Origin of the sequence: Paenibacillus xylaniclasticus, from assembly GCF_004001065.1 — a bacterium.
In the GTDB taxonomy this organism is placed as follows: Bacteria; Bacillota; Bacilli; order Paenibacillales; family Paenibacillaceae; genus Paenibacillus_T; species Paenibacillus_T xylaniclasticus.
This window is the reverse complement of sequence record NZ_BIML01000007.1, coordinates 115344-173014: the sequence shown is the minus strand read 5'-3', so window position 1 is coordinate 173014 and position 57671 is coordinate 115344. Positions and strand designations below refer to the sequence as shown.

The window sequence follows — 57671 nt, the reverse complement described above, 5'->3', positions numbered from 1 at the left end:
TTGGCCGCCCGAGCTGCAGCCATAATCTCTTCCTCCGTCGCATCCTGCTTGCCGTAACCGATATTGTCTCTAACCGATCCATTGAACAAAATAATATCTTGCGATACAATGCCGATCCGCTCGCGCAGCGAAGCAAGCGTCACCTTGCTCAGCGGATAATCATCAATTGTGATACGTCCCTCTTGCGGCTCATAGAACCGGGCAATCAGATGGGCAATCGTTGATTTGCCGGAACCTGACGAACCGACTAGTGCCGTCACTTTGCCAGCAGCCAGCTCCAGATTAAACCCGCTGAGTACTTGATGCTTGGTGCCCTCGTATCGGAAGCCTACATCATGGAACACGACTTTCCCCTCCACCTCTAGCAGTGGCACTGCATCGTCTGCATCTACAATTTCCGGTTTCGTATTCAAAATTTCAGCGATCCGGTCGTAAGCTGCTGCCGCTTGCTGAATCGTGTTCATAACGCGGCTGAAGCGGCGAATCGGATTTTGCAACAGCCGCAAATAAGCAATAACCGCAACGACCGTACCTACGCTCATATTTCCTTTCATCGTCAGCCACGCTCCGAATACGAGCACGATTGCAAGCCCGAGGTAATTAAGCAGATCGATAATCGGCTCATACACTGCGCGCAGCTTCACGACTTGAATATTCGCCTCCATATTCCTTTTGCTTCGATCTGAGAATCGGTCCGATTCGAGCGATTCCGTCGCGAACGACTTAATAAGACGAATGCCTGATAACGTGTTTTGCAGATGGTCGCTTACCTCTGCGACCGAATCCTGCACCGTTCGAAACGATTTGCGCATCCGTTTGCCAAAGAGCCTCGTCGTCACGATCATAAGCGGAAAGGTGAGCAGCAGCAGAACGGTCAACCGCCAATCAAGAAATAACATGTAGACCGTAATCGCGATAAACGTAAACATATCCGTCGTCATCTGGATCATCGTCGAGGAAATGAGCTGCTGAAGCGCTCCGACATCACTTGTCACACGCGACATCAGATCTCCGGTCCGATTACGGTCGAAGAAGCCAAGGTCAAGCCGATTAATATGCCGGTATAGATCGTTACGAAGGTCATAAATAATACGCTGTCCAAGCGAAGCCGTCGAAGAAGAGCTTATAAAATTTAGTACCCCTAACAACAGTGCAGCGCCAAGAATGCCAGCTCCTAATGGCAGCAGACGGTCATAATAATTTCCGGGTATAATGACGTCAATCGTATACCGCGTAAGCTGCGGTATAATAAATTCCAGCAGCGATATCGCCACGACACTGAACACAGCGACTATCATCAGCCGCCATTGTGTGCGGGCATGTACGAATACGCGCCGCAGCATATTCCAGATGCTTCGCGGCTTTATTTTCTCCCCGGTTCCGAACCTGCGCATTCCGCTGCCGTGACGATATGAATAATGAGACTCAGGCGATGCCATCTTCCACTCCCCCTCTTCTGGCTGTATGGAGCATGCTATTAAGCAATGCCAGTCAGCTTAGTAAGTATACATGAGCATAATAAAGCTTGAATACGTTCAACAATACGAAAGGGGCGATCCAGAATGTCAGCGAAGACTGACTAACGGACCACCCCTTCCATATATTTGAAGAAAACCTATCAATAGCTATACACTCGCAATAATGCGATACAGCGCCTGCGTTCCGTCGTCCTCTCCGCCTTGCTCCACAAGCCGTTCATACAAAGTCTTCGCAAGCGTCAGACCAGGCAGTTCGAGCCCCATCTCTGCTGCCGATTCAAGCGCAATCCGAATATCCTTTATGAAATGCTTCACATAAAAGCCTGGCGCATAATCGCCTGCGATCATACGCGGCGCGAGATTTGTCAGCGACCAGCTTGCAGCCGCACCGGAGCTAATGCTGCGAAGCACCGTCGTCTGATCGAGCCCCGCCGCTTTCGCATAAGCGAGCGCTTCGCTCACGCCGATCATATTCGAAGCAATCGTAATCTGATTGCACAGCTTCGTGAATTGTCCTGCACCGGCAGGTCCTTGATGGACAACATTCGTCCCCAACCATTCGAGCATCGGCTGTACGGCTGCGAATGCTTCCGGTTCTCCCCCGACCATGATCGACAGCCGCGCTTCTCTTGCGCCAATATCGCCGCCCGATACAGGAGCATCCAACGCATGCAGCCCTTTACTGGACGCCGATGCGGCAATCCGCTTCGCGAGCGTTGGACTAGACGTCGTCATATCGAGCAGATAGGTCCCTTGCTGCGCATGCGCGAGCAGACCGTCCTCACCGAAATAAATTTGCTCTACATCGCTAGGGTAACCGAGCATTGTAATAATAAGCCCTGCGCGCTCAGCCACCTGCCGGGGACTGTCGCACCAGATAGCTCCTTGTGCGAGCAGATCTTCTGCTCTTGCTCTCGTTCGGTTATACACGAGCACCTTGCAGCCATGCTGAAGAAGGTGACCTGCCATACTTGCTCCCATGATGCCCGTTCCAATAAAACCGATGATCGTATCGCTGTCGATCGTCCGTTGTTGCCCCGTCATCTTACTCCCGCCTTCCTGCATCATTACTTAGCTATTTACTCGATAGACACTAGTAATATTTGCACCTATGTATATACTACTCTTACCACTTCTATATTGTCCAATTCTTTCTATTCCTGCCTGTATAGTCGGATTGTATTTTCATCAATTATTTCACAAATACGTGATTGCCAATCGTTGCGGTAACCGTCATGGACTGGAACCATTCCGATTGCGTGCTTGCGCTGCTAAAGTATAGAGCGCCATTCGACGGATCACTGCCTTTGGCCGCCTTAATGGCCGCTTTGAACGCCGTCTCATCCGGCATTAGCCAATATTGTCCGCCGCTTACCGTCGAGAAGGCTCCCTTAGCAAATATTACTTCCTCAATACTGTTAGGAAATTTCGGCGATTGTACCCGGTTCAAGACGACGACCGCAACTGCGACTTGACCCGTGAACGATTCCCCTCTCGACTCGGCATTAACAATCCGAGCCAGTCTGGATAAATCCGCCCGACTAACCGTCACCTTCTTCAGCGCATGCATGGTCGTCTGTCCGACAATACCATTCTGAATAATGCCGGCACCACGCTGGAATCGTTTCACTGCGCTCGCTGTCTGAGTGCCGAACTTGCCATCCGCCTGTGCAGTCAAGTAACCGAGCATCCTCAGCCGCTGCTGCAAATCGATCACATTATTGCCTTCACTTCCAATCTTCATCGTCACAAAGGCAGTAGCTGCGTCAGTCTGCTGCTGCCCGGCTAAGATTATCGATATAACGATCAGTCCAATTAACATCCATCTGTACCAAGATTTAAACACGAGCATTATCCCTCCAATGTTTACAGATGCGATAACAGGCGAGGTGTGGAAACACAACAATTGGAAAAGGTGCACGCTAAACATTGTAGCATTAATCGGAAGAGCGACAGTCGTTTACTAGAAAATTCTAATATTAATCGGTGACGCAGCATGTGGATATTCCGATTTTATATCGGGCAAAAATAATTGCATGCAGGAAACATTACGACATTAAGGAGGAAGAATATGGGACTCTGGCTCGGAATCGGATTACTGTCGGTTGGCTTGCTGATTATTAATGCAGCATTCGCTTATCAAGCCGTACATGTTGAGGAAGCGCTAAGCAAGACGGCACTGTACCATCTAAAAGTTTTGCCCTTCTTTTACGCAGCCAATTTAATGGTCGGAATCGGTATTCGGGCAGCTAACAAAGCAGCAACCAGCTTAACCTTCTCACTCAGCCTGGCCAAAGGTATCGAGCTCGCCATATGCGTACTGATCGGCTGGTCATTTATGCGTGAGACGCCGACGTGGCGGACAGCTGCCGGACTGGGAATCGTCCTCATTGGCTTTATCGTCATGAAGTGGAAGCCTGCAGGCTAGCAATTACCTGTATCCGTAAAAAAACAACACCCCCCAACGATCCGGAAGCAGCTCCGGTTCATTCGGGGGTGTTATATATGCCTTATACGCTTGCTGCAGCAATATCCAGCTTCATGGCCGGCTGCCTTGGCAGATGGATTTCAACCTCATGTGTGCGGCCATCATCGGTGAGCGTAATATACGTTCCATCTGAATCGCGGCTTACAATCCCTGATTCAGATTGCGCTGTCAGCTCGCCCGACTCGTCCACTTCGAGCGGGAGCGAGGACTCGGACAACGTGTCCATCATCCTCACCTTCACCTTGTACACCGACCGGCCGAACCTGTAATTAACCTCGAAGCCCGGCCAATCCTTCGGTACAGCCGGCTTGAAGTACAGCTTGTCCGCCTTGCGCTGCAGTCCGATTATCCACTCTATGCCCGCTTGATACATCCAGCCTGAAGCGCCAGTATACCACGTCCATCCTGCACGCCCTTTAACCGGATCGCGCGTATAGACGTCTGCTGCCATAACATATGGCTCGCCGGCATATTTCCGTACATCGCTTTCACTCCGGGCATGAGTAACCGGATTGAGCAGATGGAACAGTTCGACCGCCTTGTCTCCGTTGCCAAGCACGCTCCATGCAACGATGCTCCAGATGACGCCGTGCGTGTACTGGGCGCCATTCTCACGGATGCCTGGCGGATAACCTTGAATATAGCCCGGATTTGGGTCGGTCCGATCAAACGGCGGCGTAAGCAATCGAGCGACCATCAGATCCCGGTCGACCAGCTCGCGGTCGAACGACATCATCGCCTGCTTCGCTCTCTCCAGTGGAGCAGCGCCGGAAATTACCGACCACGACTGTGCGATTGCATCGATCCGGCATTCCTCATTGCGCGTTGAGCCAAGCCAATGTCCTTCGTCCGCTCTTGCACGCCGGTACCACTGTCCGTCCCACGCGCTGTTATTGACCGCTGCTGCAATAGCTTCCCGTCGAGCCCGGTACGTCTGCGCCCGATCTCGATCGCCTTTCAATTCGCATACCTCCGCGAATTTGCGCAGCACTTCGCACAGAAACCAGCCGAGCCATACGCTTTCGCCTTTGCCTAAATCGCCGACTGAGTTCATACCGTCGTTCCAATCTCCAATGCCCATGAGCGGAATACCGTTCTCCCCGAAACGGGAAGCCCGCTCGATTGCTCGGATACAATGCTCATAGATCGTACCGGTCTGTTCAGACAGCACAGTCGGCTCGTACCGCTCATGCTCCTCGAACGTAAGCGGTTCGCTGCGGATGAACGGCGCTACTTCGTCGAGCAGCGACAAGTCTGCGGTATGCGTAATGTACCGCGCTGTTGCATACGGCAGCCACAGCAGGTCATCCGAGTATTTGGTCCGAATGCCGCGGTGCGTTTCTTCATGCCACCAATGCTGTACATCGCCTTCCTCATATTGATGGGCAGCATGAAGAATAATTTGAGACCGTGTCATACTCGGTTTGGTGTGAAGCATCGCTAACGAATCCTGCAGCTGATCGCGGTAGCCGAAGGCGCCTCCCGCTTGATAGAATGCCGTTCTTGCCCACATCCGGCAAGCGAGCGCCTGATACAGCAGCCAACCGTTCAACAGATAGTCCATCTCCCGGTTCGGCGTACGGATCGTCGTCTGCATCGTCATCTCTTCCCAGAAGCGGATCGACTCTTCAAACACAGCAGCGCAAGCGGCACCATTATTATATTTGCGTGCTATGCTTAGCGCCGCTTCCTTAGAGTACTCCGCACCAAGCAGCACGTAGACCGTGCGCGAAGCACCCGGCTCGATCGTAATCCTCAGCTGTACGGCACCGCATGCATCATACTGAGGGCCCGTTGTATTCGAGAGTCTTGCATAGTCCATCGCTTCCGGCGATTGAGGCGTCCCTCCCCGGCCAAGCCATTCCATCCGATCCGCCGTATACGAGATGCGCTGTTGCAGCGGTACGGCTGTTGCAGAATCCGTTCCGTCTGCATCGTGAATAGCGAGAAACGCCCAATCCTCACGGAACGTTTCCTGATAGCCGTTGCGCGCGAGCAGGACGTTGTCATCCTCGCTCCATTCCGAGATGATATGCGAGGCGCTGATTTGACGCTTCACGCCAAGCACCCAATCGCAGACGTAGTAAACCGATAACTCTCTCGTTTCACTAGTCGCATTATCGAGCTTTAGCTCGATAATTTTGACCGAATCGGATTTCGGCACATACATCGTCATTTGCTGACGCAAGCCGCGGTCCGCCCGGCGAAACCGGGTATAGCCGCGCCCATGTGCAACCGTACACGGCGAATCCGCGGAGCAAGGCATCGGAGCAGGCGAGCCGAAATGCCCTGTCTTATCGTCACGGACATAGCATGCTTCGCCCGGCGGATCGAGCACTGGATCATTCGACCATGGAGTGAGCTTAAATTCGCGGCTGTTGCGCCACCACGTATAGCCTGTTCCAAGCTCGGTGACGAGGAAGCCGAATTTCTCGTTCGCCATGACATTGCTCCATGGCGCTGTTAGAAATTTGCCGCCTCGCAGCGCGATCCGGTACTCACGGCCATCCTGCGTAAATCCGCCCCAGCCATTGAACAGATCGAGCTCGGAGGACAAGTCCGCCTCAACCGTATCCGAAATAGCGGGCCATGCATCTGAAATCGGTGGTGCTGTCACCTGCAGTCGTTCATACGTCAGCTCCGCGGCCCGCTTCGGCGCCTTCAGCTGTGCCTTCAAGCTCGGTCCTTCCGCACGCAGCACATAACGGGCGACCGCGAACAGCAGCGTCCGCTCCTCGTCGGACAATTGGTTCGCGGCCACAGGATATACACCGCCAGGTCGTACCGCATGCTTGTCGACGTTATGCTCAATAGCGCTGCGGAGTCCGTCCGTTACGTCCTGCTGATAGCCGCCGTCTGATTCATTCACGATAACCAGATCGAACGGAATGCCTTTGCGGCACAAATAACCATGTCCGCTCATCAGCCGAATCGCGAAAGGCATTTGAGACCGGTCCTCCATCGTGACGATTACGATCGGCAAATCTCCGGATATGCCCATCGACCACAGACCGGATTGCCCCTTCACATTCGCAGCGATACTTGCAGCACGTTCCGAATGAAGCGGCGATGCGTATAGCACGCGTCCGGCTAACGTATGAATGAGCGCCGCTTCTTCGGCCGTCATCCGCTGGTGACGCAGATCGATCCGGCTGTGCGTCCAAGCCAGCTGGAACGTCCGTTCGATCTGTGATTCACCACACAATGCCCGCTTAATCGCAATAGCTTCTTCGCGTGTTTCCGCCGTGCCCGTGATCGCATACAGTTTCACCTGCTCACCCGGGCCAATCGAGACTCGGCGCCGAATGGCGAAGATCGGGTCGAGCACGGCGCCGACCGTTCCGGATAGCTTGCTTGCGATGCTTCTCGGACGCTGCAGCGTATGGCCGCGCCCGATAAAGCACGCACGATCCGTCTCGTATTCAATCGGGCCGATCGACTCACATCCCGCAGAGAGCGACTGCACAGCCCAGCGATGCTTCTCATGACCATCGCGCGGTCTTCTGACTGCGAGCAGACATTCCTCAGCCTCGTCATATTCAGTCTGCACGAACAGCTTACTGAACGCTGGATGAGCATCGTCCGCTGAAGGAGGAGCAAGAACAACCTCCGTATAGGTTGTCACTTCGAATATACGTGTCTCCTGACTCCCGTTCGTGAGCGTCAGCCGACGGACCTCTGCGTTCAACTCAGGCGATACGCATATTTCGAGCTCCGTACCGATCGGGCCGTCCTTGCGGAGAAAGGCTGCCTGATGAAGCGCGAACTGCGTCCGCATATCATCAGCCCGTACACGGCACGGCTCATAAGCCGGCGACCAGACCGCATCAGCAGTCACATCCCGGATATACATGCCGATGCTCGGAGGATCGAGAATCGGGTCCTCGCGCCATCTGGAGACTGCAATGCCGCCATGACGCGTAAATCCGCCCCCGCTCGCTGTTACAACCGATGTGAACGAGCCATTGGACAGCACACATACTTCTGGCAGCGGCGTAATCGGATCCGTAAATTCGCGTTGCGGCGCCGTTTTTTCCTGCTCCTGTACCGCTTCCGTCCGAGTCGAGTACGACTTCACCGAATCGGTAATGACCGCAGGCTTATCCGGCATCCGCTCCTGCAGCAGCAGCTCCACCGCTTGAATTCGTTTGTCCGAGTGGAAACGGTCAACCATCGTTCGCGGCAGCAGCTCGTTAGCCAGCGTCAGCAGGCTCATCCCTTGATGATGCACCATGAAGCTGCGAATGACGACGCTGCGCTGACCTTCAGGCAGCCGCTTGCTCGTGCAATCAATCGCTTCGTAAAAGCCATGCTCACCGCGCGCCCCCATCTGCTCCATACGACGAAGCGCATCAAGCGCCTCGCGCTTCGCATAAGGCAGCGCCATAATTGTCGCATACGGAGCTAACACAAGATCCTCTTCAAGTCCGCGCTGGAATCCAAGCCCCGGTACACCAAAGGCGCGGTATTGATAGTTCATTTGATAGTCGAAGGCGTAATAGCCGGATTCCGAAATGCCGAACGGCACATTCCGCATAGCAGCATACTGAATCTGACGCCGCACCATCCCGCGATACGTCCGTTCCCAGACTGAATTGCGGAATGTCTTCATTAACAGCGCAGGCATTAAATATTCGAACATCGTGCCCGACCAAGAGAGCAGCGTCGCATCTTTACCTGACTTCGTCATAGCCCTGCCCAGCTTGAACCAATGAGCAGCTGGAGCCTGGCCTAACGCAATTGCCAGCAAGCTGGATTGGCGAGCTTCCGATGCGAGCAAATCGTACAGGATAGTCTCCTTGCGATTCGCCGAAGCATGATAACCGAGCGCGAACAACGAGGAGGCTTCGTCATACAGAGGCCGGAAGTCAGTATCATCAATCAGCTTCTCTAAACGCGCGATCAGACGCTTCGCCTGTTCACGAATACGACCTGTTTTGGATTGCAGCGAAGCCGCACCTGTACTCGCTTCCTTTCCGATACCGAACGCATACTCCGCGACGCCTTGCTTCACCGCAACGAGATAGCCGACGAAGTTACCTGAATCGACAGTCGACACATAAAGCGGCGGCAGCGGACGAAGCGACGTTGTCTCATACCAGTTGTATAGATGACCGTTCCACTTCTCCAGCTTCTCAATGGTGTCCACCGTCCGCTCGATCCGCATCAGCATATCGAGCGTATCGATAAAGCCGAAGTCGCGAGCAGCAAGCGTACATGCAAGCTGAAGGCCGATATTCGTCGGCGATGTCCGCTTGGCCGGCCCGACTGGCGGGTCCATCTGCACATTATCCGGCGCTAACCAATGATCGGACTTGACTGTATAGCGGTCGAAATAGGACCATATATCCGCCGCCAATTCGGTCAGCTTCGCTCGTTCCTCCTCCGTTATCGTTTCGGAACGAACGGCTGACGGCTGACTCAGCCAGCGTGCAACAGCAGGTGCAAGCAGCCACACGATCGCCAGGACAGCTCCAATCCACCTTGTAGGCACATGCGAAGATAGAATCGTTATTGCTCCATAGGCAAGCGTCAGTACGACTCCCGCACCTAGCCCATAGATGGCCGGAGCCTTCTGATGCTTGCTGCGGCGTTCAACCTCAGCCGAGCTTGTCCATTCCAGCAGCTTGCGTTTCGTGCCGAACATCCGGTACAACGTTCGGATCACTGCATCCAGCATGACTGCCGTTTGGTACGGCAGTGTAACGAGTGTCACAAGCGACTGGCCTAACGCCGCCGCTGCGGAAGTCGGCTTACGGATGAGACTTACCGGCTGCAGCACCGAGCGGATGAGCGGCATACCTATCGTAAGCAAAGCGATTGTTGTAAGTACCGCCCATGTCCACGGCGGCAGGAACGGTGCAGCGAGCAGCGCGGCCAACAGAGCTGGCTGCAACAGGCTTCTCCGCATATTATCAATGATCTGCCAGCGTGTCAGGGCGGACAGATCCACCTGCTCAAGCTTGCCGCTTCGGTTGCATACCTTCGGCTTCAGCCAGCACAGCAGCTGCCAATCGCCCCGCACCCAGCGGTGAAGCCGCTGCTGATAGGCGCCGAACTTCGCCGGATGACCGTCGATCAGCTCGATATCCGACAGCAAGCCGCCGCGAAGAAATCCGCCTTCCAGTAAATCGTGGCTCAAAACCGTATTGTCCGGAATTCTCTCACTAAGAACGGCAGCGAAGCTGTCGATGTCGATAATGCCTTTGCCAGTAAATATCCCTTGTCCGAACGTATCCTGATACGGGTCCGACATCGCGAACGCATACGGATCGATTCCTGGCTCACCGGCCCACAGCCTAGCCAGACGCGATTGCGACACCGAATCGTAGCTGACACCAATTCGCGGCTGCAGCACGCCATAGCCTTCGACAACTCTCGTACGCTTCTCGTTCAGCCTTGGCCGATTGTAAGGGAGATGCATCGTGCCCACCATACGCTGTGCCGCTCCAAGCGGTAGCTGCGTGTCGGCGTCCAGCGTAATGAGATAACGAACGCCCTGCAGCTCTTGAGGAAGCGATGAGCTGTCTAAGTAGCTCGTTCCCGTATCGCCCCTAAGCAGACCGACGAACTCGACCAGCTTGCCGCGCTTGCGTTCCCATCCGATCCACGCTTTCTCCGACTCATTCCATTGCCTCCGACGCTGGAACAGATGAAATGTTCGTCCTCCGTCATCTCTTGGATATTGCTTATTCAATTGCGCAATCCGCTCACGCGCCGCTTTCAACAGCTTGTCGTCGGAGCTGAGCCTCTCGGATTGCGCATCCGCATAATCGCCCAGCAGAGCGAAATACAGATGCTTGTCCCGATTAGCCAAATAATGCAGCTCCAGCCGATCTGTTAGCTCTTCGACCTCTTCGATCTTCGACCAAATAATCGGCATAACCACGATCGTCTTCGCATCCTCCGGTATGCCCGATGCATAATCGTATCGGAGCAGCGGGCGCGAGCGCACCATATTACCGACCATTGCTTGACCGGCAGTTACCGCCCACTCTGCGGCAGGCATCAACAGCAGCAGGACGACTGCAATCCAACTCCCGGCCGCTAGCTTGCTGCTGGCTCCAGCCCATATAGCGAAAATAACGGTAAACGCAGCGAAGGCGAAGCCGACCATCGACATGTAGGCCGTCCCGCGTCTGCGTCTAACTAAGGACGCCCGGTTCGCACGCGGGTCGCTGCATGATTTTAACGCTTGGTGCAGCCGTTCGACTCCAACTGAATCAAGCAAATAGTATGCGGCAAATCGGTTCCTTGGCGTCGATTCCTCGGAAGCCGCAGAAGAGCCGGAATGCTCCATCCCAGCTTCCGATTCCGGAGCGCTATCTGACGACGCCGCAAGCTCAACTGCTTTGGATGCAATCAAATTTTGCGGCACGCCGAACCGCTCCGCGAGCTGCTCAACACGTTGACGGAGCGTATGCCGGCTCGTCTCATCCATCCGGGAGTACGTACCCGCCGCTTCGCTTGAAAGCGTTCGTTCGACGACACTGATTCGCTCAAACACGGTCTTCCACTGCCCCCGGGATAAAGTACGAAGGCTTCCAATCAAATGGCTGCACTCCACTTCATGAGCCGCTTGCAGTTGATGCTCATAGGTAACGATTCGGCTCAGATTGTCGGTGTCAGCATCCAGCTTGCAAATTAGCCATTCCCGGACAGAGCCCGCATCATCAGCCCATTCATTCAAATGACTGACCAGATGGACAAGAACCGCACCGGACAACGGCAACTGCTCGCCGTGCCGTTCGAGCGCCTCCTTCATATCAGCCGCGCATAGCTTCCCGTCTTGAGGCGCCGCCGACTTAAGCAGCCGCTCGACACGAACGCATGCTTCGTGTCGCTCGCGAACTTCGCGCATCAATGCCGCCAGCCGTTCAATAGCCGTCAGCCGCAGCATAACCGGCAGCGTCCACGCTTCCGCAAGCGTCAACACAGCGACCTCTTGATAAGCATTCACGAATGCCGTCAATGTATCATATTCAAGACGCCCGTTCGTCGCCTCATAATAAGCGGCTCCCAGCGCCGCTGTACGCAGCCGCTGCTCATTTTTAAGCCCTGTCAGCTTCCGCAGCACGCCGCGTTTAAGCTCCCGTTCCACTACGAGCGCTTCCTTCTCGATAAAATCCGCATGATCCAGCAGCCACTGCTCGGCAGGCTGCGTGCATGCGCCCCCCTCTTCCTTCAACAGTGCGGCGAACTGCCGCAAGCTTGCCATATCGCGATGCCAATCCCGCAGCGGATCAGTGTCCATCCGCTTCGAGTTGACCGGTTGATGAATGAGTGCCAGCTCATGCGCCTTCTGCTCCAGTTGCTCGGCGTTTAGTACCATGGGTCCCCCTTGCTTTACATCCGTCTTCCTTAAATCTGTTTGCCTTCATAACTTGATAAGGCTTTTCGGTAAATACCGATACAGACAGACCTTAAGGAGCCTGTCTTTTGTTGACTTAAGTAAATATTCCCAAGATCGCTGCATTTTATGACCCCTTGAACAAAATATCCTTACGAACAATAAAAAAACGGACCTGTAAAGTCCGTTAATCCGTTCGTAATCGTATACCTGGATATTCATTTTACACTGCTAGATATCAATTGAATCACTTCCTCATTTTTAAGAAGATTCATAAGGGACGAGGCTATCTATATTTACAAATCTATTAATTGATCCTATTTCCCTCTTGAAGTACGAACGATTTCCAGAAAAAACGTGAGGTTTATACAAAACTTATGAAAGATTTAATAGATTACGACGCCCAGGTTATGTACTCACGGTGCAACGACATTAGCTTTCACACAAAAAAACAAGGCGTCCATGGACACCTTGCTGAAATCATTCCATATGATAAGTACCAGCCAAAAGAGCTAGACCATAATTTAAGTACGCTTAAGCGGGATATCCACATATTTGCGATATTTATCCGGTTCCACTTCTTGATACACTCGAACAAATTCAACCTCGAATGCCGGATATGGACTCAGCTCTCTCTCCACTTTGCTGTACATGTCCTCCAAATCCTCGCGGGTCATCCCCCATAGAGTATGTCCCAATGTCAAATGCGCATGATACTTATCCAGCTCGGAATATTGCTGAATAAGCTCCGCAGAAGACCCTACCGCCCGCACGATTTTCCGGTGCAAATCCTTTAAATGAGTTGAATCTACGTTAAGCACCAGCTTCTCCTCCCCGAGCCTGGCCGGGCTATGAAGAGCAGCGCGGAATACAGAGAAGCTCTTGCACACCGCTTTCACCTCGTTAAGCCAATTGTTGTTGTCCGGTGTCAAGCCTCCCTGCGATTTTACGATTATGTGAGGCTCGACATCAGGAAGAAGATGATGCGGCCATTGCCGTTGAAAGGCAGTAATTCGGTGAAGGTAATCTTCTGGCGGTAAAATCCCGACAAAAAATTTCATGATCTAACCTCCCATAATTCGTTGGCTTCTACTGTCAAATGTAGGTACCATCAATATTTAATGATAAGAATGAGGTATTAACCATGTAAGCCAAGGAAATCAACCTGTATTCATATACATTTATTTTATCATAGCATCATTGATCTGGAACATCCGCACTCATTCTTTAACTCAATCTTTACTCCCGTCGAACATTCCCTTAATCAAAAGGAAGTAACATTAACCTTGAAATATGATTCCTAACTCTAAGGAGGATTAGATTTCATGATGCGACAGGAGCGGCATTTGCATCACATGTGGCAGACCGTTCCAAGCAAAGCGAAATCCCACTTCAATATTCGACGAAAGCTAAAGTCGACGTTTTGCTAGGCGGCGGCGAAGATTACTGGTTCCCTACAGGCCATTCAGGGGCGTTCGAGGATGAATCAGCTGAAGATCCGTCTGAGAATAGCAAAGGTACGCAGGGCAATCTTGTAGCCAAGGCACAATCGCTCGGCTATAGCTATGTAACAAATAAATCCGATATGCAAAAAGCGACAGGTAAACTGCTCGGCCTGTTCGCGAACGAAGAAATGTTCCAGCAAAATCCGGAAGGTGAAGGCGATCTGTACAATCCGGTCGTGTCACTGCCAGACATGACGAAGAAAGCTATCGAGACGCTGTCCTCGAACCCTAACGGCTTCTTCCTCATCGTAGAAGAGGAAGCAACAGATGAAATGGCGCACAGGTGGGTTCTCCATCGAGCCAGTAGACAACAAGGACGAATCCGGAGACGGGATTTCCGCAGAGGACGGGCCATTCTCTATCGCGAAGTCCGACCAGAAATTTATAATTGATTGGACGACTTCCGGTCACACAACAGTCAACATTCCTATAACGGCAATCGGTGCAAGTTCTGAGCTGTTTACCGGCTCATAATAACTCTTCTCTCAGCTATCAAGAAGCTATCCACCATCTGGATGGCTTCTTTTTTATGACGACAGGCAGCCGCAATAACCGCACTGAATCAGTGTTAGACTCAAAATATGAGAATGGTTCAACTTTTTTGTGAACATTTGATCTTCCAGACATTTTATGCGTTTCCCTATTGTTGTCAGATTTCATTTGCTCGTTATAATAAGAAGATAGACCTAATCTGTGAATATCCCAACAACGAGTACCCGACACGAAGGAGTGCACCGCTATGTCCGTTACGATTAAAGATATATCCAAGCACGTTGGCGTCAGCTATTCGACTGTAGCCAAGGCGCTTAATAACAGTCCTCTTGTGAAAGAAGCAACGAAACGCAAAGTGATTGCGGTCGCGGAGTCGCTCGGCTACCGGCCGAATCTTGCTGCTCGAAGCCTAGTAACGAAACGAACCGGCCTAATCGGCATCGTATGGCCGAACGTCGAACGACCAGCATTATCCTCGCTGCTCACATCGATTCAGAAGCGTCTGGCTGACAAAGGGTTAACCGCGCTGTTGTCGATTGATGAGGCCCAGCAGGCCATTACAACATTCTTAAACCTGCGGGTAGATGCAATCCTTATGTTCGAAGAAAGCGCGGACGGCATCGACGACGGACAAGCTTTAGCTAACGTGCCGTTCATATCAATCGGCATGCCGGTACGGCCAGACGTACCGGCTGTTGATATGAACCGCCGGGAAGCCATCAAGCTTGCCGTAACGACGCTGATTGCGAAAGGACATACCCGAATCGCCTATATCGGTCCCTATGCCGAAGCATCGATACAACAACGTGAGAAATGGATTGGATACCGGGAAGGCATTTATGAGGGGGGACTTTCATTCGAGAATGGGCTGCTTATCGATTCGAACGGCTTGTCGTGGCAGCATGGCTATCAAGCCGCTCAACAGCTGCTTGCGCTAAGCAATCGTCCAACAGCTGTCATCTCGGGCAGCTACGATCTCGCCGCTGGTATGCTGCGCGCGTTCCAGACCTACGGTATTACCGTACCTGACGATATCGCGATTATAAGCTACGACCATATTCCGCACCTAGAACAGCTCGAAGTATCCATCTCGGCGGTCGGCGTGTCCGAGGACGCTTTGTCGGAAGCTGTCACGAGGACGGTGCTGCAGTCGATCGAATCGCCTGGCAGCGTACCGCTTCGAACACCGCTGACACCCGAATATATTCATCGCCGCTCCGATTAAGAGAAGAACAAGAATATGCCTCTCCGTCTATGCAAGCAGGCTCATGTGAGCCTGTATGCATGAAGGAGAGGCTTTGTTAATGATACAGGTTTATGTGCGAACAAGCACAGCTGGCTCCTCGCCAAGCAGCGACAGACGTACTGCATGCCAAGCGGCTCGCAGCGCCTCCTGCAGCGGCCAGGCAGCCGTTCCGGCAGCCATGACAGCAAGACCATGTCGATAGGTCAGTGAGGCGCCTGCCGTTACGCCATATTCACTTCGATCCGGCGTATGCTGAAGCGCTTCACGTGCGGCTTCAAGCTCCGGAACGCCGATTCGATCGCCATAGATGAGCAGCGTGCCGATATGAGATGCATTGTCGAAGCAGCCTGGCGCCGTAATCGATTGCGCTGCTGGTTCAATCAACTGCCGCTGGGCAGCAATCCGCTCATCACCATACCAGACTGACAGCCGGCTGTCGAACCGATTATATTGAAACCGTTCGCCGCGCAAAGTACGTCCCGGACACCATACATCCGCCTGCATCCAGACAGCGCCAGGGGCAAGCCGGACTTCCGTCTCGCTTACGAACTGCGAGTCTTTATAAAGCATGACTGGCTCCGGCATATGCTCGACTACAGCATTATGTTCCAAGATGAAGGTCTGCTTCATGGAAGCGCCGCCTAGCGAGCCTGCCGGATGCACCTTCGTGAAGGATTGGTTGGTCACATACAATCGGCTTTCTGGTCCGCAATGCCACTCCAGCTCATAACGGTCGCCATCCATCAGTCCCGGTGATACGTCCATAACGATTGCGCCGAGAGATAAGCCTAGCGGAAATGTTTTGGCGATCTTAATTGGAGCCGTATGATACTTCCCCGTCATGATCGTCGACTCGCCCTGTCGCTCGAATGAAGCACGTAATTGGGCGGCAGATGCAGCTGCAGCTAAGCGATCAATGCGAATGCTGGTGTTCATGGCTATGGCTGCCTTCAGCATGATGCGCATGCTCGTGCAAATGGTCATGCGAGCGGCCGTATGCATGCGCGATTTCGTGCTCCAGCCAATGAACGATATCCGCTACCCCTTCGCCGCTGAATAGATTCGTGAACACGAATGGGCGATCGCCGCGCATCCGTTTTGAATCATCGGCCATGACCTGAAGGCTTGCTCCAACATGAGGAGCCAGATCGATTTTGTTAATAACGAGCATATCCGAGCGCATAATACCTGGTCCGCCTTTGCGCGGAATTTTCTCCCCTTGCGCGACGTCGATAATATAGATGAACCGATCAACAAGCTCCGGACTGAACGCTGCAGCAAGATTATCGCCGCCGCTTTCGATAAAAATAAGCTCTAGCGGCGAGAACCGGCTCTCCAGCTCCTCGATCGCTTCGAAGTTCATCGACGCATCCTCGCGGATTGCCGTATGCGGACAGCCTCCCGTCTCAACGCCGATTATACGCTCCTCCGGCAGCACGCCGGTCGCTGCTAGAATACGAGCATCTTCCTTCGTAAAAATATCGTTCGTAATAACCGCCAAGCTGTAACGATCCGACAGCTCCCTTGCGAGCCGCTCGACCAGCGCTGTTTTGCCTGAGCCTACTGGACCTCCGATGCCGATGCGAATCGGTCTTGTGCCGTCGATTACCGGCTGTACCCACTCTTTATGACTATGTCCTTGTCCTTGGCACATCGTACATTCCTCCTCGATCATATATAATTGCAGTTGCTGCTTTTATGACATGAAGAGCCGGGAATATAGCGTCTCATGACGAAGCATCGCAATTTCCGCCATTGGCATATTAGCGTATGCCTCTTCCGGTTCAAGCTTAGCCGCTATACTCCAAGCCTGCTCCGTCACGGGAGTCAGCCGTGCAATTAACCGCTGCCCTTCGGTCTGCCCTATCGACATAAGCCGCAAAGCGCTATTAATCGTCGTGACGATACTGGTGTAGAAATAACTCTCGCAAGCCTGCTGCAGCGAAACGCCAAGCTGCAAGCAGATGATTCCGTGTACAAGCGGCAGTGTCGCTAGACAATGCCCTTCCTTAACTGAAGCTGTTACATCCGCCATATTGAGCTCAGGCCAAATATCAGTCGACAGCTTGAGCAGCCGTTTGCCCATCTTCTCGACGCCCTGCCGCGTCTCTATCGCGAGCCGCTGCATGTGGACAAGACGTTCTACTGACCATAATCGGTCCCACTCTTCTAATGGCGCGTCGCGATACACCGCCTTAATGACCATTGCATCGGATGTCGCCCAGCTGTGGGTAAGCATTGTCCGCACATACGTCTCCAGCTGCGAACTGCTGGCCATTCGTCCTTCCTGCACCATCGTCTCCAAGCCGAATGAATGCGAGAAGCCGCCGATCGGAATGGCCGAGTCGAGCAGCTGCTGCAGCGTCAGCCAATTCCGCATCGCCATAGATTAGAATAAGAAATACCGCTGCGCCATCGGCAGCACGTCTGCAGGCTCGCAGGTGACATGCTCTCCGTCCACCGTCACGCGGTACGTCTCCGGATCGACTTCGATGCGCGGCGTCGCATCGTTATGAATCATATCCTTCTTCGTGATCGACCGACAGCCGCGTACAGGCTCGACTCGTTTGCTTAGGCTGAGCCGTTCCTTTACACCATTTTCATACGCGGCCTGGGAGACGAACGTAATCGAGCTGCTGGCGACTGACTTGCCGAATGCGGCAAACATCGGACGCCCCCATACCGGCTGCGGGGTCGGAATCGAGGCGTTCGGATCGCCCATCTGAGCATATGCGATACTGCCGCCCTTCAGCACGAGGTCCGGCTTGACGCCGAAGAAGCTAGGACTCCATACGACAAGGTCTGCGAACTTGCCCAGCTCCACCGAGCCGACAAGATGCGATATGCCATGCGTAATAGCCGGGTTAATCGTATATTTCGCAATGTAGCGTTTAATGCGGAAATTGTCGTGCGATTGGGTGTCAGGAGCGAGCGGTCCGCGCTGCCGTTTCATTTTGTCCGCAGTCTGCCATGTACGAATAATTACCTCTCCGACACGACCCATCGCTTGAGAATCGGAGCTGATCATACTGAACACACCCATATCATGCAAAATATCTTCCGCCGCAATCGTCTCCGGACGAATACGCGAATCAGCGAAAGCCACATCCTCCGGAATACGGCTGTCGAGGTGATGGCATACCATCAGCATGTCAAGATGCTCTTCAATCGTATTAACCGTGAACGGACGTGTCGGATTCGTCGAGGACGGCAGTACATTCAGCTCGCTGGCCGCCCGGATAATATCGGGTGCATGACCGCCGCCGGCTCCTTCCGTATGATACGTATGAATCGTCCGACCCTTGAAAGCAGCCAGCGTATCCTCCAGGAAGCCTGCTTCGTTCAGCGTATCGGTGTGAATCGCCACTTGGACATCATATTGGTCTGCTGCGGCCAGGCAGGCATCGATCGCCGCCGGCGTCGTTCCCCAATCCTCATGCAGCTTTAGCCCAATCGCCCCTGCCTCAATCTGCTCGATAAGCGGACCAGGAAAGGAGGAATTGCCTTTGCCCGTCAGACCAATATTCATCGGGAACGCTTCAATCGCCTCCAGCATGCGCGCCAGATGCCAAGCACCAGGCGTTACCGTCGTTGCATTCGTACCGGTTGCCGGACCTGTCCCTCCGCCGATCATCGTGGTAACACCGGATGCGAGCGCTGTTTCAATCTGCTGCGGACAAATAAAATGAATGTGCGAGTCGATACCGCCAGCGGTTACGATTTTACCTTCGCCCGCAATGACTTCCGTGCTTGCCCCCGCGATCATGCCTGGCGTCACGCCGTCCATAATATCCGGGTTGCCTGCTTTGCCGATTCCGACGATAATGCCGTCCTTGATGCCGATGTCTGCCTTCACAATACCCCAATGATCGATAATGACTGCATTCGTAATAAGCGTATCTAGAACGCCCTCGTCACGAAGTGCACCGCTCGATTGCCCCATGCCGTCGCGGATTACTTTGCCGCCGCCGAATTTACACTCATCACCGTATACCGTATAATCATGCTCAATCTCAGCCCACAGCTCTGTATCTGCCAGCCGGACGGCATCGCCGGTTGTCGGGCCAAACATTTGCGCATAGCTTTTTCGGTCGATGCTGCTCATCTACGCCTTCCCCTCCCATGCCTCAAGCCGTGCGCTTACTTCGTCGCTGACCGCCCCGCGAATTGCTTCCCCTAGCGTAAGTCCATTCAAACCGAACGAACGCTTGGAGCCGCCAAGCTCAACGACACGTACCGGCTTCTCCTCGCCTGGCTCGAACCGTACTGCCGTACCGGCTGGGATATCGAGCCGCATGCCGAAAGCAGCCCGCCGATCGAACTGAAGCGCCCGATTCACCTCGAATAGATGAAAATGCGAACCGACCTGTACCGGCCGATCGCCTGTATTCACAATAATAATCTCCGCCGTCTCCCGACCGGCGTTCAATTCGATATGCCCTTCTGCTGTGCGGTATTCGCCAGGAATCATGGTTCTCACTCTCCTATCGGATGGTGAATAGTGACAAGCTTCGTACCATCCGGGAACGTTGCTTCCACCTGCACCTCGTGAATCATGTCGGCTACGCCCTCCATCACTTGCGAGCGCTTCAGAATCGTCGTTCCGAATGCCATCAACTCAGCAACTGTCCGGCCGTCGCGCGCACCTTCCATAATTTCGGATGTAATGATCGCGACGCTTTCCGGATAATTTAGCTTCACGCCCCGCTCCAACCGGCGCCGGGCCAGATCTGCTGCGACTGTTATTAGGAGCTTCTCCTTCTCACGTTCTGTTAGCTGCATAATTCACCTCTTCATTCGCGTGGCTTCTATCCGCTTATCGCGGGTGTAACTTACCAACATTATAGTAGGAGAAATATAAACTGTAAACAGTTTTGTGTAAGGTTATATGACATAAACACTCGTTTTGCGTCCACTTTCTGTAACATTCCGTTAACATATGTTCGATAATATGACACAACTTGACGTTTTGTTACTCTCATACGTCATAATAAGACAGCCTCGCTCCTGGTTGAGGCGAGGCTGTCTTATTATTTATCGTGCTGCCAATCGGATATTTAGGAGTTAAAGATCGGCTGTTCATTTCAAATGAAACGAATCAATAGACCTAGCAATAACGCAACATCATTAGGGTAGCCTCCGCTCCTAAACATAGGTACGGTTTCCAATTGACCTCCGAATCAATCCAGTCCGGCATCTCAAAATACGGATTCGTAACAACCAGCTTAACAATTATTTCCAAAAGATGAATACAGCATCAATCGATCATCACAAATATGACTATTGTTGTATTGTAAAGATAAAATAGGGATTTACTGATAAAAAGGGGTAAAACATTGATGCAATTAACGACAGAGAACCGAATTATTGGCTACATCGTTTTTCACCGCTATTACAATGATCGAATCTACGAAATCGGCTGGGTATATTTCATTCGGATTATTATAATCGTGGGTATGCAACGGAGGCGTCCCAAGCGGTATTGGATTACGCTTTCGGTACAATGCGAATTCATCGGCTTATCGCAACTTGCCAGCCGGACAACCCGCCGTCCTACCGGGTAATGGAAAAAATCGGAATGCAACGGGAGGGCTACTTCAAGCAATGTATCCCCCATGGTGATAACGAATGGTGGGACGAATACTACTATGCCATCCTAGAGAATAAGTGGCGAGAGCAGATAATGCTACGAGAGAAGAGCAGCCAACAGTAATCCTAACATTGTGGTATATGACATTGATCATGCTATAGGGATAGGTTTCAAATGAGGAAGAATAAGTAAATCAGGAGGGACAGATATGACAACCACAATAGGGCTTATCAGGCATGGCGTTACGGAATGGAATAATCTTGGCAAGGCTCAAGGTATATCTGATATACCTCTCAACGGAGAAGGAATACAACAGGCTACCGCATTAGCTAATCGACTTTCAAGCGAAGAGTGGGACATGATCTTCTCCAGTAACCTTACGAGAGATCGCCAAACTGCCGAGATCATTCAGCAATCTTTAGGAATATCTTCAATACTCGTCGATGAGCGTAATAGAGAGATTAATTGCGGGCTAATAGAGGGTACCACTGAGGAAGAACGCATTTCTAATTGGGGGGGTAAATTGGCACGAGCAAGATCTTGGTATGGAAGGCATATATAGATAATACATCTTTAACTATTATTACGCATACTAACAACAATTGGGCATGTCCATTATACAATTGTACCGAACACCTTTAGTTAGCTTGAACAAGACCGTACCTCAAACCCCCTAACAGGCTGTCCGCACGGTCTTGTCCATGTCTCACCTTAAGAAGCTTAATAACCTCTGATGAGGCGAGTCTTCAAATTAATATTTGGCACCGTCATCTTCTTCGCCAATAGCGAGAGTCGTTGCGATCGGACCGCCGTCCTCTTCGCCGAGCGCCAACGTCGTATAAATTGGTCCACACTTCGGAGGCAGCACGATACAGTCACCTGGTGCATTACCGCCCTGTACTTCCTTCAAGCATTCTTCATCCAGCTCTACTGCATTAGTTCTCCACTGAAGCTCATTCATCATGACTTCCTGCTGCTTTGCATCGAATTTGATCTTCATCATAATACCTCCTCATATGAGTTCAATTTATTGTAGCGCCATTACTACCAAACTCTCGATATTCTGATCTCCTGGCCCTGCCGCTCAACCTCCATCATCTTCACTCGTTTGCCAGTTTCTCTCCCCAAACGGCTCCTGCTGCTCTTCATTCATCGGCATAATGACACGATGCTGCGAGGTCAGCACTTGCTCGGACCATTTCATCATGACCTCGAAGTAAGGAAATAACGGCGAAGCTACCGGTTTGAACATAACAGCCTTATGCCCGCTCCACTCGTCATAAGCAGATGAGTTATCGGAGGCGCCTCCTGGTAGCGGTTTCATTACTGCCCGTCCTCCAACTCGCGACACAAAATCACGAGCGACACTAACCGAGGAGGTTATGCAGGTGGCCGGCCGGTAATGTAACGTCAATCTTCCGAAGCTAAAACACCAAATAGAACATATTGCTTACATATACTAGTTTAAATCTAATGTAACTCCCACGAATAGAGAAAAAAGTCCTTATTCAGCATTGAAGGCAGTAGACCGAGTAGGTCAACCGCTTTATTCTACCTGCCGCTTATGTGCCAATAGCAACCTTTATCCGCCTGGACATCATATTGGACATATTTGTCTTATGCTTAGCGCTCCTCACCAATCACAAGCGTCGTAATCCAGCCCTCCTCGCCAATCGCCATCGTCGTAACCGTAGTGTCCTCTTCGCCAACCGCATCTGTCGAATATCGCGGCGGCCAATTGACAAGGATATCCCCAATCGCTCCACCGGCGACTTCCATAATTTCCGTCATATCGACCTCCTGAAGCTCCTTATCTAGACACAGCTCTTTCATGACAGCCTCTTGCTGGGCTGCATCCAATTTCAACTTCATATTAGTTCCTCCTCTTATTTAAGATGATTTATTTGTAGCATCTTGATCACCATACTCGAGCTATTCTGACCTCCTGGCCGCGCCGTTCAACTTCCATCCACGAGAATCGTTTACCCATTTTCTCCCACAGTTGTTCCTTCTGTTCATCATTCATCGGTACGACAACTCGTTGCGACTGAGATTGAAGCATTTGCTCGGACCATTTCTTCATGACCTCGAAATATGGGAACAATGATGTAGCTACCGGCTGTGACATAAATGGTTTATTATGGTGATACTCGCCAGGTGCGACATTATCTATCGAGTCGATTGAGTTATGCATCCTAAGAAATTCAATTATACGATCCGTAATCGGCGCCGCCGTCTTAATCTCGATATCGAGATAAGCAGGCATGCTGTTGCATTCAATCAGCACATATTGCCCTTCCGGTGTAAGCCGGAGATCAATGCCGCTAAAGCGTAATCCTAGTTCCTTCATCGCGCGATCACACATTTGTACAACATCATCTGGAAGTGTAACTTCCCTATATGTTATCGCACCGTTCGAATAATTCGGGTCAGTGCGGTAATCTAAAATATCTTCATTTGACGTTACAATCACATGCGCCGACAGTACCTGACCCTCTAGCATATTGACCCTAACGTCCTCACCTATGATCTCATTTTGAAAAATAACAGGCTCTCCAAATGTATCAGCGTCATGCAGATTGATCCAGAATGATTCGTCTACCCGCCGGCAGAAGCTTCCTCCCGGAAGAGGCTTGCATACCGCTTGTCCGCCAACGCGAGCAACGAACTCCCTTGCTGCATTTACGGATGATGTTACGCAAGTCTCAGGAAGCTGAATGCCTGCGGCTTTAAGCTTATAAAGCTGGTAATACTTCGACGTATTCGAGGGAGGATTAATGACAAAAGCACCTTGCTCGTGCATAATCCGCAGCCAACCCCGTATTACTTCCGCTCTTCCGCCGAATTGAACCTGAGCGTTATATCGTTTAGATTCCTCAGTCTGGAAATAATCCGGATTATGTGTCATTACCCCTCTGAAGAATACAGATGATACACTTTGAAGCGGCTTGCCGTTATAGTACAGAACACCATTTTGCAAAGCATAATCGTTCGTAATCGGCGACCCTAACTCTATAAAGTCTGCCCCCAGCTTCTTAAGACGGTCTACCATATGCCTGCAATGTGCGTCGTCCATCGGATTCACAATAATTGTAGTCATTTATCTATCATCCCTTCTCATTTACGTAAGTTGAGCCACATATGCAGTGTCCTTCTTCTTGGGAACAATCAATATTCAAAATTAACTTTTATATCGGCTGAATCTACAGGACAGTCCAAACAACGAATTCTAGTTACATGAACAACCTTAATTGTCCGAATATGATGGCGTCCATACACAATAGAGAAGCTATTTTCACTATTAACGTTACTATTATCTAAACCTATTCGTTTAATTCTTATATGTACAATCATTCAATTGAGGATAGATCAGCAATATTTGTATAAACGAGGGCCGCACAGATAGCCTCAATCCAAGCTATCTGCACGGCCTTGTCCATTATTCTGCTCAAGACGGCCGATTCCCCTCTTGAAACAGCCATACGATATATTATTTAATGCCGCCGTCTTCTTCGCCAAGAGCCATAGTCGTGTAGATCGGGCCGTCCTCTTCACCGAGAGCAAGCGTCGTATAGATTGGGCCCTTCGGAGGCAGTACGACACAGCCACCTGGCAAAATGCCGCCGTGTACTTCCTTCAAGCTCTCCTCGTCCAGCTCCACTGCGTTAGCATTCCATTGCAGTTCGTTCATCAAAGCTTCCTGCTGCATTGCATCCAATTTGATCTTCATCATAATTCCTCCTTTAAATTAGTTCATTATATTTGTAGCGCCATTACTACCATACTCCAGATGATCTGACCTCCTGGTCGTGCTGCTCGACCTCCATCCTCTTCGCTATCTCGCCGCAATTGCTCCTGCTGCTCTTCGCTTATCCACGGCATCATGACATAGTGCTTCGAGGAATGAGCATGCACGCCCCATTCATTCATCTCATCTAAGCAAGGTCATAACGGCGTAGCTACCACATTGAATTACCCGCCACATATGCGCTGTTTATCTCATGTCATTACGGTCTGTAAGCGGGACGTCCAAAAAATAAAACGCCCCAAAGAAAACGGTTACAATTTAAGATAGGAAGTGTTTTCAGTTAAAGAAAAATTCCCACCGTGCACTCCCCTTCAAGCTCTCCTCACATCAAAGGAAATAATAGTGTAGCTAGCGGTATGAACATTATTGCCCTATGTCCGCGTCGCATCCCGCTCTACTCAGCCTTAACTGACGAAGTAACGGAATACATATCCCATTAAAATTCCAAATAAATAAACATATTTACATATACTAGTTTATTACACAACCTACTCCAAGTACAGAGAAAAAAGTCCCTATATGTAAGAAAGACAGCTTACCGCTTAGGTCAGCTGCCTTGTTCTAACCTCTTCTTATGTGCCAAGTGCTACCTTTAAACGCCGAGACAGACCGGCAGTAAGCGAGCTGCCGCCTCTCTGCTTATCACCGAAGCCAAGCTCATACAGTCGCTCCGTCTCCATAAATCTTGCTTCTGCCGTATCCGTCCCCATAACGACCGCAATTAGACGTGTATTACCGCGAACCGTCGTACCCGTAAAGCAGTACCCTGCCCGCTCCGTATAGCCCGTCTTAAGCCCATCGCTTCCTGGATAAGCGAATCGTTCTCCCGGCAGCATAAGGTTGGTCGTACGAAGTGCGCCGCTTCCCCCTTCGTTGTTATAAACCGCCGAACGGGACGTAATCGTTAGCACTTCTGGGAAGGAGCGAATCAAATAACGCGCAAGCGTTGCGACGTCTCTGGCCGTAAGCGAGGTTTCGCCTTCAGAGGCCGCCTCTGGAAAAGCTGCCAGATCAGCACTGCTAAGTCCGGTCGCATTCGCAAACACCGCATCGTCCGACAGTCCAATTTGCTTCGCTCTATCATTCATCATACGGACAAATTGCTTCTCCGTACCGGCGGCATACTCAGCCAGAGCGACTGCAGCATCATTCGACGAATGAATGGCCATCGACTCAAACAGCTGCCGTACTGAGATGGACTGTCCCACGAGAAGTCCCGCTCCTGCCCCCGGTACAGAGGCTGCATACCTAGACACGGCTACTTGATCGTCCCAGCCCATACGTCCTGTCCGTATCGCTTCAAGGACGAGCAGCTCCGTCATCATTTTGGACATGCTTGCTGGCGGCAGTGGTGTATCGGCATGCTGGACGAACAACGTTCTTCCTGTGTTCGCCTCGATCAAAATGGCAGCCTTAGCCTCAACCTTTATCGTATGATGACCCACAAACCAAGCTTCTCCTCTTACAATCCACAGCAGAATACCAATTGCTGCTGCAAGAAGCACTATTCGTTTCATCTGGAACGACCTCCGAACGTAATCTGATGCTTCCATCTTACGAAACACAGATTAACGTTTCTGCAACCGTTCCATAATCGTTCCATAAGAAAATCTTAAGAATGCTTTACAATTAGACAATTAGACACTGATGCTTAACAGACCCGCTTCCTGTCAGCTAGACATGAATAGGCAGCCTTAGAATAAAAGCTGTTCGATATAAGTCACTTACGACGCTGATCGTACCGCCGTGACGCTCGACAATGCTTTTGGCAATAGCGAGTCCAAGGCCGGAGCCGCGGGAGCCATTTTTCTCCGTACGTGATTTATCCACTCGATAGAACCGATCGAAGATGTGCGGAAGATCGACCGAAGGAATCGGTTCGCCATAGTTAATCACCTCGGAAACAGCAAATCCATCTTCACACCGAACGGTCAAATCCAGCTTCTTCCCGTCTCGGCCATAGGCGATCGCGTTGGCGAACAAATTCTCGAACACGCGTACCAGCTTATCGGCATCGGCGAATAGCATCACGTTCGTCTCCTCCGTCAACAAAGATCCGTGCAGCCCGGCTTCAGACAACGGCACTTGATACTGTACGAGCAGCTGACGAAGCATCTCGATCAAATTAAACTCCGAACGCTTAAGTGGAATCGCATCGTGGCGCATGCGGGTATACTCGAACAAATCCTCAATGAGAACGCCGAGCCGCCTCGCCTTATCATGTGCAATCTGTACATAATAACGAAGCTCAACCTCATCACGATACCGATCCTGCTCAATTAGCCCCAGGTAACCGATAATTGAGGTTAGAGGCGTTCTAAGATCGTGAGATACATTCGTAATGAGCTCGTTCTTCGCCTGCTCTGACCGCCGTTGATTTTCTAAGGTCTCCGACATGCCAACAACAATTCGATTCGTGATCTCAGCCAAGTCCGTCAGCTCATTGTTCTGGCGAACCGGAATCCGATGATCAAAATTCCCGTCTGCGATGTAATGAACAGAGCGGCTGATTCGAGCCAAATAACGGAACTGCCGCTGCTGCAGCAGCAAAAAATAAAACAAATAAATGACGATGACAAGCGCCGGGGTGAACATGCTGTCCATCCGGTTCGCGAGCCGAACGACCTTCCAATAAAGTGACGGGTATTGCACGAGTAGCTGCAGACCGACCGATTGTAGCAGGAAGAAGGTAATATAGGTGAACGCTGCTGCCAGCGCCATATGCCATACAAGCCTTAGAGACATCCGCAGCACGATATGGTTATGCATCGATTTTGTACCCGACTCCCCATACAGTAGTAATGAGCTTATCACCGGTTTCCTGCTCCAGCTTATCCCGCAGCTTGCTAATATGCACCATCACTGTATTGTTCGATTCAAAATAACGTTCGCCCCACACCTGCTGAAAGATGTCTTCCGCGCTAAACACGCGCCCCGGCTGACTGGCGAGCAAATATAGGATACCAAATTCCGTAGATGTTAGATGCAGCGGCCTTCCGTCAACCTCGGCTTTGTGCGTCATCCGATCGATTCGAAGTCCGCCTATATACAGAATATTCTCGTCCTCAGCCTTTGCCGGACGGCTGTAATGATAAGAGCGGCGCAGCAGCGATTTCACACGGGCGATCAGCTCCAGCGGATTGAACGGCTTCGTCATATAATCGTCGGCCCCAGTCATGAGACCCATAATTTTGTCCATATCCTCCGCCTTCGCGCTTACCATTAGAATCGGAATCGCTTCCTCCTTGCGCAGCCGGCGGCACAGCTCCAATCCATCCATCCGCGGCATCATTACATCCAGCACGACCAGATCGAATGTCTGCTGCTCGATCATTTGCAGCGCTTCCTCACCGTCTCCGGCAATTTTCGTCATGAAGCCTTCGTTACGCAAATAAATGTCGATAAGCTCCGCGATCTGACGGTCGTCATCGACAATCAAAATAGTACGATTCATCGTTACGCTCTCACCTCGATCTACCTCATCCGTACTGTAATTCTATGTCACCCCTACTATACACGAACTACATTATTTTGTCCTTTGTACAATTAACAGATTAACGATGTTTAAGGATATCTTAACAGAACGTTAAGATATTGCTCTCCAGTCAACAGCGGAGCACGTTCCGGTGGTCACAAACCTGTCGTTGTGGTAAACTAATTCGTATGGACAAACTCATGGGAGGGACTTAAATGTCGGCAAAAAATAACAGAATGCGCTCCGATATGATTAAAAAAGGCTTTGACCGGGCGCCGCACCGCAGCTTGCTCCGTGCAGCAGGTGTGAAGGAAGAAGATTTCGGCAAACCGTTCATCGCGGTATGTAACTCTTATATCGACATCGTTCCAGGTCATGTGCATTTGCAAGAGTTCGGTAAGCTTGTGAAAGAGGCAATTCGCGAAGCAGGCGGCGTGCCGTTCGAGTTCAACACGATCGGCGTCGACGACGGCATCGCAATGGGCCATATCGGCATGCGTTACTCGCTCGCAAGCCGCGAAATTATCGCAGACTCTGTTGAGACCGTTGTTAACGCTCACTGGTTCGACGGCATGGTCTGCATCCCGAACTGCGACAAAATTACACCTGGCATGATGATGGCAGCACTGCGCATCAACATCCCAACCATTTTCGTCAGCGGCGGCCCGATGAAGGCAGGCAAAACGTCCGACGGCCGTTCGATCTCGCTGTCGAGCGTATTCGAAGGTGTCGGCGCATTTCAGTCCGGCAAGATTGATGAGAAGAGCCTGACTGAGCTTGAGCAATACGGCTGCCCAACCTGCGGCTCCTGCTCCGGCATGTTTACGGCGAACTCGATGAACTGCTTGGCAGAAGCACTCGGCCTTGCATTGCCTGGCAACGGCACGATTCTTGCAGTCGCTCCAGAACGCAAAGAATTCGTGAAGCAATCTGCTCGCCAACTGATGGAACTGATCAAGAATGATATTAAGCCTAGCGACATTGTTACGAAAGAAGCGATCGACAACGCATTCGCAGTCGACATGGCAATGGGTGGCTCGACGAACACCGTTCTCCATACGCTTGCATTGGCGCATGAAGCAGGCATCGATTACCCAATCGCTCGCATCAACGAAGTTGCGAACCGTGTGCCGCATCTGGCGAAGATCGCACCGGCATCAGACTGGCACATTGAAGACGTGCACAATGCAGGCGGCGTTAGCGCCGTCCTGAACGAGCTGTTCAAGAAGGAAGGCGCACTCCATGGCGAATGTCTTACGGTAACAGGCAAGACGCTTCGCGAGAATGTTGCCGGCTGCGATATTAAGAATACGGAAGTTATTCGTACGATCGACAATCCGCACAGCGAACGCGGCGGTCTGGCTGTATTGTTCGGTAATATTGCACCAGAAGGCTGTATCGTCAAAGTTGGCGCAGTCGATAAGTCGGTCGGCGGCTACCACAAAGGCCCAGCGATCTGCTTCGATTCGCAGGATGACTGTCTTGCAGGCATCGCCAACGGCAAGATCAAAGAAGGCCACGTCGTCGTTATCCGCTACGAAGGACCGAAGGGCGGCCCAGGCATGCCTGAAATGCTCGCACCTACGTCCCAAATTGTGGGCATGGGTCTCGGCGCCAAAGTCGGCCTCATCACCGACGGCCGTTTCTCCGGCGCTTCGCGCGGCATCAGCATCGGCCATATCTCGCCGGAGGCAGCTGAAGGCGGCCCGCTCGCATTCGTTCGCGACGGCGAAGAGATCGAGCTCGATCTGAACAACCGTACGATTAACCTTCTCATCGACGAAGAAGAGCTGGAACGCCGTAAAGCAGAATGGAAAGGCTTCGAACCGAAGGTGAAGAAAGGCTATCTCTCGCGTTATTCCAGACTCGTTACGAATGCAAGCATGGGCGCTGTTCTGCAATAATCTGCCCCTAACTAGAAACGCTCATCGGAGTTGGCTCATCTGGCGCCATCCGGTGAGCGTTTTTAGCGTGCTTGAAGAACCAATATAGGACGAATCCAGCTGTACCCAGCGTACCCGATCACAACCGACCGAGTTAATAAAAGACCATATCCAATAACGCGATTGAATCTCGGTATAGTTCGCGATCATTTTGAATATGATCGTCTGAGTCCTCATCCGATATCCTAACCTCTTATAGATTTTGTATTCACTTCGATTCAGCAAAATATTGCGCCAACTTCTCCTCTAAATCTGCCTTAAACCGGCCATGAAAAAACTCCCCTTGATAAACAGGTTTTATTATTTCACGTGTCTACCTAAAGGGGAGCATATCAAAATTCTGGCTGACCTGATAATACGAAAAAGCCGCTATCTCTATACTAGAGATAACGACCTTTGGTTACTCATACGACTATACGCCAGACTTGCCGACAGCAGCAGCTTCAACTTCATCCTCATGCTCCATCCGATCCCGTAACTTCTGAACCGCTTGTTCAGTCGATTTGTGCGTTTCCGACGCATGCTTGAGCGCGAAGTCTTCCTCGCTTGCTGCTGCAGCCAAATTCAACATATCTAACATATCGAATAACAGAATATGCGGTACCATCTCAACAGCATGCCGTTCGCTCTTCTTACCCGGCTTGGATGGAGGAGTGAGAACACGCATTAGAATGTGCAAGTACAGCTTTGACAGCTTGGCGAACAACCCTTCTGGCAGCGGATATACTTTAAAGCCAAGACGGTCAGCTCCACGGTGAATCATCGTAACCCCATATACAGCCTTAGCTTGACGGGCCGCAGCATCGGAGGCAATCGTCGTCGCCATGATCGGAAGCCGCTTCTCCATCTCTCGCACTAGACGAATAGCCGTCGCTACAGGCGAAGAAGACTTATGTGCCAGCTCTAACAGCAACCGGTTGTCGAAGTGCATCTCGACGATCATATCGCCGCTTGCAAGCTCCCGTCCATCCGAGAGCGGCAGCGTACGACCATCATATTTTATCACCCGGTAATGAAATGAAGGGTCAGGAGAACCGATCGGCTTCGTACGGAACAACCAATGGAACAGCTTCTCCCACGTTAGCCAAAGTCCAATCATCATTCGTTTGGAACGCTTCGGTACAAGCGACTTTGCCTTCTCAGTCAATTCGATCATCTCATCAATAGCGACAAAACGAAAGCCTTGTCGAACGCCTTCACGCAATACGTTGTCCAGCGCTTCCAGCATATTGGCCGGAGCGTTCTCATCGGCTCCCGGCGTCATGCCGCAATCATGGAGGAGCATAACTTCCCCCGCCCGAAGCTTCTTCATCATTCGCTCTTCCAAGCGTCTTGCGCCAACCTTATATCGCCAATCCCCGAACAAAGAGGACCACAGAATAATTTGCATATTACGCAAGGAATAATCGAACAGGTTAACGATTCCCCACGGCGGACGGTAATAGACGGCGCGCTGGCCAATCGCTTCCATAATTACGTCGTTGGTTCGCTCAATTTGCCGTTTGACCGTCTTCGGCCGCATTAGCCAGTTCGTCTTATGCTCGTAATTATGAATGCCAATTACATGTCCTTCATCCTGCATCCGCTTCAGCAGCTCCGGATGCTTCTCCGCATGCGCGCCTACCACAAAGAAAGATGCCTTCGCTCCATATTGGCGCAGCATATCTAACAGCTGCGGCGTATAACGCGGATCTGGGCCGTCATCGAACGTCAACGCAATTTCACGCTTCGCCTTTCCCCGCTTGAATGCACGAAATCCGAACAACCGGCTAATAAGCCCAGGTAAGAAGGCATAGAAAGTTAATCCATAAAGAAGTAGAATAATAAGATATTGCATCAATTAGTCCCACCAGATCGATTATTGATTATTATTGTTTCAATACCCTGCTTGCGAAATCCAATCACTCCATGAAGACTAACTCTAATTGTAACACACAACAACAAAAAATAGGCACTTAAATGCAAACTGTAGTACAATAGAATCGTGTGTTATTAATATGCACTACGGTAAGGAGTGTCCTACCATGATCGTATTTTATAAGAAATATTGGCGTACTGCCTTCGACTTAGCGTTGATCGCTCTTACGGTTTACTTAATTATGTTTGCGTTCAGCTTTATGTATAAGCTAGCTACGCCTGTTTTCTTATCGTTCGTCGTGTACTTGTTCATCGAACCGCCCGCGCGCTGGCTTAACAAGCTGGGCTTGAAGAAATCGATCGCATCAGCCATCAGCGTCCTGTTGTTCACTCTTATCATTCTAAGCTTGTTCTTAGGCTGTGGATATATTATTGCCGACCAAGCGATGAATCTCATTAACAATCTACCCGAGTATCAGAAGATAATGAAGAGCGAAGTATCATCTCAATCCGATTGGCTTTCGTCTAAGGTCGACTCGCTGTCTCCGGAGATGCTCGCTCAATTCGATCAAGTCGTCGATTACGTAACCGAGAAAGGGCGGACGATCGCAACCGATTTTCTCATGCTCATTTCCCGTTATTTAACGAACTTCTCGACTTTCGTCTTTAACTTCTCGATTGGCATTATCTTAGCTTATTTCCTCAGCGTCGAGATTAAGGACTGGAAGAAAATCGCGGAAGAGAAAACGCCGAATACGTTCAAGGTCGCGTTCTACTTCTTACGTGATAACGTATTTAAAGGCATTAGCGGATATTTGAAATCACAACTGAAGCTCGTTTCGATCACCTTCATCGTCATCTTAGTCAGTCTTCTCGCGCTTGGCGTTAAGAATGCGTTTATGATTTCGTTCGTCTCCGCCATCTTTGATATTCTGCCTCTGCTTGGCGTCGCTACGGTATTTATCCCTTGGATTATTTATTTGTTTATCGTAGGTAACACGGCGCTTGCGCTATGGGTAACGGCGTTATTTCTCGTGGTGGTCATTACCCGGCAAATTCTGGAGCCCAAGATTACAGGGAATACATTAGGCGTATCGGCATTTACGATGCTAACCTTCATGATTATCTCACTATCGCTGTTCGGCGTTGCCGGTGTTATTTTATCCCCAATTCTCATCATTCTTATTAAAGCGCTGTACGATCAAGGATATTTGAGCCGATGGATACGAATGCCGCAAGGGGAGTTTAATTCTTCTGAACAGGAAACGGTAGTCAAGCAAGAAACGGAATAACGTTTAACCGCATGAAGAAAGGTTGGGCAATAATGAGGACACACATTCCTCATACACCCAACCTTTTATTATTGCTGCTGCGCGGCAATATCCAACACGCCTCGGAACAGCCGCCTTGCTTCACTTACACTGTCCGGCGGACGATCCTCTACTAAGACAGCAATAGCATAGCGTGGTTTACGGATCGGTCCATAACCAATAAACCATTGGTTCACACGATATTCCCCATCTCGAATGACCTCTGCCGTACCCGATTTTCCTGCAGCCTCCCAAATTCCATCTTGGATTGATTGTCCTGTACCCGATTTTACGACGAGCTCCATGCCGTTCATAAGCTCTCTGGCAGTAGCCGGTGACACGCGCCCGTTCGGCGCCGTTGCCGCTTGCACGGGCAGCTTCGCAAGCCTCTGACCGTTCGCGTACTTCAACTCACTTACAATTCTCGGTTCCAGCACACGTCCTTGATTCAAGATCGACACGATCATATTCGCTGCCTGAAGCGGCGAAACCCGCACATCACGCTGACCGATTCCGGTCTGCGCCATTAAACCGCCGTCAAATGATACAGGCATTGTCTTCACAATAACGCCCGCTTCCTCCTCCGGCAACAGCCGAAGCGGCCCAGCCAACGGTCCGACGGCTCCCTTACTGCTCCAGCCAATCTGTTGGCCTAAGCCGAGCCGATCTGCTGTATCCAGCAACTGCTGCGGCGATAAACGTTCCGCAATCGTCGCAAACACGATATTGCACGAGTACGCTAGTCCTTCGCGCAGCGTCAAGTGACCATGACCGCCTTGTTTCCAGTCTGTTAATCCATATCGGCCATACTCCCCTGTGCAATGAAAAGCTTCATTCGGCTTCGACACCCCTGCTTCCAGCGCTGCTGCTTCCGTAACCAGCTTGAAGATCGATCCCGGCTCGACCGCCCGCAGCGCCCGGTTCACCGTATCAGTTCCAGGAAGGCCAATCTGCTCTGGATTCAGCTTCGGCCGGGACACAATAGCTACAATGTCTGCATTCCCTGCATCCAGTACGACGACAGCTCCTTTCGTAAGCTCTTGCCGGTCGACATAAGCTTCAATTGACGATTGCAGCTTCGCATCCAATGTCGTCACAACCGTAAGCGGATACATCGGATTATGTGGACCCGTAACCCGCAGACCGAGGCCGTGAAGCGGCTGTCCAGCGGCATCGGTATAATACGATATTCTCGTCTCCTTCCCCCCGCGGAGCAGCCGGTCCAACGACAGCTCAAGCCCGGCACTGCCTACTACGGCATTCAGCTTTATTTTTCCCGAAGCATACTCATGTCCGTATACTGTCTTCACCCGCTCCGGGTGCTGACTGATGAATCCGAGCGTATGCGCAGCCAAGTATGGCTCAATGTATCGAAGCCGATAAGGCACAACCCGTACTCCATTCACTCGAATGGAAGTAAATTGTTTAACCTGCTCATCAGACAGCGCTGCTGGATGGCTTACTCCTGCAACCTTCCAATAACCCGGCTGCTTCACTTCGACGAGGTACGACTGCAGCTGTTCGTACGTTACACCGAGAATATCCGCCATGCGCTCTAATTGTGACCTATCCCCGCGGGCATGCGAAGCTAATGGAAATACTGCTAATGCTTGAATGGTTTCCCCTGTCAATCTCTCCCCATAACGGTCCACAAAATCGCCTCTCCCTGTATCTAGGATCAGCTCTTCGTCGCGCTGTGCAACCGATTGCTTCACCACATTCCCCGCCGTGCTCCGATTGGCTGCAGGCCACAGCTCCAGCATGCCCAGCCGCCATATGTAAATACCGAACAGCACCGTCATCATCATGCCCAGCTGCAGCAATCTTCTTCGCAACTCTCCTGCATCCTTTCCGCACTCGGCATACTCTGTTCGCTAGTATTACCTTCTGAAATGAAGGTAAACGTTGCAGGAATTAGCACAAGCCTGCTTCACGGAGTCATCGAATGCTTCTAGCTGTGTACGGCTCGCCATAAATATCAGACGCGATCTATCGGCAGCTTTCTACGTTTGAGAAGAAATCTTTTCTACCCGTGCCCTCCAGTCACTTGTTCCACACGTCCTGTAAGGATGGGTCCATACGGATTTATGCAATCGCGATGTAAAGGACCCTTTACATAAAAACCAAATCATGATAGTTTATTAATTACCAGCTATTTATGGAAAGGAGAGGATAGAATGGGAGGTGAAGACCTATTCTTACGAAGCAATATTCAAGCTCTACGTATAGAGAAGGGATGGACACAGCAGCAATTAGCGGACGAATTGAAAGTTAGTCGACAAACGATCATATCAATTGAAAAAAATAAGTATATGCCCTCCTTAAAGCTTGGCTTTCGAATCGCAGAGGTTTTTGACAAGAGCATATATGAAGTTTTCGAATATGAAAGGCAGGGAAAATGATGATAACTCTTGGGCACGTGAATTCGTTCTTTGCCGTATTAGGCTTTTTAGCCTTCATAAGTATTATGATCTTGAGCGCGATGGAAATGAGAGATGAGCGTGGCGTTTATATTCTGAATAAATTTTTTAAATCCATGTTTTTTGTATTAACCGGAAGTATTTCTTTCCTCATCCTGATAAGTGCATGGATCGACCTTTCATACGATATATACCGGAACATAGTGACACTATCTTATTCCTCAGCTTTTGTCTTAGGGTCATTCATATTAATCACATTGCGAAGACGTAACTAATAAATCGCACGGTCGCCAATCCGTTCTTCTAGGAGGAGGAGGAGTACTATTGGAATTCTGTAAACCAAGTTACCAAGAGAATCAACGGAAAGGACATCGTTAAAAATATTAGTTTGTCGGTTCCTACCGCGGCGTCCATTACGGGACTGGCATCGATCACAGGAGAAATTCATGTCCCCAGCATGCTGGAGAATGTAATTAGTGTCGGAGCGGTAACGAAAAGCAATCGGCTGTCACCTTATTCGAACTATGGGGCCCATCTTGATTTTGTCGCCTCTGGAGGATATTTCGGCGATGAGTTCGATACCACAGGGAACTTCAATGTAACAGACCTGATGCTGACTGCATTTCCAAGATCAATGCCCAACAGTCCGCTGGATATGATACTCAACATTCCTCAAGGTTATTCGCTTTCTTATGGGACGAGTTTAGCAGTACCTCAGGTATCCGCAACCATTGCAATCTTACTGTCTGAATATTACGATAGGCATCATCGATATCCAAGAACCGACGACGTCATGCGAATACTTCGGAACAGCGCCAACGATTTGGGGGCTCCCGGCAGAGATGATCAATTCGGCTACGGGGAAATTAATCTTGCCCGTGCTTTATCGAAAATATATTAGGAGCCATGAAAAAAGCACCAGTGGTTGGAAATTGATAATCTAAGAACGCATGACTAATAGTACGAAAACATTAAATTATAGTGGGAGGTAACTGAATATGTATAAATACGACATTGTCACCATTCCTATGTCACCTCTAAAAGGTACACCTAAGGAAGACTACCGCAAGGTAATCGACCGTTATGCAGCTGCCGACTGGAAGCTGCACAGTATTGTACCGATGCCTTCTTTGGCAGGGGGGCAGATGTCTGCCTTAGAGCTTATATTCGAATGAGTTATCGAATAGGAATTGCTGTTAGACAGCAGTATGTTTTTGGGGTCAACCGGCCAGATATAGTGGGAAGTAGAGGCATGAAGATTCAAACTGCTAAAGCCGCACTGGACCCACTAACCTTCGGGTAATACTTATCGGCGGAACTCACGTCATCAAAATCCGACCCAATGCGGTCGGGTTTTTGATGATGAGTCGAGGAGAGAAACTCCCTAATGGCTTCTTATTCATAGTACCTGAGAGTATAGGTGGTTACCCCCAATAATATGGCCTCCTCATTTCTATCTTCGCTGTAACCTCCACGAAGTACTCATTTTCTGGAAATGAAAAACTCCCCCTTGATAAACAGATTTTCTTATTTCATCTGTTTATCTTAAGGGGAGCATATCACACTGGGTCGGCTCTTCAATATTATTTGTTGTCGCTTGTGCCAGTCGTCGTGAAGCGCGCCAGCGATTGCTGCAGTTTGTTCGATACTTCTTCGAGCTTGCTCGACAGCTTCACAAGTCCTTCGCTTATGCTCAGCTGCTCGTTGCTCAAGGATGCAACTTCTTGAGAAGTAGCGGAGGATTGCTCAGCAACTGCACTTACACTGCTCATCGCTTCTGTCAGTACCGCCTGCGAGCCATCCAGCTTGCCAATTGCTTCTGTTACCGAAGCCAGACTTTCGGCAAAGCTGCTCATATGCCCTTGAACGGTCAAGAAGATTTGATTCGATTCTTTAACCGACGATACCTGTTCTTGGAAGATCGGATAAGCTTCCGTTAACACACCCACCGTCTCATCAATCTCACGCTGAATCGTTTCTGTAATTTGACCGACGACATCGATAGAATGACGAGATTGATCTGCCAGCTTACGAATCTCGTCCGCGACAACCATGAAGCCTTTGCCTGCAGCGCCTGCCCGAGCTGCCTCAATCGTTGCATTCAAGGACAAAATATTCGTTTGCTTCGTCAGATTGTTCAGCACATCGAGAATTTTACGAATCGATGAAGTCGAATCTTTCAGTTTATCGACCTTGCTGACCATGTTGCGCGTCATCTCTTCCGTAACGCCAGTCTTCTCGATAAGTACGTTCATATAATTGCTGCCTTGCTCACTCGCTTGCTCAACTGCAGCAGCAGACTGCTCCATCGAACGATTCGAGCTCAGCACCGATTTCATTTGCTCGTTAATTTCCATTGTCAAATCATTGCCGCGTTCCGCTTCTGTTGCAAGGCTAGTAGCACCGCCGGCAATCTCCTCTGTCGCCACTGCAATTTCTTTCGCAGAAACTGCCGTTTTGCGCGAAGCTTCCGTCAACTCGCTTGCCGTTGCCAATACATCATTAGCGGATAGATTCGTCTGCTCAACGAGCGACGTGATTTCCGCCATCATCCGGTTAAAGCTGTCCGTCAATTGGCCAATCTCATCCTTGCGATTCAGCTTGAGACGAACGCTCAGATTGCCGCGCTCCCCTTCGTTCATTAAGTTGCGAAGCTTCACAAGAGGATGTGCAAACGTACGGATCAGCACATACGAGATTGCAACTGCAACCAATGCAGCGATAATCGTTACAATCAGCGTCTGTACATAGATTTGCTTAGCGTCCTTAATTAGCTGCTCTACCGGTACCTTGCCAACTATCTTCCATCCCGCACTATTAAGTGTCGAATATGCGGCAAGCACGTTGTGTCCTGATCCATCTTTAGTCTCTAGCGAGCCCACCTCCACTTGGTCGCCTTCAGTAGGGAGATTAATGTCACTCGGTTGAGCTAACTTCTCATGCGTCGAATCTCCCGGATACATAACATAACGGTTCTGCTCGTCGACAATTGTTATTGTGCTGCCATCACCAAGCGAAATGTCGCCAACCGCATTCACAAGAATATCCTCTTTAATTTCAAATAAGAGCACGAACATCGACTCGGTTGTCGTGTTGTTCTTCAAGACTCGGGCAATCCCGAACGTCGACTCTTTTGATTTTCCGGTAGGCCCGCTAACTGACGTTGGAACCCATACGGCTTGACCATTCACTGCAAGCGCATTCTTATACCAATCGAATGACTCAAGTGTTTCCTTATTAATTGTCGAAGCGCCAAGAGCAAATTCTCGATCATCGATCGGGAAGAAGTAGGCTTTGGCGATCGAATCGTCGCTTAGTGCATATTTATCCAATACAGTTTGAATTTTTGTCAAAGTTTGGAATTTTTCATGTTTCTCATATTGCTCATCACGTACAGCGCTTATCAGCTCTTGAATATCAGGATCTACCATCACTTGCAAGGTTTGCGTCACGTAGTTATTAAACATCAAATTAAGCTTGCCTGCAGCCTGCTGAATCGTTTGATAGCTAGAATCCATCGCGTTATCGCGAATAATTCCCCTCGACGTGTTATACGCAAGTAACCCAACGACTAGAACACATACAAGAATGCTTGATAATATAATCAGGAATAACTTCGCGCCAACAGAGTACCGTGGATTTACCCATTTGACATTCTTCCAGCTGCCATTGAGCTTCACCCTAGGAATTGAGAATTTGTTGTTCAGCGACTTCGAAGTTTTCTGTTCAGTTTGCAGCGTATCTTGTGTTTCTTGCTGCAGCCCCTTATTTCCACTTGTTTTAGGCTTCTTCACCTTTTTTACCATAGATGTCACACCGCCCGCTTCTCGAAATTATGCTCACAACCTAAACGATAAATGAACTTATGTACTAAAATATATATACACCTTATATATCGGATAAAGCAACCGCAAATGTAAGCCCTTTTATCCACACCATACACATTTTTTTGACTTTTTAGTGTATACAATACTTATATCACATAACTATAGCTATTTCCCATCTATCAGACACGGTTCCAGACACAGAACTATAATACTAAATATGATCTCCTCCCCTATAATCCTACAGGCTCGTGCTTGTATAGTGCACCAGTGCAAGCCAACCAAGCAGACTGCAACGATTACAGCGGTCTACTTCTCGTAATTTGGGACTATCTTTCTTCCTAGCTCATGTCCAACAAACACGATCGGAATGACGAGCAGACCCACGGGAGCACTTAATAAAATTTGTTTCATTGTCACAAGTTCACATGAGATCAGCTTATAAAACAGATACATGGTATAAGGCATAATAATTGCAACCGCACTTACCACTCCAGGGGTATACATTCTTAAATATAGAGATTGTCCTACGTGAGTAAACACATGTAAAAAAAACAAAGAGTTAATCGCAAGAAATACGAAATATTTCCCCTGTTCCGCAGCAATATATGTAAAGGGAATAAATATAATGAACTCAAGCAGCACCGCAACTGCAAATTGACCGCTAGTTATCGTGAGCATTTTACTTAGATCCGCCTGTATGCTCTCAGGAACTTTGCGGAGCACCTTTTCTTTATTTTTCTTTGCCCAAAATTCAACCATAATAATTTCTTCTAAATCATGTAGTAGAAAAGCAACGATAAATAGCCAGATTAACGTTTGTTTGGTTATGTCAATGGTTATGCTCAAGAGGATGTACCCCCTTATTCTGAAGGTTAAGAAACACCAGCTTCATTCATCTGACTTACTGCACTCTTCGTAAATGCTCCATTAATCTTTGTTCATTTTCTCTCGCATCATCAAGATGAAAGACATGTGAGGAATTAGGAGACCACAACAACGTCTTTCCATTTGGAGCATCCAATATATCGTAATAGCGGGTAATAAGTTCAGGCATAATATGCTTTTCTTTACTACCGTGAATAAACATTACAGGTATTTGTAAGCTCGGAATATCAGTGAAAAAATCGAACGTGTTCAAATCATGCAGCAGCTTATCGTTCGAATAGGCCAGCTTGAAGCCGCGTACAAGTGAATTGTAAATATCGATCAAAGAATAATCCGGTGATTTAAGCATAACTTTCAAACTTGAAGTGAGCGACGCGGAATTTTTATCGCCTGCATCATAAAGCATCGTTTTATATTTAAACTGCCATTTTCGAATGACAGACCACTGCTCGAAATCTTTGGTATAGGGCGGCTCTCCTAATAGCTGCAGCTCTCGTAAACCCTTGCTATCCTTTTTCTCCCTAGCTTGTTCCAGTAACCACATGTAGCTTAATTTATCATTCTCAACCCAGTTTACAATTTGCGAAAATCCGGTGTAGGAATAATAACGTTCAGGAAATTGATTAGCAAGATTTAGAGCGATGATTGTTCCCCATGAATGAGCTGCCAAATGTATTTTGGATTGCTGGAAACGATCCATTAAATAATCCGTTACCTCTTTGGCGTCTTGGATGAATTGTTTCAAGTGTATCGTTTCTAGCGGAATGTCTTTAGAATAGGATTTCCCTGTACCTCGTTGATCCCAGAAAACAACCGTAAAATGCTTCACGAGCTCCTTCGTAGTCATAACGAGTGCATAATCGGTGCCCCGATTCGATACGCCAGGAACAGGCATACTAGGGCCGCCATGAATAAATAATAGAATGGGACTTCCCGGTTTGTCGGTCTGAATAAGGATACTTTGTTGAACGCCTCCGACTGTAATGCGCTCCAAACAGCTAATTCCTTGCTCAGAAATGTGAAAGTCCGCTTTATTAAACCATTTCAACTGAAGATCACCTCGATGTGACAGATAAACATGAGCATTATCTCCGCACATGTAATTATTGATTTATATTAATCTTTCATTACCAATCGAGCAAGCAGAATCCGCGGTGATCGATGATTTTAAAAAAAAAGAAGATGACTCCCGATAGATTAAGAAGTCATCTTCAGTCTGACGATATTATTGTTACTTACCGATCCGTTTACGCATCATGTCCATCGGTTTAACCGGATAATCAACTGCCATTTGAATCAGCTGAAGAGGATGGCGAGCTGCGTCAAGCGGATTGCCTTCTGTATCCGTAATCTTACCGACCGTCTGCTTAAAGAACGTACCGCCAGGTCCGACGAACTCAACCTGCTGTCCTGGCTTGAAGTGGTTACGCTGCTGGATGGTCGCAATACCTGTCGTCTTATCGTAGGCCTGTACGACGCCAGCAAAATCATACGGCGCCGCTTTATCTTCCGGCTCATAAATATGCTCTCCTGAACCAGGCGTTTGGAAGAAAAATCCGGTGTTCAGCGGACGGTTCGCTGCCTTCTGAATTTCCTCCAGCCACTCCGGCTTCAAGACATAGCCTTCCGGATCTTCGAAGTAAGCATCGATTGCTTGACGATAAGCATTGACGACGGTGGCCACATAGTGAATACTTTTCATTCGTCCTTCTATCTTGAAGCTGTCGATCCCGACCTCGATCAGCTCTGGCAAATGCTCAATCATACATAGATCCTTAGATCCCATCGTGAACTGTTCTCCGTCATCCTCGAACTGTTCCGCATCGATGAACAAATCGTATTTCCATCGGCACGATTGACAGCATCCGCCGCGGTTCGAATCACGATCCGTGAAATGGTTAGACAACACGCAGCGTCCCGAGAATGATGAGCACATCGCGCCATGAATAAACGCTTCGATCTCGATATCGACATGCGCTTTAATTTCGGCAATCTCCTCCAGACTCGCTTCACGCGCCAGTACGACCCGCGGCAGCCCTTCGTCCTTCCAGAACTTAACCGCCTGCCAGTTCAGGGTTGATTGCTGTGTACTTAAGTGAACCTCCAGCTTAGGAGCGACGCGAAGCGCAGTCTCGACGATAACAGGATCGGCAGCGATAATCGCTGCTACCCCGACCTCTTCCAGCTTGCGTAGATAATCCTCCAGCCCTTCGAGATCTTCGTTATGTGCATAGATGTTCGTAGCAACGAACACTTTAGCACCATATTTAGCCGCGAACTCTACACCTTCGCGCATTTCTTCGAAGCTGAAATTATCCGCATTGGAACGCAGACCATATTTCTGTCCGCCGATATACACCGCATCCGCTCCGTAATGAACCGCAAACTTCAGCTTTTCCAGATTGCCGGCAGGGGCCAGCAGCTCGGGTCTATCTAGTCGATATCGTTTGCCTTTCAGCATACGCTTAGGCTCTGTTGCCGAATTGCTCATATGAAGTCACCTCTATCCTTCGTTTCATGTTGATATTAATACACTTGTTCCTTGTAGAAAAATCCATAGCTTAGCTCGCGACCCGGCTCCTGTTTCGCTTGAATGCTTTCCAGCCATTCGTCACGGAACCGATAGTCTTGCGGAGAGCTGCAATACGCATCGATGGCAGCACGGTATGCGCGAACGACCGTTACGTTATACTCGGTCGACTTCAGAAGCCCTTCAATTTTGAACGAGTCAATCTCCGCCTCCATTAGCTCGTGCAAATTTTCGATCATGCACAAGTCATCCGGACTCATAATGTGGGTTCCGTTCGCGTCCTCATAGATCGGATAACGATCATCCGGCCGTTCCGCTTCCATCAGATACATCCCAGCGTTCTGACCGGATTTTCCTTCGTCAATCGAGTGTTGCTTGTAATCCATATAGCTCTGTACGAGCGAACGCTTGGAATGATAAATGTTCGTCATTCCGTGCACCTGAACTTGCAGTTCCAGCTTCGTATGCTGCTTCATTCCGACAATTTGCTCCATATTCAGCTCACGCGCGCATACGAAGCGACTTGCCCCGCGGCGCCCCCAGAAATTCGCCGTCTCATAGTTAGTCGAGGTCATTTCTGCATTCCAGTGCAGCTGTAGAGCGGGCGCATATTGACGTACCGCCATTAGCACAGCAGGATCGCCGAACACGACCGCTGTCACCCCAATGCGGGCAAGCTCCGTCACATAGCCAGGAATAGCATCCAGCAGTGCGTTATCGAAAATATTGTTCATCGAAACATAAATTTTCACCTCGCGAGGCGATTGCTTTGCAAGCTCTACAGCTCTCGCAATTTGCTCTAATGAAAATTCTCCTGGAAGACGCGCTGCGAACCGGGATTCTCCGACAACGAACGCGTCCGCTCCCGCTTCCATAAGCATCCGCAGCTCTTCTAAGCTTGAAGCCGTTGTAAGCAGTTCCGGTCTATATACGGTCATTTCTTAAAGCCTCCTGTATCATGGTGATCACACAATAAAAAAGATAAAGACGAAAGAGACTTCGGCAGCAGCAACTGCGAGTCCCTTCCGTCGATCGCATTCAGAGAGCAACCTTCTATAGCATCTAACATTTGCCTCTATTGCTGTGACGCTTTATTGCTTTCGGCAATGTTACGCTGATGCTCTTTGTACGTCTTCGCGAATAAATGCGTCTGCGAGCCGTCCTTCTTCGTTACGTAATACAAATAATCCGTCTGCTCCGGATTGAGTGCCGCCTGAATCGACTTTATGCTTGGACTTGCAATCGGACCTGGCGGCAGCCCTTGGTTCCGGTACGTATTATATGGGCTGTCGACCTCAAGATCCTTCTCCATCAAACGCTCTTTCTGCTTATCGAGCAAATATTGTACGGTCGCATCGATCTGCAGCGGCATCTTCTGCTTCAGCCTATTGTAGATCACACCTGCCACGAGAGGGCGCTCCTCATCAACGACAACCTCACGCTCGACGAGTGATGCGATCGTAAGCAGCTCATGCAGCGTCAGCCCGCGCTCTTCCAGCTGAGCATCCAGTTCCGGCAGCGTATTCAGCTTACGGTCTGTTTCGGCCAACATTCGCTGAACGATTTGCTCTGCAGTCGCTCCCTTCTTCATCTCATACGTATCAGGGAACAAGTAGCCTTCCAGCCGATGCAGCAGCTTCGATCCGGACGGGATCTGCAGCACAGCGTCAACATCTTCCCATTTACGGTCACCATCCATTAGGCTTAACAGCTCATCCTTGCCTGCTATGCCTTCCTGGCTCAGCTTGTCCGCGATTTGTAAGGCTGTAAATCCTTCCGGTATCGTAAACTTGATCGTCTCTGCCTTCACAATATCCCCAGCATTCAGCTTCGCAATAACCGCATCCAGCTCCATGCCCGGCTGCATGTCGTAACTGCCCGCTTGGAAACGGCTTCCTTCATCCTTCAGCTTCAAATAATATTTGAATATAAAAGCATTGCGAATGATTCCTTCGTCTTCCAACGTCTCCGCTACCTGAAATGGTGACATGCCGCTCTTCACTTCGATTCGTTTCATATCACCTGCAGCTGTAGGCCGAAGACCGTTCCAAACATATAATGCTACGCTGCCCACGCCGATGACCATAATTCCGAGCAGGGAAAGAATGACCCACATCGTAATTCGGCTTTTGTTAGGCCCAGACGGCTGGTAGTCTTCCTCTATATCCTCATGGTGCGATTGCGGATATTGCGACAACTTCTGCTCCTCCATTTCCGCGAAAAAGGGCGGTGTCGGCCGCCCTTGCTCGTGTTAACTCAGTTATCATTGTGTAAAGCAACTTACTAACTGAACGATCCGTTACTTACCCGTATCGTCAAAACAGATCAAATCGTACGCTTCTGCAGCACTTTCCCACTCTTCATCATCTTCGATGTTCTCAAGCTCTAGCTCGTTGCCCTCAATTAGACGCAGCATCTCCACTTCGCCCTCGTTGCGCATCGCTTCAGACTGAAGAGCAGCATAATAATGCTGACCTAGCTGAAATTCTGACATAATCCGGTACGTCTCTTCTGAGCCATTCTCACTCGTCAGCTCAATGAACTTGCCGTACTTGTCCACAAGCTTCGTTCCGCGCTGCGGCATCAAGTCAGTTTCATGCACTCACGAAGCCCTCCTTCGAAATTTCCGTTAGTCCTCGTCGCTCTCGTCCAGCTCGCCAAGCAGCGTATTGAACGTTTCTTCGACGATATTCCACTCTTCCTCGTCCTCAATCGTGTACAGCTTTAAATCGTCGCCATCTTCCTCATAACGGAAAGCGTACACTTCATCTTCTTCCTCATTACTCGATTCGAGCGGAACGACCATCATATATTTATGCTCCGAGCCGTCCACCTCAAACTTCATGATGACCTCAAATTCTTCTTCATTACCCTCTTCATCCGGAATATAAATAATTTCCGGTTCTTCAAATTGGTTCTCGTTGTTGTTCGCCATCTTCACCCTCACCTTTTCGTTCTAGAATCGAGATAGTTTTGCAAAATGAGTGTCGCGGCCAACTTGTCCACGACCTGCTTTCGTTTCTTACGGCTGACGTCTGCCTCCAGCAGCGTTCGTTCCGCCGATACAGTCGTCAACCGTTCATCCCAAAGGTGAACAGGTAAGTTTAGCTTTTGCTGGAGCTCCTCTGCAAATGCCATGCAAATTTCACCACGAGGTCCGATCGTTCCGTTCATATTCTTCGGGAGGCCTACGACGACCTCCGATACCTCGTGCTCCTTCACAAGGGCGGCAATCTCATCATACTCGCCACCGTCGCGTCTAGGATGCACGACTCCTACACCTTGAGCCGTCCACCCGAACGCGTCGCTTACTGCGACGCCAATATTACGGTCGCCGTAGTCTAAACCCATAATCCGCATTCGTTCGCCAGGCTCCCGTCTTTATTTATGTTCGCTCAAGTAAAATCGAACAAGCTCTTCAATTAACTCATCTCGTTCTTTCTTACGAATCAAGCTTCTTGCATTATTATGCCGCGGAATATAGGCAGGATCCCCGGACAGCAGGTAACCGACAATCTGGTTGATCGGATTGTAGTCCTTTTCCTGCAGTGCGTCATGCACCTGGAGCAAAATTTCTTGCGCGGATGCTTCCAATCCTTCCGCCTTCACGTCGAATTTCATCGTTTTGTCCATCGAGCTCATACCTAGCACCTCACTTTGGAAACCGCTTCATACGGCAGTGTCAATTATTACTATATCACATTTGCTTGCGCAAGAACCAGTTCTTCCGCAAGTTTCAATGCATCTGCCAGCTTCGAAGCGTCTTTGCCGCCTGCTTGTGCCATATCTGGACGTCCGCCGCCGCCGCCGCCGCACAGCGCAGCCGCTTCCTTAACCAGCTTGCCGGCGTTCAGCCCTTTCTTCACGAGGTCCGGCGATACCGATGCGACGAGGTTAACCTTCTCTTCTTGTGCAGCGCCCAATACGATGACAGCCGAAGACAGCTTCGATTTAAGCTCGTCAACGATACCGCGCAGCGCATCCATGCTCGGCGCGCTTACGGCTGCTGTCAGCACTGTAACGCCGCCGACCGTTTTGGCCTGCTCAATCAGCGAACCGGCCTCGATCCGGCTCAGCTTCGCCTGCAGCGATTCATTATCGCGGCTGAGCTCCTTCACTTGGCCGAACAGCGCTTCGATCCGCTTCGGCACGTCCGCCATATTCGACTTCAGCAAGCCAGCCGCCTGCTTCAGAAGATCGAATTGGCTTTCCATATACGTGTACGCATGTCGTCCCGTTACAGCTTCAATCCGGCGAACGCCGGAGCCAATGCCGCTCTCGGCAATTAGCTTAAACGTACCGATCTGAGCTGTATTGTCTACGTGAATGCCGCCGCACAGCTCGATGCTGTAGGTTCCAACTTGCACAACGCGGACGATGTCTCCATATTTCTCGCCGAACAGCGCCATTGCTCCCATTGCTTTTGCCTCTGCGATAGCCATACTTTCGATGATGACCGGCGTGCCTTTCCATATTTGCTCGTTAACGCGACGCTCGATCTCAGCCAGTTCTTCCTCCGTAATCGCACCAAAGTGCGAGAAGTCGAAGCGCAGGCTGTCCGCTTTAACCAACGAGCCCGCTTGGTTCACGTGCTCGCCGAGCACTTCCTTGAGCGCTTTGTGCAGAAGGTGCGTTGCTGTATGGTTTTTCGTAATATCATCGCGCAGATCACGGGCAACGCTGGCTTGCACGCTTTCGCCAACGCGAATCGTACCGCTTGCCACAACCGCATGATGTACCGGCTGTCCATGCGGCGCTTTCGTTACGTCTTCGACGTGAAGGACAAAGCCGTTGCCCTCAATAACGCCGCGGTCGCCGACTTGGCCGCCGCTCTCTGCATAGAATGGCGTCCGGTCAAGCAATACGAGCACGCGGCTGCCTTCGCCAGCAATATCTACAAGCGCGTCCTCGTGAACGATCGCCGTAATTTTGCCTTGTGCCTCCAACGTCGTATAACCGACGAACTCACACTTCTCCGTCAGATCAGACAGCGGTCCGCCCTGCACATTCATGCCGCCGGTCTCTTGCCGTGCTGCACGCGCACGCTCACGCTGTGCTTCCATAGCCGAATCAAAGCCGGCGCGATCGACAGTCAAGCCGTTCTCCGCCGCATAATCTTCCGTCAGATCGAACGGGAAGCCATACGTGTCATATAGGCGGAATGCATCATCTCCGCCAATCTCGCTGCGGCCTTCCGCACGAGCTTGCTCAACAAGCGCTGCAAGCAGCGTTAGGCCGTCCGACAGCGTCTCATGGAATCGTTCTTCCTCCGTACGAATGACGCGCTCGATGAACTCGCGTTTATCGACGACTTCTGGATAGTACACGCCCATGATGTCGCCTACGATCTTCGTCAACTCGAACAGGAATGGACGGTCGACTCCTAACGCTTTGCCATAACGAACGGCACGACGAAGCAACCGGCGAATGACGTAGCCGCGACCTTCGTTCGAAGGAAGAACACCGTCTCCGACAGCGAAAGCGACGGTGCGAATATGGTCAGCAATAACTTTGAGCGCAACATCATGCTCTTCGTTCTGGCGGTATGCAACTCCCGCGATCTCACACGTACGGTTAATCAGCGGAAGGAACAAATCGGTATCGAAGTTCGAATCCACATCCTGCAGAATGGAAGCGAACCGTTCAAGACCAGCACCGGTATCGATGTTCTTGTTCGGAAGCGGCGTGTAGCTGCCGTCCTTGTTATGATTGAACTGGGAGAATACGAGATTCCATACCTCTAGGAAACGCTCGTTCTCGCCTCCTGGCCAGCATTCCGGATCGTTCAGGTCACCGTACTTCTCACCGCGGTCATAGAAAATTTCTGTACATGGACCACAAGGGCCTTCACCAATATCCCAGAAGTTATCTTCCAGCTTATAGATACGCTCTGCAGGCAGACCGATTTTCTCATTCCACAGCTTGTACGCTTCTTCGTCCTCTGGATACACCGTTACAGACAGACGATTCGGATCGAAGCCAATCCACTTCTTGTCGGTAAGAAACTCCCACGCCCAAGTAATGACCTCTTCCTTGAAGTAATCGCCGATCGAGAAGTTACCCAGCATCTCGAAGAACGTATGGTGACGGCGCGTTTTGCCGACATTCTCGATGTCGTTCGTGCGAATACATTTCTGCGAATTCGTAATACGCGGATTGTCCGGAATAATGCGTCCGTCAAAATACGGCTTTAGTGGCGCCATTCCGGCATTGATCCAGAGCAGCGACGGATCGTTATGCGGCACGAGCGATGCGCTCGGTTCGATGTGGTGTCCTTTGCTTTCGAAGAAAGCAAGCCATTTGGAACGGATTTCACTAGCTTTCATGATGAATTGGCCTCCTCAATATTGACAGTAACAACAAAAACAGACGGTAAACAAAAAAAGCCCTGCTATAGACAGGGACGAGAATCTCGCGGTACCACCCTGGTTATTGCCCTCTTATGCAAGCTTGCATACTTATAACGGACAATCGCCTTCATTCGGACAATAACGGTTCCGAAGCCGGTGAAGTTCATTCACTCTCCGAAGCCAGCTTCGGCCATTCTTCGTCAACGGTTCCTTACAGCCATCACGCTTCATTACAACGCGAAGAGAACCTTCTCTGATTGACGGGCTATGGCTTACTACGACTTCATCGTAGATTTCAACCTATTATATCAAGCACACCTCATTCAAGTATAGCTCTCACCCTTAACGGCTGTCAAATTGTTCGTCTCCTAACATAATAAGCGAAGATATGCTGCACGATGACCTTTAATGCAGCGAAAATCGGCACAGCTAAAATCATACCAGCAATGCCCGCAAGCTCCCCGCCGACAAGCAGCGCAAAAATAATCGACAGTGGATGCATATGAAGCGTACGGCCGACAACCTGTGGGGATACCACATTGCTTTCAAGTATTTGGCAGAGCGTATTAACGACAACAACGAGAATCATCATTTTGATCGATATCGTTGCTGACATCAGCAGTGCAGGAGCCGCACCGAAGAACGGTCCCAAATAAGGAATTACATTCGTAACCGCTACGACAGCGGCCAGCAGCAGTGGATAAGGCATGCCGATGATCCAATAGCCGAGATAAGCGAGCACGCCGACGATCAGGCAGACGAGAAATTGTCCCCGAATATAGCTGCCGAGCGCGGCATCGATATCCTTCAACAGCCGGACCGTATGCTGGCGGTGGCTCTTCGGCACATACGTTATGACCGTCCGCTCGAACACCTCGAAGTCCTTCAATATGTAGAACGACAAGAACGGAATAATAAACAGGATGAACAGCACGTTTACCATTGCGCCAATATTGTTAACGAGATCAAATACCGACTCGGACAGCTTTTTCTCCATTTTGTATATCGAATTATTAATACCCGTCTGAATGCTGTCTGGCAGCATCGAATTGTTCAGGTCATCGACCAAATTTTTCGCACGCATCGTTAATTCCGGCGCATGCTTGTTCAACTCCTGCAGCTGCTCCATAAACATCGGGATGACATTCATCAGCACGACGATGAGAGATGTGCAGAATACAGCGTAAATCAGCAAGACGGCGACCGTTCTCGGCATCTTCCGGTCGCTGAGAAGCGTAACGATTGGATTCAGCACATAAGAAATAATCATCGCAATAAAGAAAGGTGCCAGCACGGCCTTCAAGAACGAATAAACATGTAAAAATATCGGCTTCAATAAAAGCAGCATGTACACGACAACGAGACCGAGAATCGTATAGACCAGCAGCCGAAATATGCGGTTGTTCGTGAAACGGTCCACCGAGCACGCGCCTCCTTCTTTGAGCAGCAGCGTCATACTCATTCATTATATGTACAAGCGGTTCGGATCATCCTTCACTCAGCACAAATTTACGACCTATCAGCCCCTGCTGACTCTCTTTTTACGCTTATCTGTACAAAAATAAAAAAGCTCCCTACAGGCGCATGCTTGCAGAGGGCTTCGGTGAAATGCAAAACAGACGTCCCCATGGGACGCCTGCAAGCTATTCCTCTTACATTGGCCGGTTCAAGCGAGCCTTCATCCATTTGCATGAATTTGCGGCATTTCTTCTTCGAAGAACAAATCGTCCAGCGAACTGAGCGTTCCGTCCTCCTCCACTTGATACACCGACATTTTCTCACCGTTGACGGTCAGTTCGATGAAACAGCCCCAGCAATAATACTGATGGGAACCGATTTTACCGATGTCTTTGGAATTGCAATTAGGACATCTCATCATCTTCCATTTCTCCCTATATCCGAATCGGAAGATGCGACCGGCAGCAGCTGTGCTTCGCAGCAAGCCGGAACAATTATCGCATCTTCCCCGAGCAATACAGTATCCGATTCTTCCGGCGTTCTCAGCCATTTGCGTCCTTCCAGCAAATCCGAGATAAAACCGTCCGTCAGCTCGTATCCTACTATTTGTGTACCCGAAATGGGCTCAAAATAAACATCCGATACACGACCAAGCTGAGTACCTTGTACCGTAATAACCGGCAAATCTTTAAGCTTTAGCTGCCCGGACTGAAAGCTGCGGCCTGTCCATCGATTATCCTTCGGAACGACAGCATCCCCGCCATCGATTAGAATCGCATCCTCACCGCAAGAGGCAACCTTATTCCAAGGCAATAATCGCTCCTTAGGCGGGAGCCATCTTGCGGACTCCACCACAATGCCTTGCATCATCCAGTGCTCGTCGAACCAAGCATCCTTCACTTTGCCAGATTGTTTGCCTGTATGCAGGTCGACGATCGGCAATCCGATAAGCTGCTGCAGCTTAATCAAGAGGAGTGGCCTCCTTGGGAATTATTTACGCAGTCGGCGGACAATCGTTTCAACCGATTTCGCCGCTTCGTTCAATTCCTCCAAAGTATTCCCCATTCCGAAGCTGAACCGTACGGCAGACATCAACCTATCTTCACCTACTGCCATTGCAGCTAACACATGCGAACGTTCCAGCGAACCGGATGTGCAGGCTGAACCGCCAGATACTGCAATTCCTGCCATATCCAAATTCATCAGCATCGTCTCCGTATCAATCCCTAGAAAGCTGATGTTCACAATATGCGGAAGCCGATCTGTCGGATGACCATTCACGACAATATTGCCCTCAGTCGCTAGAAGCATCAGGTCTACCCATTGTTGACGAAGCTGGTCCATAAAAAGTTTCCGAGAAGCCAACTCGTCCACTGCCGCTTTCAATGCTGCCGCAAAGCCAGTGATACCGGCAACGTTCTCAGTGCCTGCTCTTCGTTTGCGTTCCTGCGAACCGCCGTGAAGCAGCGGGGATAATGCAACCGTATTTCCGACATACAGCGCTCCTACCCCTTGCGGTCCGTTAATCTTATGTGCAGAGAAGCTCATGAGGTCCACAGGCAATCTCCCCACATTAATCGACAAGGAACCTAGTGCCTGCACCGCGTCAACGTGGAAAAGTGCTCCTCGCGCTCTGACCGCCTCACCGATCGCTTCGATCGGCTGAACAGTACCGACTTCATTGTTCGCATACATTACACTGACCAGCGCCGTCCGATCCGTCATCGCTTCGCGAACGACATCAACGGACAATTGTCCGCTCTGATCGACAGGCAGTATCGTCAGCTCGAAACCTTCCCTCTGCAGCGACTGACAAGCGTAAAGCACCGCATGATGCTCAATGGCGCTCGTAATAATATGCGTCTTACCTCGTTCCTGCATTGCCCGTGCGGCTCCGATTATCGCGAGATTGTCACTTTCTGTCCCGCCGCTGGTGAATAAAAGCTGGGCAGGCTTTGCTCCGATTAGCGATGCAATAGTATCTCGAGCCCGATTAACGCGCTGGCGCGCCTCACGCCCATACCAATGCATGCTGGACGGATTGCCCGGCCCGCTGCTCATAACGTCAACCATCGCCGATATCGCTTCCTGCCGCATCGGCGATGTTGCCGCATGATCAAAATAATACCTATTCATCGTACCGCCTCAATTCTTGATGCATAAAACAAATCTACAAGCTTAGAATCACGAGCATTCTAATCATTCAAGCCGAAGCTCTAGATGTAGAACATGTAATTGTCGATCTGTCCCTCTTCCTTGAAATTAACGAGATCGGACAACGTCGTCGAATCCAGCACGCTGGCGATGCTATCGCGAATACGAAGCCATAGATCACGCTTTGCCGGATCGTCCTCTTCCGTGAAATCGACTGGAGAGATTGGACCTTCAAGCACGCGAATCACGTCTCCAGCCGTAATATTCTCTGCTGCCTTAGACAATATGTATCCGCCATACGCTCCGCGTACGCTCTTCACTAATCCTGCATTGCGCAGCGGCGCAATCAATTGCTCAAGATAGTGCTCCGACAATTGATTCTTCTCCGCAATACTTTTAAGGGAAATGGGTCCTTCACCAAACTTTGCTGCAAGCTCCATCATAATTGTGAGACCATAACGGCCCTTCGTCGAAATTTTCAAACAATGGCACCTCATTCCATGCGTCTATTAGTTCTTATAATGGATGACCAATACGGCCCATTTAAATCATTGTATTCCCATATTACATCTATGTTAGCACATCAAGGCGACTTCGTGTACAACTATATTAAAGTTATTACAAAAAATAAGAACATTGACGCATCCTTTCTGGAACTTAAGATGAAAAAGATGAACAGGCATGATACAATACATACATTATCAGCATTGAAGGTGGTAAGCCAGCATGGACAAAACGAAAGCGCAAACGCGCGTCGTCGTCGGCATGTCCGGCGGCGTCGATTCCTCGGTTACGGCATTGCTGCTGAAGCAAGAAGGATACGACGTCATCGGTATTTTCATGAAGAATTGGGACGATACCGACGAATTCGGTCATTGCACGGCCGAAGAGGACGCCGAAGATGTCCGCCGCGTGTGCGACCAGATCGGCATTCCTTACTACACGGTTAACTTCGAGCGTCAATACTTTGACAAAGTATTTACGTACTTTCTCGATGAATATAAACGCGGTCGGACTCCGAATCCGGACGTCATGTGCAACCGGGAGATCAAGTTCGGCGAATTTCTGCAAAAGGCGTTGGACCTTGGCGCCGATTATCTAGCTACCGGACATTATGCGCGCGTCGAGCGGAATGAGCATGGCGAGACGAAGCTGCTCCGCGGAATCGACAGCAACAAGGATCAGACCTATTTCCTCCATCAACTGAATCAACAGCAGCTCGCGAAGGCGATGTTTCCAATCGGTCATTTGCCTAAGCCTGAAGTTCGCCGTATCGCCGAGGAAGCCGGCTTGGCAACCGCCAGGAAGAAAGACAGCACCGGTGTCTGCTTTATTGGCGAGCGTAATTTCAAGCAATTTCTGAGCAGCTACCTGCCCGCTCAGCCAGGTCCGATGATCGACCTGCGCACCGGCGAGACTAAAGGGCGGCACGATGGACTGATGTACTATACGCTCGGTCAGCGTCAAGGTCTTGGCATTGGCGGCTCCGGCACCGGCGAACCGTGGTTCGTTGCAGATAAGGATCTGGACAACAACATCCTATTTGTCGTCCAAGGCGACGCTCATCCGCGCCTTTATTCAGAAAGCCTCGAAGCAGAGAACATCAATTGGATCGCCCCGACGCTTCCGGAGGGTCCAATCCGCTGCACCGCGAAATTCCGCTACCGTCAAGCGGATCAAGGCGTTACCGTAACGCTTCGCGAGGACAGATCGGCAGTTGTCGTCTTCGATCAGCCGCAGAAAGCTATTACCCCCGGCCAAGCTGTCGTCTTCTATGATGGCGAAGTATGCCTTGGCGGCGGAACGATTAACCGTGTAAAGCTCGTTGATGAAGCAGCGTTCTCGATGAATGCCTGATAAATATCCGCAAATACAAAAAAAGCCGTACGAGTAGGCCTATCGCCTTCCTCCTACGGCTTTTCGTCTATGAATGCAATAAGTACAATCGTAAACTATCCCAGCTCTACGCCAAGCGACGGCTGCGCATCTCCCTGAGCCTGCTCCCTTCGGACTATAATTCTTGATATGCGCAAATGGTCGGTCTCTTCCACAATAAAGACATAATTGTCGTCCGTCCTCACCTGTTGATTGCGCTTAGGAGGAATTTCGATCTGCGAATACAGCCACCCGCCTATCGTATCATAATCATCCGACTCAATCTCAAGGCCGAAATAGCTGTTTACCTCTTCGATGAGCATCATGCCGCTAATCGAATACGTATCATCGTCTTTCTTCTCCAGCTCAGGACGCTCTTCATCGAATTCATCCTGTATTTCTCCAACGATCTCCTCCATAATGTCTTCAAGTGTCACAAGCCCGGAGGTGCCGCCATATTCATCAATCAAGATTGCAATCTGAGTCCGCCGCTTCTGCATCAGCTTCAGCAGCGTGCTGATCTGCATGGACTCGGGAACTGTTGTCATCGGACGGGTTATGGCTCGAATGTCGTTCAGATCGTGCGAAGATACCTTTAGAATGTCCTTAATATGCACAAAACCGATAATGTTGTCCTTATCCCCATCGCATACCGGGTAACGAGTATGCATTTCTTTCAGTGCGATCGCCTTATTCTCCTCGAATGACATGTTGACGTACAAGCAGACCATTTCTGTACGGGGAATCATAATTTCACGGGCATTCGTCTCCGCGAACTCAAAAATGTTGTCGACAAGTGTCAGCTCCGTGTTATCGATCAATCCGTTCTTGTGACTCTCCTTAACGAGAATACGAATTTCTTCTTCCGTATGCGCCGAATCCTGCTCAGAAGCCGGCTCTACTCCAACAAGCTTCAACAGACGGTTAGCCAAGCCGTTAAGCACCCATATGAACGGATACATCATTTTGTGAAACATAACAAGCGGTACAGCCGCAAGCAGTGTGACACTCTCGGATTTCCGAATGGCAATCGTCTTCGGCGCCAATTCTCCGAGAACGATATGAAGCACGGTAATGAACGTGAAAGCAATCGCGAATGCAACCGTGTGCGACAGCACCTCGCTGTGAAAACCAAGCTGTGAGAACCATCGTTCCAGCATGCTAGCGATGGCCGGCTCGCCGATCCAGCCAAGTCCGAGCGAAGCCAGTGTAATTCCAAGCTGACATGCTGACAAGTAACCGTCGAGATTGTTCGTCAGATGGGTGGCGAACAGAGCGCGACGATGACCGCCGGAGGCGAGTGAATCGATGCGACTGCTCCTTACTTTAACCATTGCGAATTCCGCTGCAACGAAAAAACCGTTCATCATGACCAACAAAACAACCAGTACCAATTTTAAACTTAACGGTAACGGGTCACTGCTCAACGAATCCCTGCCAACCGCATGCTGCACGAATGCAGACTCCATACGATGGCAGGTGCACCTCCTTTATTTTGAACGAATCGCGTAAATTTACCAAATTATATAGCAATAGCTTAGTCGATAGACAACAGCTGCGTCAAACCGTACCATCAGCGCAAAGCGCTGTAATCGGTCCGTATTCCACTTTATTCGGGATTGAGTCCCTAATATGCCAATGATTCGCACGTATGCGGCCGCATTCAAGCCGATTTGCATGATTTATACGAAAAAACAGGCAAAAAATAAAGCGACGAAAAAAATAAAAGCCGACGCTGCTAACGCTGGATACTCAGCGAAAGAGCGTACGACTTTTATCTTTTATCAAAACAATAATTTAGCTGAACCAGTCCAAGACGGTTTGAACGAGTAAATAAATATTTAGACCAGCAATTATAGTAGCTATTGTCCATGCTGTAATTTGCAGCCAGAGCTTATTCGCAAACTCCCCCATTTTCGCCTTATCGCTCGTGAACTTCACAAGTGGTATAACAGCAAAAGAGAGCTGCAACGATAGAATCACCTGGCTTAAAATTAGCAGATCGGCTGTACCAGAATCGCCCATAATCCCGATGACGATAACGGCCGGCACAACTGCGATCATACGGGTAATGAGTCTGCGCAGCCAAGACGGCAGACGAATATTTAGAAACCCTTCCATCACAATCTGTCCTGCCAGTGTGCCGGTTAGCGTCGCATTCTGACCCGCCGCCAGCAGCGCGACGCCGAATAGAATGCTTGCCGCTGACGTCCCAAGCAGTGGAGCCAGCATATGATAGGCATCGCCGATTTCGGCAATCGTTGTATTCCCCGTCGTATGGAACGTTGCTGCAGCAATAATCAATATCGCAGCGTTAATGAACAGTGCAAGCGATAATGCGAAGGTCGAATCAGCAGTCGCATAACGAATCGCCTGCCGCTTGCCCTGGGGCGTCTGCTCGAACTGCCTCGTCTGCACGATCGAGGAATGCAAGTATAGATTATGCGGCATTACCGTTGCTCCGAGTATACCGATGCCGATATAGAGCATTTCTGGATTCGTGAATATTTCCGTGCTCGGCGCGAAAAATCCGTTCACGATGCCGCCGGCATCCGGCTTCGCCCACACTATGACGATCAAGAAGCAAACACCGATAGTTCCGATAAGCGTAATGACAAGCGCTTCGATAT

General features: G+C 50.0%; 49 protein-coding genes and 2 pseudogenes (2 of these 51 cut by a window edge). 11 read left to right on the top strand and 40 right to left on the bottom strand.

Translation table 11 applies throughout. From position 1 onward, the window contains the following. The 3 genes from PXY01_RS11270 to PXY01_RS11260 all read right to left on the bottom strand — a co-directional run. On the bottom strand, window positions 1–1439 hold the 5' portion of the coding sequence (locus PXY01_RS11270; protein ID WP_127569943.1) for an ABC transporter ATP-binding protein. Its footprint begins 385 nt before the window's first position; the window shows 1439 of its 1824 coding nt (coding positions 1–1439); its start codon is at window positions 1437–1439; the stop codon falls past the left edge of the window. Between the two features lie 186 nt (window positions 1440–1625). Beyond that, on the bottom strand, window positions 1626–2522 hold the full coding sequence (locus PXY01_RS11265) for an NAD(P)-dependent oxidoreductase (RefSeq protein WP_127569942.1): 897 nt from the start codon (window positions 2520–2522) through the stop codon (window positions 1626–1628). 148 nt (window positions 2523–2670) lie between these two features. Continuing rightward, window positions 2671–3324 (bottom strand): cell wall hydrolase, encoded by a 654-nt coding sequence (locus PXY01_RS11260; RefSeq protein WP_246027882.1) that lies wholly within the window; start codon window positions 3322–3324, stop codon window positions 2671–2673. A gap of 225 nt (window positions 3325–3549) precedes the next feature. Between PXY01_RS11260 and PXY01_RS11255 the strand changes: the two genes are divergently transcribed. Beyond that, window positions 3550–3906, top strand: coding sequence for a hypothetical protein (locus PXY01_RS11255; protein WP_127569941.1), 357 nt, complete (start codon window positions 3550–3552; stop codon window positions 3904–3906). An 82-nt stretch (window positions 3907–3988) separates the two neighbouring features. On the opposite strand, the gene PXY01_RS11250 is transcribed toward PXY01_RS11255, so the two are convergent. Both PXY01_RS11250 and PXY01_RS11245 read right to left on the bottom strand, forming a co-directional pair. Then, window positions 3989–12298, bottom strand: coding sequence for a glycoside hydrolase family 94 protein (locus PXY01_RS11250; RefSeq protein WP_127569940.1), 8310 nt, complete (start codon window positions 12296–12298; stop codon window positions 3989–3991). 542 nt (window positions 12299–12840) lie between these two features. Continuing rightward, the gene (locus PXY01_RS11245) at window positions 12841–13377 is read right to left on the bottom strand and encodes a 2'-5' RNA ligase family protein (RefSeq protein ID WP_127569939.1); all 537 of its coding nucleotides are present in this window, start codon (window positions 13375–13377) and stop codon (window positions 12841–12843) included. A 266-nt stretch (window positions 13378–13643) separates the two neighbouring features. Here PXY01_RS11245 and PXY01_RS11240 point away from each other — a divergent pair. Next, window positions 13644–14295, top strand: a pseudogene (locus tag PXY01_RS11240) (alkaline phosphatase); the annotation flags it as partial. A gap of 265 nt (window positions 14296–14560) precedes the next feature. Beyond that, entirely contained in the window at window positions 14561–15538 is a 978-nt protein-coding gene (locus PXY01_RS11235) for a LacI family DNA-binding transcriptional regulator (protein WP_127569938.1), read from the top strand. Between the two features lie 90 nt (window positions 15539–15628). On the opposite strand, the gene PXY01_RS11230 is transcribed toward PXY01_RS11235, so the two are convergent. From PXY01_RS11230 to PXY01_RS11205, 6 genes are read right to left on the bottom strand one after another with little or no spacing between them, the layout of a single operon-like run. Further along, on the bottom strand, window positions 15629–16495 hold the full coding sequence (locus PXY01_RS11230) for an urease accessory protein UreD (protein WP_246027881.1): 867 nt from the start codon (window positions 16493–16495) through the stop codon (window positions 15629–15631). Then, window positions 16473–17213 carry an urease accessory protein UreG gene (ureG, locus tag PXY01_RS11225; RefSeq protein WP_127569937.1) on the bottom strand — a complete coding sequence of 247 codons (741 nt, stop codon included), beginning with the start codon at window positions 17211–17213 and terminating at the stop codon, window positions 16473–16475. Before ureG ends, PXY01_RS11230 begins: the two co-directional genes overlap by 23 nt. Window positions 17214–17255: 42 nt before the next feature. After that, complete coding sequence (locus tag PXY01_RS11220; protein ID WP_246027880.1) at window positions 17256–17939, bottom strand: urease accessory protein UreF; 684 nt, start codon at window positions 17937–17939, stop codon at window positions 17256–17258. A gap of 9 nt (window positions 17940–17948) precedes the next feature. Beyond that, complete coding sequence (gene ureC, locus PXY01_RS11215; protein ID WP_127569936.1) at window positions 17949–19664, bottom strand: urease subunit alpha; 1716 nt, start codon at window positions 19662–19664, stop codon at window positions 17949–17951. Then, on the bottom strand, window positions 19665–20030 hold the full coding sequence (gene ureB, locus PXY01_RS11210) for an urease subunit beta (protein ID WP_127569935.1): 366 nt from the start codon (window positions 20028–20030) through the stop codon (window positions 19665–19667). 5 nt (window positions 20031–20035) lie between these two features. Further along, complete coding sequence (locus PXY01_RS11205) at window positions 20036–20341, bottom strand: urease subunit gamma (RefSeq protein WP_127569934.1); 306 nt, start codon at window positions 20339–20341, stop codon at window positions 20036–20038. Window positions 20342–20904: 563 nt separating this feature from the next. Between PXY01_RS11205 and PXY01_RS11200 the strand changes: the two are divergent. Both PXY01_RS11200 and PXY01_RS11195 read left to right on the top strand, forming a co-directional pair. Beyond that, a pseudogene (locus PXY01_RS11200) lies at window positions 20905–21272 on the top strand (GNAT family N-acetyltransferase); the annotation flags it as partial. 85 nt (window positions 21273–21357) lie between these two features. Continuing rightward, window positions 21358–21711, top strand: a complete 354-nt coding sequence (locus PXY01_RS11195; RefSeq protein ID WP_246027879.1) for a histidine phosphatase family protein — start codon at window positions 21358–21360, stop codon at window positions 21709–21711. Window positions 21712–21900: 189 nt separating this feature from the next. Here the strand turns inward: PXY01_RS11195 and PXY01_RS11190 are convergent, their stop codons facing one another. From PXY01_RS11190 to PXY01_RS11155, 8 genes are all read right to left on the bottom strand, one after another. Beyond that, a complete protein-coding gene (locus tag PXY01_RS11190) occupies window positions 21901–22152 on the bottom strand; it encodes a hypothetical protein (RefSeq protein ID WP_127569933.1) in 252 nt (83 codons plus the stop codon). An 81-nt stretch (window positions 22153–22233) separates the two neighbouring features. Further along, on the bottom strand, window positions 22234–22473 hold the full coding sequence (locus PXY01_RS11185) for a hypothetical protein (RefSeq protein WP_127569932.1): 240 nt from the start codon (window positions 22471–22473) through the stop codon (window positions 22234–22236). Between the two features lie 299 nt (window positions 22474–22772). After that, the gene (locus tag PXY01_RS11180; RefSeq protein WP_127569931.1) at window positions 22773–23021 is read right to left on the bottom strand and encodes a hypothetical protein; all 249 of its coding nucleotides are present in this window, start codon (window positions 23019–23021) and stop codon (window positions 22773–22775) included. Between the two features lie 46 nt (window positions 23022–23067). Further along, the gene (locus tag PXY01_RS11175; RefSeq protein WP_127569930.1) at window positions 23068–24249 is read right to left on the bottom strand and encodes an ATP-grasp domain-containing protein; all 1182 of its coding nucleotides are present in this window, start codon (window positions 24247–24249) and stop codon (window positions 23068–23070) included. 390 nt (window positions 24250–24639) lie between these two features. Further along, entirely contained in the window at window positions 24640–24882 is a 243-nt protein-coding gene (locus tag PXY01_RS11170) for a hypothetical protein (protein WP_127569929.1), read from the bottom strand. A gap of 647 nt (window positions 24883–25529) precedes the next feature. Beyond that, window positions 25530–26474 (bottom strand): D-alanyl-D-alanine carboxypeptidase family protein, encoded by a 945-nt coding sequence (locus PXY01_RS11165; RefSeq protein WP_127569928.1) that lies wholly within the window; start codon window positions 26472–26474, stop codon window positions 25530–25532. Between the two features lie 157 nt (window positions 26475–26631). After that, complete coding sequence (locus tag PXY01_RS11160) at window positions 26632–27771, bottom strand: sensor histidine kinase (protein WP_246027878.1); 1140 nt, start codon at window positions 27769–27771, stop codon at window positions 26632–26634. Beyond that, a complete protein-coding gene (locus tag PXY01_RS11155; protein WP_127569927.1) occupies window positions 27719–28411 on the bottom strand; it encodes a response regulator transcription factor in 693 nt (230 codons plus the stop codon). Before PXY01_RS11155 ends, PXY01_RS11160 begins: the two co-directional genes overlap by 53 nt. Window positions 28412–28647: 236 nt before the next feature. Here PXY01_RS11155 and ilvD point away from each other — a divergent pair, with 236 nt between their 5' ends. After that, window positions 28648–30336 (top strand): dihydroxy-acid dehydratase, encoded by a 1689-nt coding sequence (ilvD, locus tag PXY01_RS11150; protein WP_127569926.1) that lies wholly within the window; start codon window positions 28648–28650, stop codon window positions 30334–30336. A gap of 21 nt (window positions 30337–30357) precedes the next feature. On the opposite strand, the gene PXY01_RS11145 is transcribed toward ilvD, so the two are convergent. Continuing rightward, the gene (locus PXY01_RS11145) at window positions 30358–30552 is read right to left on the bottom strand and encodes a hypothetical protein (RefSeq protein ID WP_127569925.1); all 195 of its coding nucleotides are present in this window, start codon (window positions 30550–30552) and stop codon (window positions 30358–30360) included. Window positions 30553–30787: 235 nt separating this feature from the next. Next, the gene (locus PXY01_RS11140) at window positions 30788–32212 is read right to left on the bottom strand and encodes a polysaccharide deacetylase family protein (RefSeq protein ID WP_127569924.1); all 1425 of its coding nucleotides are present in this window, start codon (window positions 32210–32212) and stop codon (window positions 30788–30790) included. A gap of 187 nt (window positions 32213–32399) precedes the next feature. On the opposite strand from PXY01_RS11140, the gene ytvI reads away from it, so the two are divergent. Next, window positions 32400–33524 carry a sporulation integral membrane protein YtvI gene (gene ytvI, locus PXY01_RS11135; RefSeq protein ID WP_127569923.1) on the top strand — a complete coding sequence of 375 codons (1125 nt, stop codon included), beginning with the start codon at window positions 32400–32402 and terminating at the stop codon, window positions 33522–33524. A 68-nt stretch (window positions 33525–33592) separates the two neighbouring features. Here ytvI and PXY01_RS11130 read toward each other — a convergent pair whose 3' ends face one another. Further along, window positions 33593–35377, bottom strand: coding sequence for a peptidoglycan D,D-transpeptidase FtsI family protein (locus tag PXY01_RS11130; protein WP_246027877.1), 1785 nt, complete (start codon window positions 35375–35377; stop codon window positions 33593–33595). 342 nt (window positions 35378–35719) lie between these two features. Between PXY01_RS11130 and PXY01_RS11125 the strand changes: the two genes are divergently transcribed. From PXY01_RS11125 to PXY01_RS11110, 3 genes are all read left to right on the top strand, one after another. Then, a complete protein-coding gene (locus PXY01_RS11125; protein WP_127569922.1) occupies window positions 35720–35944 on the top strand; it encodes a helix-turn-helix transcriptional regulator in 225 nt (74 codons plus the stop codon). Window positions 35945–36350: 406 nt separating this feature from the next. Continuing rightward, window positions 36351–36863: a S8 family serine peptidase gene (locus PXY01_RS23295; protein WP_373864291.1), complete on the top strand. Its 513-nt coding sequence runs from the start codon at window positions 36351–36353 to the stop codon at window positions 36861–36863. A gap of 97 nt (window positions 36864–36960) precedes the next feature. Continuing rightward, window positions 36961–37137 (top strand): DUF4177 domain-containing protein, encoded by a 177-nt coding sequence (locus tag PXY01_RS11110; protein ID WP_127569920.1) that lies wholly within the window; start codon window positions 36961–36963, stop codon window positions 37135–37137. A gap of 408 nt (window positions 37138–37545) precedes the next feature. On the opposite strand, the gene PXY01_RS11105 is transcribed toward PXY01_RS11110, so the two are convergent. The 16 genes from PXY01_RS11105 to cymR form a co-directional block, all read right to left on the bottom strand. After that, complete coding sequence (locus PXY01_RS11105) at window positions 37546–39768, bottom strand: methyl-accepting chemotaxis protein (RefSeq protein WP_127569919.1); 2223 nt, start codon at window positions 39766–39768, stop codon at window positions 37546–37548. 327 nt (window positions 39769–40095) lie between these two features. After that, window positions 40096–40635 (bottom strand): HXXEE domain-containing protein, encoded by a 540-nt coding sequence (locus tag PXY01_RS11100; protein ID WP_127569918.1) that lies wholly within the window; start codon window positions 40633–40635, stop codon window positions 40096–40098. A gap of 55 nt (window positions 40636–40690) precedes the next feature. Beyond that, window positions 40691–41773, bottom strand: coding sequence for an alpha/beta hydrolase (locus PXY01_RS11095; protein WP_127569917.1), 1083 nt, complete (start codon window positions 41771–41773; stop codon window positions 40691–40693). Window positions 41774–41905: 132 nt separating this feature from the next. Beyond that, on the bottom strand, window positions 41906–43165 hold the full coding sequence (locus PXY01_RS11090) for a peptidase U32 family protein (protein WP_246027876.1): 1260 nt from the start codon (window positions 43163–43165) through the stop codon (window positions 41906–41908). A 35-nt stretch (window positions 43166–43200) separates the two neighbouring features. Then, a complete protein-coding gene (locus PXY01_RS11085; protein WP_127569916.1) occupies window positions 43201–44142 on the bottom strand; it encodes a peptidase U32 family protein in 942 nt (313 codons plus the stop codon). A gap of 137 nt (window positions 44143–44279) precedes the next feature. Beyond that, complete coding sequence (mltG, locus tag PXY01_RS11080) at window positions 44280–45401, bottom strand: endolytic transglycosylase MltG (protein ID WP_246027875.1); 1122 nt, start codon at window positions 45399–45401, stop codon at window positions 44280–44282. A gap of 102 nt (window positions 45402–45503) precedes the next feature. Continuing rightward, window positions 45504–45806: a DUF1292 domain-containing protein gene (locus tag PXY01_RS11075; RefSeq protein WP_246027874.1), complete on the bottom strand. Its 303-nt coding sequence runs from the start codon at window positions 45804–45806 to the stop codon at window positions 45504–45506. Window positions 45807–45833: 27 nt separating this feature from the next. Beyond that, window positions 45834–46139, bottom strand: a complete 306-nt coding sequence (locus tag PXY01_RS11070; RefSeq protein WP_127569915.1) for a DUF1292 domain-containing protein — start codon at window positions 46137–46139, stop codon at window positions 45834–45836. An 8-nt stretch (window positions 46140–46147) separates the two neighbouring features. Continuing rightward, entirely contained in the window at window positions 46148–46564 is a 417-nt protein-coding gene (gene ruvX, locus PXY01_RS11065; protein WP_127569914.1) for a Holliday junction resolvase RuvX, read from the bottom strand. Between the two features lie 21 nt (window positions 46565–46585). Continuing rightward, complete coding sequence (locus PXY01_RS11060) at window positions 46586–46846, bottom strand: IreB family regulatory phosphoprotein (RefSeq protein WP_127569913.1); 261 nt, start codon at window positions 46844–46846, stop codon at window positions 46586–46588. Window positions 46847–46896: 50 nt separating this feature from the next. Beyond that, window positions 46897–49530, bottom strand: coding sequence for an alanine--tRNA ligase (gene alaS, locus PXY01_RS11055; protein ID WP_127569912.1), 2634 nt, complete (start codon window positions 49528–49530; stop codon window positions 46897–46899). Window positions 49531–49906: 376 nt separating this feature from the next. Further along, window positions 49907–50974, bottom strand: coding sequence for an AI-2E family transporter (locus PXY01_RS11050; RefSeq protein ID WP_127569911.1), 1068 nt, complete (start codon window positions 50972–50974; stop codon window positions 49907–49909). Window positions 50975–51232: 258 nt separating this feature from the next. After that, entirely contained in the window at window positions 51233–51433 is a 201-nt protein-coding gene (locus PXY01_RS11045) for a YrzR-like zinc ribbon domain (RefSeq protein WP_127529662.1), read from the bottom strand. Then, the gene (locus PXY01_RS11040) at window positions 51430–51981 is read right to left on the bottom strand and encodes a PRC-barrel domain-containing protein (RefSeq protein ID WP_127569910.1); all 552 of its coding nucleotides are present in this window, start codon (window positions 51979–51981) and stop codon (window positions 51430–51432) included. Before PXY01_RS11040 ends, PXY01_RS11045 begins: the two co-directional genes overlap by 4 nt. 21 nt (window positions 51982–52002) lie before the next feature. After that, window positions 52003–53148 (bottom strand): cysteine desulfurase family protein, encoded by a 1146-nt coding sequence (locus tag PXY01_RS11035; RefSeq protein ID WP_127569909.1) that lies wholly within the window; start codon window positions 53146–53148, stop codon window positions 52003–52005. A gap of 80 nt (window positions 53149–53228) precedes the next feature. Beyond that, window positions 53229–53648 (bottom strand): cysteine metabolism transcriptional regulator CymR, encoded by a 420-nt coding sequence (cymR, locus tag PXY01_RS11030; protein ID WP_127569908.1) that lies wholly within the window; start codon window positions 53646–53648, stop codon window positions 53229–53231. A gap of 244 nt (window positions 53649–53892) precedes the next feature. Between cymR and mnmA the strand changes: the two genes are divergently transcribed. Further along, entirely contained in the window at window positions 53893–55023 is a 1131-nt protein-coding gene (gene mnmA, locus PXY01_RS11025) for a tRNA 2-thiouridine(34) synthase MnmA (RefSeq protein ID WP_127569907.1), read from the top strand. Window positions 55024–55118: 95 nt separating this feature from the next. Here mnmA and PXY01_RS11020 read toward each other — a convergent pair whose 3' ends face one another. Both PXY01_RS11020 and PXY01_RS11015 read right to left on the bottom strand, forming a co-directional pair. Continuing rightward, window positions 55119–56510, bottom strand: a complete 1392-nt coding sequence (locus PXY01_RS11020; RefSeq protein ID WP_127569906.1) for a hemolysin family protein — start codon at window positions 56508–56510, stop codon at window positions 55119–55121. 328 nt (window positions 56511–56838) lie between these two features. Further along, on the bottom strand, window positions 56839–57671 hold the 3' portion of the coding sequence (locus PXY01_RS11015) for an Nramp family divalent metal transporter (RefSeq protein ID WP_127570006.1). It continues 508 nt past the right edge of the window; 833 of the gene's 1341 nt are visible here — the last part of the coding sequence; its start codon lies beyond the right edge, outside the window; the stop codon is at window positions 56839–56841.

Coding starts and splice junctions, on each gene's coding strand:
- PXY01_RS11230 (WP_246027881.1), bottom strand. CDS start 16,495: ATGAACACCAGCATTCGCATTGATCGCTTAGCTGCAGCTGCATCTGCC.
- PXY01_RS11255 (WP_127569941.1), top strand. CDS start 3,550: ATGGGACTCTGGCTCGGAATCGGATTACTGTCGGTTGGCTTGCTGATT.
- PXY01_RS11185 (WP_127569932.1), bottom strand. CDS start 22,473: ATGAAACCGCTACCAGGAGGCGCCTCCGATAACTCATCTGCTTATGAC.
- PXY01_RS11035 (WP_127569909.1), bottom strand. CDS start 53,148: ATGAATAGGTATTATTTTGATCATGCGGCAACATCGCCGATGCGGCAG.
- alaS (WP_127569912.1), bottom strand. CDS start 49,530: ATGAAAGCTAGTGAAATCCGTTCCAAATGGCTTGCTTTCTTCGAAAGC.
- PXY01_RS11085 (WP_127569916.1), bottom strand. CDS start 44,142: ATGACCGTATATAGACCGGAACTGCTTACAACGGCTTCAAGCTTAGAA.
- ruvX (WP_127569914.1), bottom strand. CDS start 46,564: ATGCGGATTATGGGTTTAGACTACGGCGACCGTAATATTGGCGTCGCA.
- PXY01_RS11205 (WP_127569934.1), bottom strand. CDS start 20,341: ATGCAGCTAACAGAACGTGAGAAGGAGAAGCTCCTAATAACAGTCGCA.
- PXY01_RS11245 (WP_127569939.1), bottom strand. CDS start 13,377: ATGAAATTTTTTGTCGGGATTTTACCGCCAGAAGATTACCTTCACCGA.
- ureG (WP_127569937.1), bottom strand. CDS start 17,213: ATGTGCCAAGGACAAGGACATAGTCATAAAGAGTGGGTACAGCCGGTA.
- PXY01_RS11155 (WP_127569927.1), bottom strand. CDS start 28,411: ATGAATCGTACTATTTTGATTGTCGATGACGACCGTCAGATCGCGGAG.
- ureB (WP_127569935.1), bottom strand. CDS start 20,030: ATGATTCCTGGCGAATACCGCACAGCAGAAGGGCATATCGAATTGAAC.
- PXY01_RS11125 (WP_127569922.1), top strand. CDS start 35,720: ATGGGAGGTGAAGACCTATTCTTACGAAGCAATATTCAAGCTCTACGT.
- PXY01_RS11020 (WP_127569906.1), bottom strand. CDS start 56,510: ATGGAGTCTGCATTCGTGCAGCATGCGGTTGGCAGGGATTCGTTGAGC.
- PXY01_RS11140 (WP_127569924.1), bottom strand. CDS start 32,212: ATGCAATATCTTATTATTCTACTTCTTTATGGATTAACTTTCTATGCC.
- PXY01_RS11220 (WP_246027880.1), bottom strand. CDS start 17,939: ATGCGGAATTGGCTGACGCTGCAGCAGCTGCTCGACTCGGCCATTCCG.
- PXY01_RS11175 (WP_127569930.1), bottom strand. CDS start 24,249: ATGACTACAATTATTGTGAATCCGATGGACGACGCACATTGCAGGCAT.
- PXY01_RS11170 (WP_127569929.1), bottom strand. CDS start 24,882: ATGATGAAGATCAAATTGGATGCAATGCAGCAGGAAGCTTTGATGAAC.
- PXY01_RS11195 (WP_246027879.1), top strand. CDS start 21,358: ATGACAACCACAATAGGGCTTATCAGGCATGGCGTTACGGAATGGAAT.
- ureC (WP_127569936.1), bottom strand. CDS start 19,664: ATGAGCAGCATCGACCGAAAAAGCTATGCGCAAATGTTTGGCCCGACA.
- PXY01_RS11265 (WP_127569942.1), bottom strand. CDS start 2,522: ATGACGGGGCAACAACGGACGATCGACAGCGATACGATCATCGGTTTT.
- PXY01_RS11190 (WP_127569933.1), bottom strand. CDS start 22,152: ATGATGAAGATCAAATTCGATGCAAAGCAGCAGGAAGTCATGATGAAT.
- PXY01_RS11060 (WP_127569913.1), bottom strand. CDS start 46,846: ATGAGCTCGATGGACAAAACGATGAAATTCGACGTGAAGGCGGAAGGA.
- PXY01_RS11095 (WP_127569917.1), bottom strand. CDS start 41,773: ATGTGCGGAGATAATGCTCATGTTTATCTGTCACATCGAGGTGATCTT.
- PXY01_RS11180 (WP_127569931.1), bottom strand. CDS start 23,021: ATGAAGTTGAAATTGGATGCAGCCCAGCAAGAGGCTGTCATGAAAGAG.
- PXY01_RS11165 (WP_127569928.1), bottom strand. CDS start 26,474: ATGAAACGAATAGTGCTTCTTGCAGCAGCAATTGGTATTCTGCTGTGG.
- ytvI (WP_127569923.1), top strand. CDS start 32,400: ATGATCGTATTTTATAAGAAATATTGGCGTACTGCCTTCGACTTAGCG.
- PXY01_RS11235 (WP_127569938.1), top strand. CDS start 14,561: ATGTCCGTTACGATTAAAGATATATCCAAGCACGTTGGCGTCAGCTAT.
- mnmA (WP_127569907.1), top strand. CDS start 53,893: ATGGACAAAACGAAAGCGCAAACGCGCGTCGTCGTCGGCATGTCCGGC.
- PXY01_RS11070 (WP_127569915.1), bottom strand. CDS start 46,139: ATGGCGAACAACAACGAGAACCAATTTGAAGAACCGGAAATTATTTAT.
- PXY01_RS11145 (WP_127569925.1), bottom strand. CDS start 30,552: ATGAGGACTCAGACGATCATATTCAAAATGATCGCGAACTATACCGAG.
- PXY01_RS11045 (WP_127529662.1), bottom strand. CDS start 51,433: ATGATGAGATGTCCTAATTGCAATTCCAAAGACATCGGTAAAATCGGT.
- PXY01_RS11090 (WP_246027876.1), bottom strand. CDS start 43,165: ATGAGCAATTCGGCAACAGAGCCTAAGCGTATGCTGAAAGGCAAACGA.
- PXY01_RS11250 (WP_127569940.1), bottom strand. CDS start 12,298: ATGGTACTAAACGCCGAGCAACTGGAGCAGAAGGCGCATGAGCTGGCA.
- PXY01_RS11110 (WP_127569920.1), top strand. CDS start 36,961: ATGTATAAATACGACATTGTCACCATTCCTATGTCACCTCTAAAAGGT.
- PXY01_RS11105 (WP_127569919.1), bottom strand. CDS start 39,768: ATGGTAAAAAAGGTGAAGAAGCCTAAAACAAGTGGAAATAAGGGGCTG.
- ilvD (WP_127569926.1), top strand. CDS start 28,648: ATGTCGGCAAAAAATAACAGAATGCGCTCCGATATGATTAAAAAAGGC.